Source organism: Pseudomonas sp. HY13-MNA-CIBAN-0226 (genome assembly GCF_040310305.1).
Taxonomy (GTDB): domain Bacteria; phylum Pseudomonadota; class Gammaproteobacteria; order Pseudomonadales; family Pseudomonadaceae; genus Aquipseudomonas; species Aquipseudomonas gregormendelii.
Map to the genome: position 1 here is coordinate 287,543 of NZ_JBEOPS010000003.1, position 45,288 is coordinate 332,830.

At 60.9% G+C, this 45,288-nt stretch carries 53 protein-coding genes (1 of these 53 running past the window's edge); 28 read left to right on the plus strand and 25 right to left on the minus strand.

The features are described from left to right. From AAEZ05_RS05120 to AAEZ05_RS05150, 7 genes are all read left to right on the plus strand, one after another. A protein-coding gene (locus tag AAEZ05_RS05120) for an alpha/beta fold hydrolase (protein WP_045062787.1) crosses the window boundary here: on the plus strand, positions 1 to 26 show its 3' portion. The gene continues 808 nt to the left of window position 1, outside the view; the window shows 26 of its 834 coding nt (coding positions 809-834); the start codon falls outside the window, past its left edge; the stop codon is at positions 24 to 26. After that, positions 23 to 1,504 carry an aldehyde dehydrogenase gene (locus tag AAEZ05_RS05125; protein ID WP_045062788.1) on the plus strand — a complete coding sequence of 494 codons (1,482 nt, stop codon included), beginning with the start codon at positions 23 to 25 and terminating at the stop codon, positions 1,502 to 1,504. Before AAEZ05_RS05120 ends, AAEZ05_RS05125 begins: the two co-directional genes overlap by 4 nt. A gap of 12 nt (positions 1,505 to 1,516) precedes the next feature. Continuing rightward, complete coding sequence (locus tag AAEZ05_RS05130; RefSeq protein WP_350646742.1) at positions 1,517 to 2,002, plus strand: flavin reductase family protein; 486 nt, start codon at positions 1,517 to 1,519, stop codon at positions 2,000 to 2,002. A 109-nt stretch (positions 2,003 to 2,111) separates the two neighbouring features. After that, positions 2,112 to 3,563 (plus strand): NAD-dependent succinate-semialdehyde dehydrogenase, encoded by a 1,452-nt coding sequence (locus AAEZ05_RS05135; RefSeq protein WP_350646743.1) that lies wholly within the window; start codon positions 2,112 to 2,114, stop codon positions 3,561 to 3,563. A gap of 118 nt (positions 3,564 to 3,681) precedes the next feature. Further along, on the plus strand, positions 3,682 to 4,071 hold the full coding sequence (locus tag AAEZ05_RS05140; RefSeq protein WP_045062791.1) for a carboxymuconolactone decarboxylase family protein: 390 nt from the start codon (positions 3,682 to 3,684) through the stop codon (positions 4,069 to 4,071). A gap of 90 nt (positions 4,072 to 4,161) precedes the next feature. After that, complete coding sequence (locus tag AAEZ05_RS05145; RefSeq protein ID WP_045062793.1) at positions 4,162 to 4,914, plus strand: GntR family transcriptional regulator; 753 nt, start codon at positions 4,162 to 4,164, stop codon at positions 4,912 to 4,914. Between the two features lie 2 nt (positions 4,915 to 4,916). Then, positions 4,917 to 5,480: an NUDIX hydrolase gene (locus AAEZ05_RS05150; protein ID WP_350646744.1), complete on the plus strand. Its 564-nt coding sequence runs from the start codon at positions 4,917 to 4,919 to the stop codon at positions 5,478 to 5,480. A gap of 43 nt (positions 5,481 to 5,523) precedes the next feature. Here AAEZ05_RS05150 and AAEZ05_RS05155 read toward each other — a convergent pair whose 3' ends face one another. After that, positions 5,524 to 5,820, minus strand: a complete 297-nt coding sequence (locus AAEZ05_RS05155) for a DUF1330 domain-containing protein (protein ID WP_045062798.1) — start codon at positions 5,818 to 5,820, stop codon at positions 5,524 to 5,526. A 63-nt stretch (positions 5,821 to 5,883) separates the two neighbouring features. Here AAEZ05_RS05155 and ribBA point away from each other — a divergent pair, with 63 nt between their 5' ends. The 5 genes from ribBA to AAEZ05_RS05180 all read left to right on the plus strand — a co-directional run bounded on the left by ribBA (position 5,884) and on the right by AAEZ05_RS05180 (position 11,125). Continuing rightward, the gene (gene ribBA / locus AAEZ05_RS05160) at positions 5,884 to 6,993 is read left to right on the plus strand and encodes a bifunctional 3,4-dihydroxy-2-butanone-4-phosphate synthase/GTP cyclohydrolase II (RefSeq protein ID WP_350646745.1); all 1,110 of its coding nucleotides are present in this window, start codon (positions 5,884 to 5,886) and stop codon (positions 6,991 to 6,993) included. 190 nt (positions 6,994 to 7,183) lie between these two features. Beyond that, positions 7,184 to 8,209 (plus strand): ABC transporter substrate-binding protein, encoded by a 1,026-nt coding sequence (locus AAEZ05_RS05165; protein WP_045062801.1) that lies wholly within the window; start codon positions 7,184 to 7,186, stop codon positions 8,207 to 8,209. Further along, a complete protein-coding gene (locus tag AAEZ05_RS05170) occupies positions 8,206 to 9,138 on the plus strand; it encodes an ABC transporter permease (protein ID WP_350600103.1) in 933 nt (310 codons plus the stop codon). The genes AAEZ05_RS05165 and AAEZ05_RS05170 overlap by 4 nt, the downstream gene beginning before the upstream one ends. A gap of 6 nt (positions 9,139 to 9,144) precedes the next feature. Beyond that, the gene (locus AAEZ05_RS05175; RefSeq protein ID WP_045062806.1) at positions 9,145 to 9,954 is read left to right on the plus strand and encodes an ABC transporter permease; all 810 of its coding nucleotides are present in this window, start codon (positions 9,145 to 9,147) and stop codon (positions 9,952 to 9,954) included. Positions 9,955 to 9,970: 16 nt separating this feature from the next. Continuing rightward, positions 9,971 to 11,125: an ABC transporter ATP-binding protein gene (locus AAEZ05_RS05180; protein ID WP_045062808.1), complete on the plus strand. Its 1,155-nt coding sequence runs from the start codon at positions 9,971 to 9,973 to the stop codon at positions 11,123 to 11,125. A 447-nt stretch (positions 11,126 to 11,572) separates the two neighbouring features. Here AAEZ05_RS05180 and AAEZ05_RS05185 read toward each other — a convergent pair whose 3' ends face one another. Further along, complete coding sequence (locus AAEZ05_RS05185) at positions 11,573 to 12,979, minus strand: purine-cytosine permease family protein (protein ID WP_045062810.1); 1,407 nt, start codon at positions 12,977 to 12,979, stop codon at positions 11,573 to 11,575. A gap of 323 nt (positions 12,980 to 13,302) precedes the next feature. Here AAEZ05_RS05185 and AAEZ05_RS05190 point away from each other — a divergent pair, with 323 nt between their 5' ends. From AAEZ05_RS05190 to AAEZ05_RS05215, 6 genes are all read left to right on the plus strand, one after another. Further along, complete coding sequence (locus AAEZ05_RS05190; protein ID WP_045062812.1) at positions 13,303 to 13,788, plus strand: flavin reductase family protein; 486 nt, start codon at positions 13,303 to 13,305, stop codon at positions 13,786 to 13,788. Between the two features lie 203 nt (positions 13,789 to 13,991). Further along, positions 13,992 to 15,035, plus strand: a complete 1,044-nt coding sequence (locus tag AAEZ05_RS05195; protein ID WP_045062814.1) for an LLM class flavin-dependent oxidoreductase — start codon at positions 13,992 to 13,994, stop codon at positions 15,033 to 15,035. A gap of 63 nt (positions 15,036 to 15,098) precedes the next feature. Beyond that, positions 15,099 to 15,251 (plus strand): hypothetical protein, encoded by a 153-nt coding sequence (locus AAEZ05_RS05200; protein ID WP_163024304.1) that lies wholly within the window; start codon positions 15,099 to 15,101, stop codon positions 15,249 to 15,251. A gap of 90 nt (positions 15,252 to 15,341) precedes the next feature. Then, positions 15,342 to 16,019, plus strand: a complete 678-nt coding sequence (locus AAEZ05_RS05205; RefSeq protein WP_045062816.1) for a cysteine hydrolase family protein — start codon at positions 15,342 to 15,344, stop codon at positions 16,017 to 16,019. 5 nt (positions 16,020 to 16,024) lie between these two features. Beyond that, a complete protein-coding gene (locus AAEZ05_RS05210; RefSeq protein ID WP_045062818.1) occupies positions 16,025 to 17,392 on the plus strand; it encodes a purine-cytosine permease family protein in 1,368 nt (455 codons plus the stop codon). A 78-nt stretch (positions 17,393 to 17,470) separates the two neighbouring features. Continuing rightward, complete coding sequence (locus AAEZ05_RS05215) at positions 17,471 to 17,698, plus strand: DUF6555 family protein (RefSeq protein ID WP_350646746.1); 228 nt, start codon at positions 17,471 to 17,473, stop codon at positions 17,696 to 17,698. Positions 17,699 to 17,904: 206 nt separating this feature from the next. On the opposite strand, the gene AAEZ05_RS05220 is transcribed toward AAEZ05_RS05215, so the two are convergent. From AAEZ05_RS05220 to AAEZ05_RS05235, 4 genes are all read right to left on the minus strand, one after another. Continuing rightward, positions 17,905 to 19,251: a glutamine synthetase family protein gene (locus AAEZ05_RS05220; RefSeq protein WP_350646747.1), complete on the minus strand. Its 1,347-nt coding sequence runs from the start codon at positions 19,249 to 19,251 to the stop codon at positions 17,905 to 17,907. Positions 19,252 to 19,273: 22 nt separating this feature from the next. Further along, the gene (locus AAEZ05_RS05225; protein WP_045062824.1) at positions 19,274 to 19,828 is read right to left on the minus strand and encodes a helix-turn-helix domain-containing protein; all 555 of its coding nucleotides are present in this window, start codon (positions 19,826 to 19,828) and stop codon (positions 19,274 to 19,276) included. 25 nt (positions 19,829 to 19,853) lie between these two features. Further along, positions 19,854 to 21,143: an NAD(P)/FAD-dependent oxidoreductase gene (locus tag AAEZ05_RS05230; protein ID WP_045062827.1), complete on the minus strand. Its 1,290-nt coding sequence runs from the start codon at positions 21,141 to 21,143 to the stop codon at positions 19,854 to 19,856. A 292-nt stretch (positions 21,144 to 21,435) separates the two neighbouring features. Continuing rightward, complete coding sequence (locus tag AAEZ05_RS05235) at positions 21,436 to 22,638, minus strand: NAD(P)/FAD-dependent oxidoreductase (RefSeq protein ID WP_350646748.1); 1,203 nt, start codon at positions 22,636 to 22,638, stop codon at positions 21,436 to 21,438. Positions 22,639 to 22,911: 273 nt separating this feature from the next. Here AAEZ05_RS05235 and AAEZ05_RS05240 point away from each other — a divergent pair, with 273 nt between their 5' ends. Further along, on the plus strand, positions 22,912 to 23,463 hold the full coding sequence (locus AAEZ05_RS05240; protein WP_045062831.1) for an RrF2 family transcriptional regulator: 552 nt from the start codon (positions 22,912 to 22,914) through the stop codon (positions 23,461 to 23,463). Between the two features lie 19 nt (positions 23,464 to 23,482). On the opposite strand, the gene AAEZ05_RS05245 is transcribed toward AAEZ05_RS05240, so the two are convergent. Together AAEZ05_RS05245 and AAEZ05_RS05250 are read right to left on the minus strand one after the other, a co-directional pair. Then, entirely contained in the window at positions 23,483 to 23,818 is a 336-nt protein-coding gene (locus tag AAEZ05_RS05245; RefSeq protein WP_045062833.1) for a hypothetical protein, read from the minus strand. 74 nt (positions 23,819 to 23,892) lie between these two features. Next, positions 23,893 to 24,105, minus strand: a complete 213-nt coding sequence (locus tag AAEZ05_RS05250; RefSeq protein WP_045062835.1) for a hypothetical protein — start codon at positions 24,103 to 24,105, stop codon at positions 23,893 to 23,895. Positions 24,106 to 24,277: 172 nt separating this feature from the next. On the opposite strand from AAEZ05_RS05250, the gene AAEZ05_RS05255 reads away from it, so the two are divergent. After that, on the plus strand, positions 24,278 to 24,517 hold the full coding sequence (locus AAEZ05_RS05255; protein WP_045062836.1) for a hypothetical protein: 240 nt from the start codon (positions 24,278 to 24,280) through the stop codon (positions 24,515 to 24,517). 56 nt (positions 24,518 to 24,573) lie between these two features. On the opposite strand, the gene AAEZ05_RS05260 is transcribed toward AAEZ05_RS05255, so the two are convergent. Further along, positions 24,574 to 24,765, minus strand: a complete 192-nt coding sequence (locus AAEZ05_RS05260; RefSeq protein WP_045062838.1) for an SPOR domain-containing protein — start codon at positions 24,763 to 24,765, stop codon at positions 24,574 to 24,576. Between the two features lie 204 nt (positions 24,766 to 24,969). Here AAEZ05_RS05260 and AAEZ05_RS05265 point away from each other — a divergent pair, with 204 nt between their 5' ends. After that, positions 24,970 to 25,332 (plus strand): NUDIX hydrolase, encoded by a 363-nt coding sequence (locus AAEZ05_RS05265; protein ID WP_350600116.1) that lies wholly within the window; start codon positions 24,970 to 24,972, stop codon positions 25,330 to 25,332. 21 nt (positions 25,333 to 25,353) lie between these two features. On the opposite strand, the gene AAEZ05_RS05270 is transcribed toward AAEZ05_RS05265, so the two are convergent. The 8 genes from AAEZ05_RS05270 to AAEZ05_RS05305 all read right to left on the minus strand — a co-directional run bounded on the left by AAEZ05_RS05270 (position 25,354) and on the right by AAEZ05_RS05305 (position 32,939). After that, complete coding sequence (locus AAEZ05_RS05270) at positions 25,354 to 26,121, minus strand: 1,6-dihydroxycyclohexa-2,4-diene-1-carboxylate dehydrogenase (protein ID WP_350646749.1); 768 nt, start codon at positions 26,119 to 26,121, stop codon at positions 25,354 to 25,356. Positions 26,122 to 26,162: 41 nt separating this feature from the next. Then, the gene (benC, locus tag AAEZ05_RS05275) at positions 26,163 to 27,176 is read right to left on the minus strand and encodes a benzoate 1,2-dioxygenase electron transfer component BenC (RefSeq protein WP_045062844.1); all 1,014 of its coding nucleotides are present in this window, start codon (positions 27,174 to 27,176) and stop codon (positions 26,163 to 26,165) included. Between the two features lie 10 nt (positions 27,177 to 27,186). Beyond that, a complete protein-coding gene (gene benB / locus AAEZ05_RS05280; protein WP_045062847.1) occupies positions 27,187 to 27,675 on the minus strand; it encodes a benzoate 1,2-dioxygenase small subunit in 489 nt (162 codons plus the stop codon). After that, positions 27,675 to 29,036, minus strand: coding sequence for a benzoate 1,2-dioxygenase large subunit (gene benA / locus AAEZ05_RS05285; RefSeq protein ID WP_045062848.1), 1,362 nt, complete (start codon positions 29,034 to 29,036; stop codon positions 27,675 to 27,677). The genes benB and benA overlap by 1 nt, the downstream gene beginning before the upstream one ends. 247 nt (positions 29,037 to 29,283) lie before the next feature. After that, entirely contained in the window at positions 29,284 to 30,243 is a 960-nt protein-coding gene (locus tag AAEZ05_RS05290; protein WP_272873859.1) for an AraC family transcriptional regulator, read from the minus strand. 265 nt (positions 30,244 to 30,508) lie between these two features. After that, positions 30,509 to 31,438 (minus strand): catechol 1,2-dioxygenase, encoded by a 930-nt coding sequence (gene catA / locus AAEZ05_RS05295; protein ID WP_205893336.1) that lies wholly within the window; start codon positions 31,436 to 31,438, stop codon positions 30,509 to 30,511. Between the two features lie 51 nt (positions 31,439 to 31,489). Then, on the minus strand, positions 31,490 to 31,780 hold the full coding sequence (gene catC / locus AAEZ05_RS05300; RefSeq protein WP_045062858.1) for a muconolactone Delta-isomerase: 291 nt from the start codon (positions 31,778 to 31,780) through the stop codon (positions 31,490 to 31,492). A 10-nt stretch (positions 31,781 to 31,790) separates the two neighbouring features. Continuing rightward, on the minus strand, positions 31,791 to 32,939 hold the full coding sequence (locus tag AAEZ05_RS05305) for a muconate cycloisomerase family protein (protein ID WP_177328605.1): 1,149 nt from the start codon (positions 32,937 to 32,939) through the stop codon (positions 31,791 to 31,793). Positions 32,940 to 33,066: 127 nt separating this feature from the next. Here AAEZ05_RS05305 and AAEZ05_RS05310 point away from each other — a divergent pair, with 127 nt between their 5' ends. Further along, positions 33,067 to 33,972 carry a LysR family transcriptional regulator gene (locus tag AAEZ05_RS05310; protein ID WP_350646750.1) on the plus strand — a complete coding sequence of 302 codons (906 nt, stop codon included), beginning with the start codon at positions 33,067 to 33,069 and terminating at the stop codon, positions 33,970 to 33,972. A 26-nt stretch (positions 33,973 to 33,998) separates the two neighbouring features. Here AAEZ05_RS05310 and AAEZ05_RS05315 read toward each other — a convergent pair whose 3' ends face one another. Together AAEZ05_RS05315 and AAEZ05_RS05320 are read right to left on the minus strand one after the other, a co-directional pair. Beyond that, positions 33,999 to 34,238 carry a DUF1652 domain-containing protein gene (locus tag AAEZ05_RS05315; RefSeq protein ID WP_045062862.1) on the minus strand — a complete coding sequence of 80 codons (240 nt, stop codon included), beginning with the start codon at positions 34,236 to 34,238 and terminating at the stop codon, positions 33,999 to 34,001. 108 nt (positions 34,239 to 34,346) lie between these two features. Next, positions 34,347 to 35,246 carry a polysaccharide deacetylase family protein gene (locus AAEZ05_RS05320; protein ID WP_350646751.1) on the minus strand — a complete coding sequence of 300 codons (900 nt, stop codon included), beginning with the start codon at positions 35,244 to 35,246 and terminating at the stop codon, positions 34,347 to 34,349. Positions 35,247 to 35,840: 594 nt separating this feature from the next. Between AAEZ05_RS05320 and AAEZ05_RS05325 the strand changes: the two genes are divergently transcribed. Together AAEZ05_RS05325 and AAEZ05_RS05330 are read left to right on the plus strand one after the other, a co-directional pair. Further along, on the plus strand, positions 35,841 to 36,521 hold the full coding sequence (locus AAEZ05_RS05325; RefSeq protein ID WP_350600123.1) for an SOS response-associated peptidase: 681 nt from the start codon (positions 35,841 to 35,843) through the stop codon (positions 36,519 to 36,521). 208 nt (positions 36,522 to 36,729) lie between these two features. Beyond that, positions 36,730 to 37,002, plus strand: coding sequence for a hypothetical protein (locus AAEZ05_RS05330; protein ID WP_045060425.1), 273 nt, complete (start codon positions 36,730 to 36,732; stop codon positions 37,000 to 37,002). 69 nt (positions 37,003 to 37,071) lie between these two features. On the opposite strand, the gene AAEZ05_RS05335 is transcribed toward AAEZ05_RS05330, so the two are convergent. From AAEZ05_RS05335 to AAEZ05_RS05345, 3 genes are read right to left on the minus strand one after another with little or no spacing between them, the layout of a single operon-like run. Further along, the gene (locus AAEZ05_RS05335) at positions 37,072 to 37,218 is read right to left on the minus strand and encodes a hypothetical protein (protein ID WP_177328566.1); all 147 of its coding nucleotides are present in this window, start codon (positions 37,216 to 37,218) and stop codon (positions 37,072 to 37,074) included. Positions 37,219 to 37,270: 52 nt separating this feature from the next. After that, positions 37,271 to 37,582: an AzlD domain-containing protein gene (locus AAEZ05_RS05340; protein WP_205893361.1), complete on the minus strand. Its 312-nt coding sequence runs from the start codon at positions 37,580 to 37,582 to the stop codon at positions 37,271 to 37,273. Next, complete coding sequence (locus AAEZ05_RS05345; protein ID WP_045060423.1) at positions 37,582 to 38,283, minus strand: AzlC family ABC transporter permease; 702 nt, start codon at positions 38,281 to 38,283, stop codon at positions 37,582 to 37,584. Before AAEZ05_RS05345 ends, AAEZ05_RS05340 begins: the two co-directional genes overlap by 1 nt. A gap of 136 nt (positions 38,284 to 38,419) precedes the next feature. Between AAEZ05_RS05345 and AAEZ05_RS05350 the strand changes: the two genes are divergently transcribed. After that, positions 38,420 to 38,794: a DUF2784 domain-containing protein gene (locus tag AAEZ05_RS05350; RefSeq protein ID WP_350646758.1), complete on the plus strand. Its 375-nt coding sequence runs from the start codon at positions 38,420 to 38,422 to the stop codon at positions 38,792 to 38,794. Between the two features lie 2 nt (positions 38,795 to 38,796). Here AAEZ05_RS05350 and AAEZ05_RS05355 read toward each other — a convergent pair whose 3' ends face one another. Together AAEZ05_RS05355 and AAEZ05_RS05360 are read right to left on the minus strand one after the other, a co-directional pair. Next, a complete protein-coding gene (locus AAEZ05_RS05355; protein WP_045060421.1) occupies positions 38,797 to 40,374 on the minus strand; it encodes a GGDEF domain-containing protein in 1,578 nt (525 codons plus the stop codon). Between the two features lie 16 nt (positions 40,375 to 40,390). After that, positions 40,391 to 40,921 carry a DUF3087 domain-containing protein gene (locus AAEZ05_RS05360; RefSeq protein WP_350600125.1) on the minus strand — a complete coding sequence of 177 codons (531 nt, stop codon included), beginning with the start codon at positions 40,919 to 40,921 and terminating at the stop codon, positions 40,391 to 40,393. Positions 40,922 to 41,150: 229 nt separating this feature from the next. On the opposite strand from AAEZ05_RS05360, the gene ppnN reads away from it, so the two are divergent. Then, on the plus strand, positions 41,151 to 42,524 hold the full coding sequence (gene ppnN, locus AAEZ05_RS05365; RefSeq protein WP_045060419.1) for a nucleotide 5'-monophosphate nucleosidase PpnN: 1,374 nt from the start codon (positions 41,151 to 41,153) through the stop codon (positions 42,522 to 42,524). Between the two features lie 247 nt (positions 42,525 to 42,771). On the opposite strand, the gene AAEZ05_RS05370 is transcribed toward ppnN, so the two are convergent. After that, the gene (locus AAEZ05_RS05370) at positions 42,772 to 43,845 is read right to left on the minus strand and encodes an alpha/beta fold hydrolase (RefSeq protein WP_350646752.1); all 1,074 of its coding nucleotides are present in this window, start codon (positions 43,843 to 43,845) and stop codon (positions 42,772 to 42,774) included. A 178-nt stretch (positions 43,846 to 44,023) separates the two neighbouring features. Here AAEZ05_RS05370 and AAEZ05_RS05375 point away from each other — a divergent pair, with 178 nt between their 5' ends. Together AAEZ05_RS05375 and AAEZ05_RS05380 are read left to right on the plus strand one after the other, a co-directional pair. After that, positions 44,024 to 44,764: a response regulator gene (locus AAEZ05_RS05375; protein ID WP_045060417.1), complete on the plus strand. Its 741-nt coding sequence runs from the start codon at positions 44,024 to 44,026 to the stop codon at positions 44,762 to 44,764. A 114-nt stretch (positions 44,765 to 44,878) separates the two neighbouring features. Then, positions 44,879 to 45,103: a hypothetical protein gene (locus tag AAEZ05_RS05380; protein ID WP_045060416.1), complete on the plus strand. Its 225-nt coding sequence runs from the start codon at positions 44,879 to 44,881 to the stop codon at positions 45,101 to 45,103. Positions 45,104 to 45,288 lie beyond the last annotated feature (185 nt).

Below are 45,288 nucleotides of genomic sequence, written 5' to 3' on the forward strand. Positions count from 1 at the left end.
ATCAAATAAAGGGGATCGTTGCATGACACTCGCACGCTTCCAGATGTGCATCGGCGGTGAATGGGTCGATGCCCTGTCCGGCAAGACCTTCGAAAGCCTCAACCCGGCGCTGGCCCAGGCCTGGGCCGAATTGCCCGATGCCGACGAAGCCGATGTCGAACGCGCCGTCCAAGCTGCACAGACCGCCTTCGACAGCCCGGCCTGGCGTGGCCTGACCGCCACCGCCCGGGGCAAGTTGCTGCGCCGCCTGGGTGACCTGATCGCCGAGAACAAGGAACAACTGGCGCAGCTGGAGAGCCGCGACAACGGCAAGCTGATCCGCGAAACCCGCGGCCAGGTCAGCTACCTGCCGGAGTTCTTCCACTACACCGCAGGCCTGGCCGACAAGCTCGAAGGCGGCACCCTGCCGCTGGACAAGCCCGACCTGTTTGCCTACACCGTGCACGAAGCCATGGGTGTGGTGGCGGCGATCATTCCGTGGAACAGCCCGCTGTACCTGACCGCCATCAAGCTGGCCCCGGCCCTGGCCGCCGGCAACACGATCGTGATCAAACCGTCGGAACACGCCTCGGCGACCATCCTCGAACTGGCGCGCCTGGCCCTCGAAGCCGGCATTCCACCGGGCGTGGTCAACGTCGTCACCGGCTATGGCCCAAGCACCGGCGCAGCGCTGACCCGCCATCCGCTGGTGCGCAAGATCGCCTTCACCGGCGGCGCGGCCACGGCCCGTCACGTGGTGCGCAGCAGTGCCGAGAACTTCGCCAAACTGTCCCTGGAACTGGGTGGCAAGTCGCCGAACATCATTTTCGCCGACGCCGACCTCGACAGCGCGATCAATGGCGCGATTGCCGGGATCTACGCCGCCTCCGGGCAGAGCTGCGTGTCGGGCTCGCGCCTGCTGGTGCAGGACGACATCTACGACGAGTTCGTCGAGCGCCTGATCGAGCGCGCCAAGCGCATTCGCATCGGCAACCCCCAGGAAGACAGCAGCGAGATGGGCCCGATGGCCACCGCGCAGCAACTGGCGGTGGTCGAAGGCCTGGTGGCTGACGCCATTGCCGAAGGTGCCCGCCTGCGCCTGGGCGGCAAGCGCCCGCAGAACCTGGGCGACGGCTGGTTCTACGAGCCGACACTGTTCGAATGCGACGCCAACTCGATGAAGATCATGCAGGAAGAAGTCTTCGGCCCGGTGGCTTCGGTCATTCGCTTCAAGGACGAAGCCGAGGCGTTGGCGATAGCCAACGACTCGCAGTTCGGCCTCGCCGCCGGCATCTGGACCCGCGACCTGGGTCGTGCCCATCGTCTCGCCCGGGATGTGCGTTCAGGGATCATCTGGGTTAACACCTACCGCGCAGTGTCGGCTATGGCGCCGATCGGCGGCTTCAAGAACAGCGGCTATGGACGCGAGAGCGGCATCGATTCGGTGCTGGCCTACACCGAGCTGAAAACGGTGTGGATCAACCTCTCCCAGGCTCCGATGCCTGATCCTTTCGTGATGCGCTAAGAGACCACTGACATGATCGAACCCGGCATTTACAAAGACGTCATGAGCTCATTCCCGTCCGGCGTCACGGTGGTCACCACCCTGGACCCGGATGGCGGCATCGTCGGCATCACCGCCAGCGCCTTCAGTGCGCTGTCGATCGACCCGGCCCTGGTGCTGTTCTGCCCCAACTATGCCTCGGACACCTACCCGATCCTGCGTGACAGCAAGCAGTTCGCGATTCACTTGCTGTCCGCCGACCAGACGGCCGAAGCCTATGCCTTTGCCAGCAAGGGCAAGGAAAAGGCCAAGGGTATCGAGTGGCACTTGAGCGAGCTGGGCAACCCCTTGCTGGGCAATGCGACGGCCATCATCGAGTGCGAGTTGTGGCGCGAGTACGACGGCGGTGATCACGCGATCATCGTCGGCGCGGTGAAGAACCTGATCCTGCCCGAGCAGCCGGTCACGCCGATGATCTACCACAAAGGCAAGCTGGGCCCGCTGCCCACCCTGGCCTGACATTTTTCCCGCACTCAGATCCACCTGTGGGAACGAGCCTGCTCGCTCCCACAGGGCGAAGACTGTTCTCGCTCCTACAGTTGATTTACTCATTTTTTCAGGAGTCGGCATGAGCCCAGCATCCTCCCCCCTGTTCCGCCAACAGGCCTACATCGACGGCCAGTGGCTCGATGCGTCAGATGGCGCCGTTCAGGAGATCTTCAATCCGGCGAACGGCGAATTGATCGGCCAGGTGCCCAACCTCGGCGCCGCCCAGGCTCGCCAGGCGATTGAAGCCGCCCACAAGGCCTGGCCGGCCTGGCGTGCACTGACCGCCAAAGAGCGCAGCAATATTCTCAAGCGCTGGCACGGGCTGATGATCGAAAACGCCGACGCCCTGGCCCACATCCTCACCCTCGAACAGGGCAAACCCCTGGCCGAAGCCAAGGGCGAAATCCTCTACGCCGCCAGTTTCATCGAATGGTTCGCCGAGGAAGCCAAGCGCATCTACGGCGACACTATTCCAAGCCATAAAGGCGACGCACGCATCGTCGTCAGCAAGGAACCGATCGGCGTTGTCGCGGCCATTACCCCGTGGAACTTCCCGGCCGCGATGATCACCCGAAAAGCCGGCCCGGCGCTGGCGGCGGGTTGCCCGTGCATCGTCAAGCCCGCCCCGGAAACCCCATTCTCGGCCCTGGCCATGGCCGCGCTGGCTGAACAGGCGGGCATTCCACCGGGCATCTTCAATGTGATCACTGGCGACGCTGTCGCCATCGGCGCCGAACTCACCGCCAGCCCGCTGGTGCGCAAACTGTCGTTCACCGGCTCCACCGGGATTGGCAAACTGCTGATGGCGCAATGCGCGCCGACCCTGAAAAAAGTCTCGCTGGAACTGGGCGGCAATGCACCGTTCATCGTCTTCGACGATGCCGACCTGGAGCGTGCGGTGGAAGGCGCATTGATCGCCAAGTTCCGCAACGCCGGGCAGACGTGCGTGTGCGTCAACCGCTTCCTGGTGCAGGCCGGCATCCACGAGGCCTTCGTCGCCCGGCTGGCCGAGCGCGTGGCGCAGTTGAAGGTCGGCAGCGGTTTCGACAGCGGCATCACCCAGGGCCCGCTGATCAACGAACGCGCCGTGGCCAAGGTAGAAGACCATGTGCAGGACGCCCTAGCCCACGGTGCACAGTTGCTCTGCGGCGGCGAACGGCATGCCCTCGGCCACGGCTTTTTCCAGCCCACCGTGCTGGCCGGCATCACGGGTACGATGAAAGTTGCCCGGGAAGAAACCTTCGGCCCGCTGGCGGCGGTATTCCGTTTCGATACCGAAGCCGAGGCGATCCACCTCGCCAACGACACCGAGTTCGGCCTGGCCGCCTACTGCTACACCCGCGACCTGGGCCGCGCCTGGCGCATGAGCGAGGCGCTGGAGTACGGCATGGTCGGGATCAATGAAGGACTGATCTCCACCGAGGTTGCACCGTTTGGCGGTATCAAGTCGTCGGGGCTGGGCCGCGAGGGCTCCAAATACGGCATCGAAGATTACCTGGAACTCAAATACACCCTGATGGGCGGCCTTTGAATCAATACCTGTAGTAGCTGTCGAGTGAAACGAGGCTGCGATCTTTTGCCCTTGCTGTTCAAAAGCAAGATCGCAGCCCGCGGCAGCGCCTGCAGGGGTAACGCTGGAGACAAGTGAAATGAGCAACGTAAAGTACGAAAAAGGCCTGAAAATCCGCACCCAGGTGCTGGGCGAGGCCTATGTGCAGCGTTCCATCGAGAACGCCGACGACTTCACCCGTCCGCTGCAGGAGATGGTCACCGAGTATTGCTGGGGCCACGTCTGGGGGCGTGAGGGCTTGTCGCTTAAAGAACGCAGCATGATAAACTTGGCGATGATTTCGGCGCTCAACCGGCCGCACGAACTCAAGCTGCATGTGCGCGGTGCCTTGCGTAACGGGCTGAGTCGTGAACAAATACGCGAAATTCTGCTTCAGGTCGGTATTTATTGCGGCGTTCCCGCTGCCGTAGACAGTTTCCGGCTCGCCCGTGAAGCCTTCGCCGAAGCCGATGCCGAGGCCTCCAGTTAACCCTTGGCTGTTTGATCTGACCGGAGCACCGATGATCGTCATGATCGCAGTGCTCCTTTTGCATGGACAGCCACACTCAGAGCGGACCCCATGAAACGCCTGCCACTCGACGACAGCTTCAAGGTCAATCGCAACCCCGTTACCCTGCGCGAAATCGTGCTGGATAAACTGCGAAGCGCCATCATGAACTTCCAGCTCCTGCCGGGAGACCGTCTGGTTGAGCGCGACCTGTGCGACCGCCTGGGCGTGAGCCGCACCTCCGTTCGCGAAGCCTTGCGTCACCTCGAATCCGAAGGCCTGGTGGAATTCGCCGATGCCAAGGGCCCGCGGGTTGCCATCATCACCCTGTCCGATGCGGGAGACATCTACGAGCTGCGTTGCGTGCTCGAAGGCCTGATCGTCCAGCTGTTTACCCTGCGCGCCAAGGCCAAGAACATCAAGGCACTGGAAAAAGCCCTGGAGGAAAACCGCAAGGCCCTCAAGGATGGCGAACTGCAACAGGTCATCGATTCAGTGCAAGGGTTCTACGACGTCTTGCTCGAAGGTTCGGGCAACCATGTCGCGGCCACCCAACTGCGCCAGTTGCAGGCACGGATCAGCTACTTGCGGGCGACCTCGGTGTCCCAGCAGAACCGCCGCGGCGCGAGCAACCAGGAAATGGAACGCATGGTCGAGGCGATCAAGAGCGGCGATCCACTGGCCGCGCACCAGGCCTGCGTCGACCACGTTCGCGCAGCCGCCGCCGTGGCGCTCGATTACCTCAAGCGCAAGCAGGAAGAAACCGGTGAAGTCCCGGTCATTACCCTGCCGATCGCCCTCAAAGAACCTCGCATAGGTCGCTAATCATGTTCAGCCCGAGCTATTGCCCAAAGTGTGGTGCCAGTGATCTCAAGTCGCAGCTACCGCCGGGTGATACGCACGAGCGCCTGATGTGCTGTGGTTGCGGCTACATCCATTACGTCAATCCGAAGATCATCGCCGGCTGCATTATCGAGCAGGACGGCAAGTACCTGTTGTGCCAGCGCGCCATCCCGCCCCGTCCTGGCACCTGGACACTGCCAGCGGGTTTCATGGAAGGAGGCGAGACCACCGAGCAGGCTGCGTTGCGCGAGGTCTGGGAAGAAAGCGGGGTGCGTGCCGAGATTCTGTCGCCCTACTCGATTTTCAGCGTGCCAAAGATCAGTGAGGTGTACATCATCTTCCGCGCCATTGCCCTGGACATTACCGGGCAGTACGGGCCCGAGACCCTCGACTACAAGTTCTTTGCGCCTGAGGATATTCCTTGGGAGAGCATCTACTATCCGGCGATCCGGCAGATTCTCGAGCGCTATATCGAGGAGCGTCAGGCTGGGGCATACGGAATCTACATCGGTAACGACGATACCGGGAAGATTCACTTCATCCGCTGATAGTTTTTTAACGACCAGACACAAGCCCCCGGCATAACCCGGGTCATGCCGGGGGGATTCCTTCGACGATGATCACATCTGCCTCTGCTACGCCCTCACGATGGGCCCGCGCCTGCTGATATTCCTCTGACCGATAGCACGCCACTGCCTGCTCATACGAATCGAATTCGATGACGACGCTGCGTTGGGGGGTCGGTCGACCTTCCATCGCTTCATTGCGTCCTCCCCGGGCCAATATTCGCCCCCCATACAACGCAAACGCCGCCGGCGCCCGCTGGGTGTATTGGCCGTATTGAGCGGGATCTGTAACGTTTACGTGTGCAATCCAGTACGCCTTCATGGTGACCTCTCAATAGTTATGTATTATGGTATACCACATCCCATTAACCATTGAGAATCCCCCATGGCCTTCAACAGCATCGAAGAAATCATCGAAGACTACCGCCTCGGCAAGATGGTGCTGCTGGTCGACGACGAGGACCGGGAAAACGAAGGTGACCTGTTGCTCGCCGCCGATTGCTGCACCCCCGAAGCTATCAGCTTCATGGCCCGGGAAGCTCGCGGGCTGATCTGCCTGACGCTGACCGACGAGCATTGCCAGCGCCTGGGTCTTGAACAAATGGTGCCCAGTAATGGCAGCGTATTCAGCACCGCGTTCACTGTTTCGATCGAAGCCGCCGTCGGCGTTACCACCGGTATTTCCGCGGCAGACCGGGCCCGTACCGTCGCCGCTGCGGTGGCGAAAAATGCCGTGGCGACGGATGTGGTGCAACCCGGCCACATCTTTCCGCTGCGAGCCAAGGAAGGCGGCGTGCTGACCCGCGCCGGCCATACCGAAGCCGGCTGCGACCTGGCGCGCCTGGCCGGTTTCACGCCCGCATCGGTGATCGTCGAAGTGATGAACGACGACGGCACCATGGCCCGCCGGCCGGACCTTGAAGTGTTCGCCCGCAAGCACGGGATCAAGATCGGCACCATCGCCGACCTGATCCACTACCGCCTGAGCACCGAACACACCGTAGTGCGCATTGGCGAGCGGGAATTGCCCACGGTGCATGGCACCTTCCGCCTGATTACCTTCGAGGACCGTATCGAAGGCGGCGTGCACATGGCCATGGTAATGGGCAAGTTGCAGCGCGATGAGCCCACGCTGGTCCGTGTGCATGTAATCGATCCCCTGCGTGACCTGGTGGGCGCCGAGTACATCGGCCCTTCCAACTGGACGCTGTGGGCGGCGCTGCAGCGAGTGGCCGAAGAAGGTTGCGGCGTGGTGGTGGTGCTGGCCAATCATGAATCTTCCCAGGCCTTGCTCGAACGCATTCCGCAACTGACCCAGGCACCACGCCAGTTCAACCGATCGCAATCGCGGATCTATTCTGAAGTAGGCACCGGCGCGCAGATCCTGCAGGACCTGGGCGTGGGCAAATTGCGCCACCTGGGGCCGCCGCTGAAGTATGCAGGGTTGACCGGCTACGACCTGGAGGTGGTGGAGAGCATTCCTTATATCGAGTGAGCGCGCTCTGCCTGAATGGCGCTGCGCTCCCGGCAGATAGCCGGTAAGGCAAAGTGCTTGCACAAAGTTTGGAATACCATAATATGATATTCCATAGACCGGACGATCTTACAGGCTCGACGGACCTACTGCTCCCGATAGGCGGGCACTGCAAAGCCCCGCTCATAAACACAACAATGAGGGCGTAAAAATGGTGTTGAACAAACGTGCAACCGCAATTCTTTTTGCGGGACTGCTGAGCGCCACCAGCCAGGCGTTGCTGGCGGCTGAAAGCGTCAACTTCGTCAGCTGGGGCGGTAGCACCCAGGATGCGCAGAAGCAGGCCTGGGCCGATCCGTTCAGCAAGGCCAGCGGCATCACCGTGGTCCAGGACGGCCCGACCGACTATGGCAAACTCAAAGCCATGGTCGAAAGCGGCAACGTGCAATGGGACGTGGTCGATGTCGAAGCCGACTTCGCCCTGCGCGCCGCCGCCGAAGGCCTGCTCGAACCCCTCGACTTCAAGGTCATCCAGCGCGACAAGATCGACCCGCGGTTCGTCTCCGACCACGGCGTAGGCTCGTTCTTCTTCTCCTTCGTGCTCGGCTACAACGAAGGCAAACTGGGAGCCAGCAAGCCCCAGGACTGGTCCGCGCTGTTCGACACCAAGACTTACCCTGGCAAGCGCGCCCTCTACAAATGGCCAAGCCCCGGCGTGCTGGAACTGGCATTGCTCGCTGATGGCGTCGCCGCCGACAAGCTGTACCCGCTGGACCTGGACCGCGCCTTCAAAAAACTCGACACCATCAAGAAAGACATCGTCTGGTGGGGCGGCGGAGCCCAGTCGCAGCAATTGCTGGCCTCCGGTGAAGCGAGCATGGGGCAGTTCTGGAACGGCCGCATTCATGCCCTGCAGGAAGATGGTGCACCGGTGGGCGTGAGCTGGAAACAGAACCTGGTCATGGCCGACATTCTGGTCATTCCCAAAGGCTCGAAGAACAAGGACGCGGCCATGAAGTTCCTGGCCAACGCCAGCAGTGCCAAAGGCCAGGCCGACTTCTCCAACCTGACGGCCTATGCGCCGGTCAACGTCGACAGCGTGGCGCGCCTGGATTCGGCGCTGGCACCTAATCTGCCGACTGCCTATGCCAAGGATCAGATCACTCTCGACTTCGCGTACTGGGCCAAGAACGGTCCGGCGATCGCGACACGGTGGAACGAATGGCTGGTCAAATGAAAATGACGGCAAGCGCATCCCGCTCTTCTGCGCCAGTCGGCAGCGCCATGAGCGCTGCCGCCAAGGCCGCCGCGATGACGCAAACCCCGACGCTGGCGCAGCGTTGGCGTGGCGCCAGTAACCTGGTGCCCGCCCTGCTGTTCCTCGGTCTGTTCTTCCTGGCTCCGCTGATCGGCCTGTTGCTGCGCGGCGTGCTGGAACCAACCCCGGGCCTGGGCAACTATGAACAACTGTTCGCCAACTCGGCCTATGCCCGAGTGCTGCTCAACACCTTCTCGGTGGCGGGCCTGGTGACCCTGTTCAGCCTGTTGCTGGGCTTCCCGCTGGCTTGGGCGATCACCCTGGTGCCCCGTGGCTGGGGGCGCTGGATCCTCAACATCGTGCTGCTGTCGATGTGGACCAGCCTCCTCGCCCGCACCTACTCCTGGCTGGTGCTGCTGCAAGCATCCGGGGTGATCAACAAGGCGCTGATGGCGATGGGCATCATCGATCAGCCACTGGAAATGGTGCACAACCTGACCGGCGTGGTGATCGGCATGAGCTACATCATGATCCCGTTCATCGTGCTGCCGCTGCAGGCGACCATGCAGGCCATTGATCCGATGATCCTGCAGGCCGGGTCGATCTGCGGTGCCAGTCCGTGGACCAACTTCTTCCGGGTGTTCCTGCCGCTGTGCCGGCCAGGGCTGTTCTCGGGCGGGCTGATGGTGTTCGTGATGTCCCTCGGTTACTACGTCACCCCGGCATTGCTGGGCGGTGCGCAGAACATGATGTTGCCCGAGTTCATCATCCAGCAGGTGCAATCCTTCCTCAACTGGGGCCTGGCGAGCGCCGGCGCCGCGTTGCTGATCGTCATTACGCTGGTGCTGTTCTACTTCTACCTGAAGCTCCAGCCGGAATCCCCGGTTGGCGCCAGCAACGCGAGGTAAGCCGTCATGCTGCTGACTCCCAATGCGATGAGCCGACGCATGCGTTTCGGCCTGTACTTCACCACGGGTGTGATCGCGCTGTTCCTGCTGCTGCCGATTGTGTTCATCGTGCTGCTGTCGTTCGGCTCCTCCCAGTGGCTGGTGTTCCCGCCACCGGGCTGGACGCTGAAATGGTACGGCCAGTTCTTCTCCAACCCCGATTGGATGAACGCGGCGCTGGCCAGCCTCAAGGTCGCGGTGCTCACCACCTTCTTCGCCGTGGCGCTGGGCCTGCCCACTGCTTTTGCCCTGGTGCGCGGACGCTTCCCGGGACGGGAAATGCTCTATGGCCTGTTCACCCTGCCGATGATCGTGCCGCTGGTGATCATCGCGGTGGCGGTGTACGCGCTGTTTCTCAAGCTGGGCTACACCGGGACGATGTTCGCGTTCGTGGTCAGCCATGTGATCGTGGCGCTGCCGTTCACCATCATCTCGATCATCAACTCGCTGAAGCTGTTCGACCAGTCGATCGAAGACGCGGCGGTGATCTGTGGTGCCTCACGCCTGCAGGCGGTATTCAAAGTGACGTTCCCGGCGATCCGTCCGGGCATGGTCGCCGGCGCCCTGTTTGCGTTCCTGGTGTCCTGGGATGAAGTGGTGCTGAGCGTGATGATGGCCAGCCCGACCCTGCAAACCCTTCCCGTGAAAATGTGGACCACCCTGCGCCAGGACCTGACGCCCGTGATCGCCGTCGCCTCGACGCTGCTGATCGGCCTCTCGGTGCTGGTCATGGTGATCGCCGCCGCCGTTCGCCGGCGTAATGAAATCAGCGCCTGAGCGCGAGGAGTACGACATGAGTGCCGTGATCAAAGACAGCGCCCAGCACACCGACAAGCCCTTGGTGAGCCTGCGTAACCTGAACAAATACTACGGTGATTTTGCCGCCGTGGACGACATTTCGCTGGACATCAAGGACGGCGAATTCCTCACCTTCCTGGGCTCCAGCGGCTCTGGCAAAAGCACCACGCTGTCTATGCTCGCCGGCTTCGAAACGCCGAGCAGCGGGGAAATCCTGGTGGAAGGCCAATCGCTGGTCAATGTGCCGCCGCACAAGCGTGACATCGGCATGGTGTTCCAGCGTTACTCGCTGTTCCCGCATCTGTCGGTGCGCGACAACATTGCCTTCCCCCTGGCCATTCGCAAGCTGGCCAGCGCCGAACGCGAGCGTCGGGTCGATGCCATGCTCAAGCTGGTGCAGCTGGAACAATTCGCCCATCGCCGCCCTTCGCAACTGTCTGGCGGTCAGCAGCAGCGCGTCGCCATCGCCCGGGCGCTGGTCTACGAGCCACGAATTCTGTTGATGGACGAGCCGTTGGGGGCCCTGGACAAGAAGCTGCGTGAAGACTTGCAGGATGAACTGCGTCAGCTGCATCGGCGCTTGGGCATCACAATCGTTTACGTGACGCACGATCAGGAAGAGGCGATGCGGCTGTCCCAGCGCATTGCGATTTTCAGTCATGGCAAGATTGTCGGGCTGGGCAGTGGTTACGATCTTTATCAGAATCCGCCGAATGCGTTTGTGGCGTCGTTTCTGGGTAATTCGAATTTCCTCAAGCTCAAGGCGCAGGGTAACGCGGTCGCCACGTTTGAGGGCCAGGCGCTGTCGATTCGGCTGACGGCCGGGTTGCAGACGGATCAGGATGTGTTGTTGATGGTCCGTCCGGAGAAGGCGCTGGCATTGAGTGTCGATGAGGCTATCCGCGAGCCGTTGGCGGCGGGTTGGAATGAGGTGTCGGCGAAGGTGGTTGAGGTGTTGTTCCTGGGTGAGAGCCAGACTTGCAGTGTGGTGACCGCTGGCGGGACTTCGATGACTGTGAAGGCGCTGTCGGCTGCGGGCATGCCCCTCAAGGCCGGTGATCCGGTGCAGGTGCGCTGGGCTACTGCGGATGCTTGTGTTTATACGGAGTGGGCTGAGAGTGATTTGAACAAGGCCGCTGGGGCACATTGATGGTTTTTTGATGTTGGTTGGGTGTGTGTATTTGGTAATCAAGGTCACCCTCGGGGTCGCCGCAACGTCGGGTTGCGGCGGCCCTTTTTTTGGGTTCTGTTTTCTGGATCTGGACTGTGAAAACGGACGCCCCGTTAACCACGCTGGCCGAACGCAGGCGTTGCGCAGCGGGGAAACCGGCAAGGATGCCGGAGTGAGGGCACACCGAGCCTGGGCGAGGTGCCGAGTGGTGGGGCAAGAGCGCTTTGGTTACTTTTCGCCGGGCCGCGCAGGCTCTTCGAAAGTGACCCGCCGTAAGGGCGGAAGCATAAGAAGCCGTGACCGCAGCAATGGATATGTACACAAAGCGAGGCAGCGCCTACGGGATAATCGATCATGTCCTATCGCGCCGGCCAAAAAAATGCCCGGCAACAACCAGGCATTTCCAGACAAACTTCTAACCAGAAATCAATCGGTAAAGCCCAAACGCCCCGCCTTCACCGCCTGAGGCTGCCCCCGAGTCGCCAGGCAGTAATACAGCGGACAAGTCACCACCAACCCCACCAGCCAAGACAAATCCGCACCCTCCACCAGATTGGCATAAGGCCCGACATACAACGACGTATTGGCAAACGGCAACTGCACGATAATCCCGATGAAATAAGCCACGATCGCATGCACATTAAACTTCCCATACACCCCGCCATCGGCCCGGAATATGGAAGCAATGTCGTAGCACCCCCGCTTGATCAGGTAGAAATCAATCAGGTTGATCGAAGCCCAGGGCACCAACACCAGCAACAGCGCCAGAATCAGCCCGATAAACTGCGAAATGAAATCCGCCGAAGCCCCCAGCGCTACCATGCAGCAACCCGCCAGCACCACGCTCGACAACACCACTCGCACTTTGATACTCGGCGTCCACTGACTGGCGAAGGTCTGGATCGAAGTAATGATCGAAAGCACTGCGCCATACAGGTTCAACGCATTGTGGCTGATGATATTGAGCAGGAAGAGCACCATCAGGATTGGCCCCAACCACCCGGTTGACTGCTTCACCGCCGTCATCGCTTCAGTGCCTTCCGGGGTGGCCAGTACTGCCACGGCGCCAAAGGTGAAGGACAGGATAGTGCCCAGCGTCGCCCCCAGGTAGGTCGCCAGGAAAGGCCGGGCGATGCCGATGTCTGCTGGCAGATAGCGGGAGTAGTCCGACACATAGGGCGAGAAGCTGATCTGCCAGATGATCCCCAACGATACCGTCGCCAACCAGCCGGACAGGTTGAAACTGCCGCGAGTGAAGAAATCCGCCGGCAGGTCATGGGCGAAGATGTAGAGGAAACCGGCGAGCAAGGCGCCGCCCATGACCCAAGTGCCGATGCGGTTGAGGGTGTGAATGAATCGGTAGCCGATAACCCCGATAGCCGTGGCACCCAACGCCCCGATCAGGATGCTGAGCGGTGCCGGAACCGCCGGCGCAATGCCGACGATCGACTTGCCTGCCAGCACGATGTTGGAGATGAAAAAGCCGATATAGATGATCGCCGCAAAGAACACGATCAGCAGCGCGCCGTAGCGGCCGAACTGGCCGCGGCTCTGGACCATCTGCGGGATGCCCATGCGCGGCCCTTGGGCCGAGGCCAGGGCAATCACCAGGCCGCCGATCATGTGCCCCAGGGCAATGGCCAGCAGTCCCCAGAACAGGTCGAGATGGAATACCTGGACCACCATGGCGCCGGTGACAATGGGCAGTGGCGCAATGTTGGTGCTGAACCACAGGGTGAACAGGTCGCGGGCCTTCCCGTGGCGTTCCGCGAGTGGGACATAGTCGACCGTGTGATTCTCGATCAGGGGGTCTTGCCGGGACATCTGGGACATATTCATGAACTCGAGTTTGTCTGATCTTATATTTGTATGAAGCCAAACCGGGGGCACTCGGTGGCAGCCCCTCAGATGCAGGCCATATTATGGTATTCCAACATTTACACAAGACTGATCCGCTGTTTAAAAGCCTGTCTGATGCGGTCCAATGCGCCCCTCGCACTGGTTTAAAATGCCTGGTAACCCAGTATTTGCTGGGTTAAACGGTACAGATGTACGTTTATCGGGTGATGCAAAAAGCGCTTGCAAAGGATGTATTACGGTATACCATCAGACCTATAAACCCATAAAATCCAGCTCCACCGCCAGAGGACCGTCCCATGATCGATGCCGCCATCTACAAACAAGTGATGGGTTCGTTTCCGTCCGGGGTCACTGTGATCACCACCCTGGATGACGACGGGCAAATCGTCGGCCTGACCGCCAGCGCATTCAGCTCGCTGTCCATCGACCCGGCCCTGGTGCTGTTCTGCCCCAACTACAGTTCCGACTCCTACCCGGTACTGATCAAGAACAAACGCTTTGCCATTCACGTCCTGTCCGGCGGTCAGCAAAGCGAAGCCTACGCGTTCGCCCGCAAAGGCAAGGACAAGGCGCAGGGTATCGAGTGGACGTTGAGCGAGTTGGGTAATCCGATCCTGGCGAACGCCACGGCGGTCATCGAATGCGAGTTGTGGCGCGAATATGAAGGGGGCGACCACGCCATCATGGTTGGCGCAGTGAAGAACCTGATCGTGCCTCAGCCAAACGCCGGTCCGCTGGTGTATTGCCACGGCAAGATGGGTGCACTGCCGGTTCTCGCGTAAATCGACAGAAAAAAATGATCAAAAGATTGCCGCCTGCGGCAGCTCCTACGGCGTGGTTTAAAAAAACTGTACCACTACACCGCAGGCTGCGATCTTTGCGTCTGGAACCCTAAATATTTTGCACTCACACCGTATTATGGTATACCAATAATCATCAGGCCCGCAGTCGACAGGCCGACAACAATAGATCCGAGGTAAGCGTCATGAAGTTTTCCCTTTTCGTGCACATGGAACGTTGGGACGAAAGTGTCAGCCACCGCCAATTGTTCGAAGACTTGACCGAACTGACCCTGATGGCCGAGGCCGGGGGCTTCAGCACCGTGTGGATCGGCGAACACCACGCCATGGAATACACCATCTCGCCCAGCCCGATGCCGCTGCTGGCCTACCTGGCCGCCAAAACCACGACCATCCATCTCGGCGCCGGCACTATCATCGCGCCGTTCTGGCACCCGTTGCGGGTGGCTGGCGAATGCGCCTTGCTCGACGTGATCAGTAACGGGCGCATGGAAGTCGGCCTGGCGCGCGGCGCTTACCAGGTCGAGTTCGACCGCATGGCCGGCGGCATGCCGGCCTCCTCCGGTGGCCAGGCCCTGCGGGAAATGGTGCCGGTGGTGCGCGCCCTGTGGCAAGGCGACTACGCCCACGATGGCGACATCTGGAAATTCCCCACGTCCACCAGCGTACCGAAGCCGATCCAGAAGCCGAACCCACCGATGTGGATCGCCGCCCGCGACCCCGATTCGCACAACTTTGCCGTGGCCAACGGCTGCAACGTCATGGTCACCCCGCTGATGAAAGGCGACGAGGAAGTCCTGGACCTGAAAAACAAGTTCCAGGCGGCCCTGGACAACAACCCGGACGTGCCGCGCCCACAACTGATGGTGCTGCGTCATACCCACGTACACGCCGCCGACGACCCGGATGGCTGGAAAGTCGGTGCCAAGGCGATCTCGCGTTTCTACCGAACGTTCGACGCCTGGTTCGGCAACAAGACCGTGCCGGTCAACGGCTTCCTCGAGCCGAGCCCTGAAGAAAAATTCACCGGCCGCCCGGAGTTCGAACTGGAAAGCCTGCACAAGACCGCGATGATCGGCACCGCCGAAGAGATCATTCCGCGCATCAAGTATTACCAGGAACTGGGCGTCGACGAGTTCAGTTTCTGGTGCGATAACAGCCTGCCCCACGCGGAAAAGAAAAAGTCCCTGGAGTTGTTCATCAAACAGGTCGTGCCGGCGTTTCGCTGAGTTCGCCACCCTGCCCCTCGGACGCGAAGCCCAGGGGCATTCCTGATGCGCAGGTCGATTTTGATGATCACTGATCGCCTCCCGTTTGCTTCCCCCACCTCCGGCGCCGAGCAGGCTTACCTGCGCGGCGAATGGACGGCTTCGCATATCCGCATCAAACGCCTGCGCGCCAGCGTCTCGGCCAAGCAGAATGGCTTCTGGCAAATAGTTCACTGAGCTCACCCGAACAGCCCTTCACCACCCACTGCCTTGCTTAAGCCAGGCGCGTGCGGTGCATTGTGATTTGCCCATGATCAGGTTTGCCCAATGAACAATAACAACGCGCTGTTGATCATCGACATGCAGCAAGAGGACGGTTTTGTCCTGGAACACTTCGACTCGACGGTGAATAACATCGCCGCCCTGCTCGACACCGCCCGCCAGCAGCGGGTGCCGGTCATCTACACCCGCCACATTAACCAGGCCGACGGCAGTGACATGCCCCGCGGCGAACCCCGGGCGGCCGATGGCGGGCCGAGCAGTTACCGCGCCGGCACCCGTCAGGTGGAAATCCTTGAACGCCTGGCGCCCCGCGCCGACGAACTGATCGTAGACAAAGGACGCTACAGCGCTTTCCACCGCACCGACCTGGATGCCAGGCTAAAGGCGCTGGGGGTCGAAACCTTGATCGTCAGTGGCGTGCTGACCGATGTCTGCGTGCTCAGCAGCGTGCTGGACGCTTTCGCCCTGGGCTATCACGTCCGGCTGGTCAGCGACGCCTGTACCACGACCACCCTGGCGGGGCATTATTCGTCGCTGCTGATCATGGCCAACTGGGTGTATGCACTGGAAATCCTCACCTGCGCCCAATGCCTGCGCGCCCTGTGCGACCGCGCTTACGTGAGCCTGGTGCCACAGCAGCCGGACCAGTTCGCGCACCAGCCCCATGAGCTGGAAAACACCATCGCCCGCCTCCACAGCCACCTCGTCCGGACCCAGGAGTGATCGCCATGCAAGTCGAAAAAAGAAGCATCGATTTCATCCCGCCGTCCGAGCGCCACGGTCAACCGGGCTCGCTGTTTTTCATTTGGTTCGGCGCCAACATGAACATCACTACCATAGCCTCCGGCGTGTTGCCGGTGGTGCTGGGTTTGAACCTGTTCTGGAGTGCCGTGGCGATCATCGTCGGCTCACTCCTGGGGGCGATATTCATGGCTTCGCATTCCGCCCAGGGCCCGAAGCTGGGCATCCCTCAGATGATCCAGAGCAGGGCGCAATTCGGTGTGCTGGGCGCAGTGCTGCCGCTGCTGTTCGTGATGCTGATCTACCTGGGGTTCTTCGTCAGCAATACCCTGCTCGCGGCCCAGGCCGTGGAGTCGGTCAGCCCACTGCCGGCGACTGGCAATATCTACCTGATCGGCGCGTTGTGCTTCGTCGTCGCGCTGTATGGCTACCGGCTGATCCATCGCCTGCAGAAGCTGTTGTCGCTGCTCTCGCTGCTGATATTTGCCGCCGCCACCCTGTTCGCGCTGCAACTGCCGATCCCCGGCGAGCAATGGCTGCCGACGGGCTTTGTCCTGTCGAAGTTCCTGGTGGCGGTGAGCATTGCGGTGACCTGGCAACTGTCCTATGCGCCTTACGTCGCCGACTACTCACGCTACCTGCCGCAGGAAACCTGCAGCGCGAAAGTATTCTGGTACAGCTATGCGGGCACGGTCACTGGCGGCGCGTGGATGATGATTCTCGGCGCGATCCTGTGCGTCGGTATCGACGACTTTTCCAGCAACGTCGGCGGGCATGTGGCCGGATTGTTCGGCAGCGGTGCGGTGTTGCTGTTCATCTTCATACTTTACGGCCAGGTAGCGATCAACGTCTTCAACCTTTACGGAGCGTTCATGTCGACCATCACCGTGATCGAACCCTTCGCCCGGTTCAAGGTGACGCCGCGGGTACGGGGGCTGTTCTTGCTGGTTATCAGCCTGGTGGCCACGGCGTTATGCACCATCAGCCAGGACGACTTCATCACCTTCTTCCTGAATTTCATCTTCTTCATGAGCTACTTCCTGATCCCGTGGACCGCAATCAATCTGGTGGACTACTACTGCCTGCGCAAAGGTCAGTACCGGATCGATGACATCTTCGACATGAACGGCATTTACGGGCGCATCAACTGGATCGCCTGTGGCAGTTTCCTGCTGGCCATCGCCGTGGAAATTCCGTTCATGAACACCACGTTCTATGTCGGCCCTATCGCCTCGGCGCTGGATGGCGTGGACCTGGCCTGGATCGTCGGGTTGCTGGTTCCGGCGCTGAGTTACTTCAGCCTGATGAAGCTGGGCAACAGGCATCAACCGGCGCTGGAGCAGATTTCGCGCTAGGCCCTCGGGGCGCATCGGAAAAGAAAAGGAACTGGCGATAAGCCATTAGAGTCGTAATGGCTTCGCCTGGAGAATCGGATGCGCCCCCTGCATTTTCAAATCACTTACCGCTTGAACGACGCTCGACAGGTCTTTGTCCAGCCCGATTCACACATGACCGATGCCGATGCCTGGTATTACGCCTGCCTGCACGCGGGTGTCGGCTTGGCCTATGGCGAGGATCCGGCGCAACAGGGTCTGGCTGAAGTGCGGGCGCAGGCGCAAAAATGCGGGCTGACCGACGTCAGGTGGGAGGCGCTGCCGTGACGGTGACAGCGGCGCGGTTAAATCCCGGGCAAAAAAAAATCCCAGGCAGCTGATGGACGCCTGGGACTTAAAAATGCATAAACCGTGGTGGTGAACGCGGGGCGAATATTACTTAATATTTCCCACTGTAACAAGATGTTTTAATTAACCATAAAGTTACTAAGGTTTCTAAGCCCTTATATATCCACATGTTTTTTAAGGATGCGTTACATGAACCAGCGATATTCCCGCGCGCTGATTTCGTTCATGAATGCCAAATGATCCTGCCGTTTGTTCTCGCAATACACATCGACAAACTCCGCCCCCAAGCCTTCGCGAACTGAGGCGTGGCCTTGCATGGCCTGCACGGCTTCGAGCATTTGCGTGGGGAAATCAATGCCGCTGGTGCGATCTTCGTTTAACGCAGGTATCGGTTCGCGGCCGGCTTCCAGACCTTGTTCCAGACCCACCAAAATCGCCGCAAGCACCAGGTAAGGGTTGGCATCGGCACCCGACAAACGGTGTTCAATGCGCAGGTTTTTCAAGTCTGAATCAGGCACCCGCAAACAGGCATCGCGATCTTCAAAGCCCCAACTCGCTCGAGTGGCGGTGTTCACCGTGCCGCTCAAGCGCCGCATGGCATTGTGATTCGGGGCGAAGATCGGCATGCAGTGGGGCAACACTTCAAGGCAGCCCGCCACGGCGTGCCGCAGGGGGCGCTGATCATTGGCTGCCAGCAGATTGTTCCCGTCTTCATCGTAAAGACTCACATGCACGTGCATGCCGCTGCCGGGATGCTGCACGTAGGGTTTGGCCATGAAGCTGGCGCGGTAGTTGTGCTTGAGGGCCACGCCCCGGGTGCTGCGACAGAACAGGGCCGCCCAGTCCGCGGCGCGCAATCCATCATCAAGGTGACCGAAGTTGATCTCGAACTGACCGGGGCCCAACTCGGCCGTGATCACAGTGGTTTCGATACCCTGCTCCCGCGCAGTCTCGACCATGTCATCCAGCACCGTGGCGAAACGCGACAAGCGCTCGATGTGCATGTTCGGCTGGTCATCGGCATCGTCGCTGAGCGGGTCCCGGGCGAACTGCGGCAGGCCGTCGCGCAGTTGACGATCAAACAGATAGAACTCCAGTTCGAAGGCAACCACCGGAAAAATGCCTTTGCCCTTGAGCCGCTGCAGCACCTGCGCCAGGACCTCGCGAGGCTCGAATTCGATCGGCTTGGCGGTGCCATCGGAGGTAATCAGCATCTGCCCCAAAGGTTGCTTTTCCCAGTTCACCAGCTTCAGCGTACCGGGCACGAGGCGGCGGGTGGCATCCGGGTCGCCATCGTTGAAGCAGTAGTCACCGATCTTGAACAGGCCGCCCTGGGTGCCCAGCAGCACGCAGTTCTGCGGCAGTTTGAGAACGCTTCCGGCCGCGACCTTTTCGAGCATCTCGATCGGGTAGCGCTTGCCATAGAAGTGCCCGGGGATATCCAGGGCGATCAGGTCGACATAGCGCACCTCCGGAAAGCGCTGACGAAACGCACGTACTTCAGCAACCAGATCAGAGCAGACAGCATCCATCATTGTGTTCCTTGTTGTTTTATCAGGTGTAGACCCAGAGCACGCGGGTAAGCCGGTCACCAAGATTGCCGTAGCGACAATGGGTGTGACTGGCCAGTTGAAAGCTGTCGCCGGTTCGCAGCGTGACGGGCTGGGCGTCATCGAGCCACAACGTCAGCTCGCCTTCGAGCACGTAGCCGCCCTGCTCCGAGCTGTCGTTCATATGCCGGTCGCCACTGCTTGCCCCTGGTTCCAGGCGGCTTTCGAGCATCGAGAACGAGGCGCGCATTTTTGGCGAGACCAGGATGTCGGTGATGCCATCGGCGTAGTACAGGGTGCGGCGCTCGTCCGGGCGGGTGACCCACGGCAGCGCCATGGGTTTGGGCAGACTGTAGAAGTAGGTGGTGGGCACGCCGAGGGTTTCGCTGATGGCCGTCAGGTCTGCCACTGTCGGCCGGGACAACCCACGCTCGACCTGGGAGAGAAAACCCACCGAGCGGCCGATTTTGTCCGCCAGCTCCTTGAGCGTGTACTTTTTGTGTTTGCGCAGGTCCTGGATCAGGATCGCCAGCGCCGATATTTCTTCTTGCATGTCCATCAGAAGGCTCCGGAAATTGTGCGGTTCACAGACTGTCGCGCAGTCGATACCAGGCCTTGCCCACGGCTTCGAGCGGCGCGGCCAGGTACTTGCCGCCGGGAAAACGCTCGTTGACCAGCCCTTGGTACAGCGCAAGGTCATCCGGCTGGCCGAGTATCGCGTCGGACACCGCGCGGGCCCCGGCCAGTGTCGGCAGCACGCCGTGGCCGGAGTAGCCCTGCAGCCAGTAAAGGTCACCCCGACGACCAATGTCGGGCGTGCGCTTGAGGGTCAGATCGATGTGCCCGCCCCAGGCGTATTCCAGTTCCACGCCTTTGAGTTGGGGAAACACCCGCTCCAGAAACGGCCGGGTCGCGGCGCTGATGTCCTTGGGCATGCCCCCCAGGTAAGTGCAGCCGCCGCCGAACAGCAGGCGGTGATCCGGCGTGCGCCGAAAGTAATCGAGCACGAATTGATTGTCGGTCACGCACACATTGCGCGGCAGCAGTGCAATCGCCTGCTGCTCTGCCAGCGGTGCGGTTGCGACCTGATAGGTGCCGACCGGCAGTACGCAACTCGACAGTTGCGGGTCCAGTTGATCCAGGTACGCATTGCACGCCAGCACCAGTACATCGGCGCGAATGCGCCCACGCTCGGTGGTGACCACATACCCGCCGCGTTCCTGGCGATAATCCAGCGCCTTGCTCTGTTCATGGATACGGCCGCCGGCTCGCTCGATGGCGGCGGCCAGGCCGAGTGCCAGTTTCAGCGGGTTGAGGTGCCCGCCTTCGGGGTCGAACAGCCCGGCCTGGTAACGGTCACTCGCCACCCAGTTCGGCAACTCCGCCCGGGGAATGAACTGCAAGGCGTCGTGGCCCCACTTGTGGCTGGCCTCGTGTTGCCACTGCGTGAGCAGGCTGACCCGTCGCGGCATCACTGAGGTCCAGAGATGGCCGGGGCGGTAATCGCAGTCGAAATAATGCCGCCCGGGCAGGTCCCGCAGTTCCCTCGCCGCCCAGCGCATGCTGTCCCACAGACGCCGCGCGCGCTCGTACCCCAAAGCGGCCTCCAGCGGCGGCATGTCGCAAGACCAGCCAAGAATGGCCTGCCCGCCATTGCGCCCGGACGCCGCCCACGCCACCCGACTGGCTTCCAGCAACGTCACGCGTTTGCCGGCGAGCGCCAGGCGCAAGGCCGTGTGCAACCCGCTGAACCCCCCCCCGATGATCAGCACCTCGGTGTCCTGCTCGCCCACCAGCGGGTCGCGCTCTACCAGCCGATCGGCGCAGGTGTGGGCGTAATAGCTGGGGACATGCTGGGAGGATTGGTGAAACATGCGGGCCTCATGAAATTTTATTATTTAAATTTCATGAAAATTTACACAGATTATTTCACATAGGCAAGTGTTCATCCCTGGGGCCGACGTGCGCCTACGTCGTGCCGTGAGTCGTCATATGCCGTCGTATGCCGTCGTATGCCGTCGTGCGCCGTCATGCGCCGTCGTGTAGGAGCTGCCGAGTGCAACGAGGCTGCGATCTTTTGGCGGCTGCCCTCAAAAGAACAGGATCAAAAGATCGCAGCCTCGTTGCACTCGACAGCTCCTACGGGGCAATCAGGCAATCAGGCAATCAGGCAATCGGGATCAGCGGATCGGCAGCGGCCCACGCGGATTCACGATTGGCTGCAGGCGGATAGATCCATTGGGTGTTGATCTGGGTCTTCAACGCTTTGCCTTCCTGACGGACCAGCTTGACCTGGCGATCCCACCCTTCGGTGTACACCGCACCCCAGGCCCCGAGGTCCAGGCAGGTCACGTACTTGGGCTGGCTGTAGGGCGTCGGGGCGACACCGAGCAATTGGGCGGCGACGTTGTTGCCGGCGTGGCGACCGAGGACGATGGCATGCTGGCAGGTCATCAGAGCATGGTTGCCGATGTCATCGGACGCCGCGTAGGCCACATCGCCGGTGGCAAAGATGTCGTCCTGGCCAATCACTTTCAGGTGGCTGTCCACATGCAGGCGGCCCAAGGCATCGCGCTCGCCGGGGATCTGTTCGGTGAGCGAGCTGGCACGTACGCCGGTGGTCCAGATCACGGTACTGGCTTCAATGCGCTGCCCATCGGCCAAGGTCACTCCGTCGGCATCGACGCCGGCCACCGACGATTTCAAGCGCCACTCCACGCCCACTTCGGCGCTGGCTTGAGCGATGGAAACGCTGATGTCGGCGCCCATCGATGCGCCAATTTTCTCGCCGCGATCAACGATGATCACCTTGATATCCGCCGCTTCGCCAAGAATGGCGCGCAGCCGGGCCGGCATCTCAGTCGCTGTTTCAATCCCGGTGAAGCCACCGCCCGCCACCACCACGGTGTTACGCGCGGCGCTGTCCGGCTGGTCGGCGAGGGATTTGAGGTGTTGCTCCAGGCGCACGGCCTGTTCGATCTGGTCAACGTCAAAAGCGTGTTCGTTCACCCCCGCAGTGCCCGACCGTGCCAGGCGGCTGCCGGTGGCCAGAACGAGTTTGTCGTAGCTGCACAGCTGTTGGGCGCCCGCCGCATCCAGGTAACCCACCTGCTTGTTGTGGACGTCGATGGTTTCAGCCCGGCCCTTGATGAACCGTACGCCGACCGCATCGAACAGCTCGCCGATGGGCGCAGCCAGTTGGTGGGCATTGGGCTCGTAGAAGCGCGGTCGCACTCGCAGCTCGGCCTGCGGAGCCAGGACGGTGACCTCGACCGAATCGTGACCATGAAGATCGAACAGGCGTGTGGCGCTCAATGCTGTCCACATGCCACCGAAACCTGCGCCGATTACCAGAATGTGCTGTTTCATCTTTGACTCCAGGGGAAGACCCGATATTGGAATTGTTTGAGGTCACGCTGAATGATCACCGTGCCGCTCCGAATAACGGCGACTGTATTAGTCCTAGTTAGCCGAAGCAATCGATTTTTTTTGATGGTTGCCATCGACGTCATTGATGGCCGAACGGGAAAGGGTTTTGCAGATAAGCAGGCCTTAGCGCAGAGATGCGGGGCTTTGGGCCCGACGTTGCCCTGCCCGCAGCCGGCTGTTAATATTGGCGACAAATTTAGTCGGAGATAAAACATGTCTCTTTACAGCGCGGGCGTCGAGTACGGCATTCATTGCCTGCTTTTTCTGGTGGGCAACCGTGGCGAGACCCGGGAGGCGAGCGTGCGCGACCTTGCCGAGCTGCAAGGAGTACCGCTGGATTACCTGGCCAAGATCTTTACCCGGCTGGCCAAGGCCAAGCTGGTGAGTGCCACCGAGGGCGTGCGCGGCGGGTTCAAGCTGGCCCGCCCTGCTGACGAAATCAGCCTGCTCGACATCGTCAATGCGATCGATGGCCAGAAGCTGATTTTCGACTGCAAGGAAATACGCGGGCGGTGTGCGTTATTCGAGGGAAATACGCCCGAGTGGGCGCTGGATGGCCACTGTTCAGTACACGGCGCCATGATGGTGGCGCAAAAGCGCATGGAAGAAGCACTGGCCCAGCAGACCATTCTTGATCTGGCGAGGAAGGTCGGGCGCAAGGCCCCGGCAGAATTCTCCGAGCAGGTGGACACCTGGATCACTGATCGGCGCGACAGGAAAAGCGCCAGCGCCCAAGGCATCCCGCTGACCGACATCAGCGACTGAACACCAGCGCGGCTGAAGCCTACAGGCAGTCGCGCACGGCCTGACGCAGCGCGCCGGATTTGGCCCAGGGCGGCCCCTGGTACAGGGACACGCGGCTGCCATTCTTGTTCTTCACGATATCGAGGATCTCGTCTGCGGTGATCATGCCGGGGGCATTGATCCGGTAGCCGTTGGAGATCGAGGTCTGGCGCGTGGCCGAGACTTGCTTCTGCCATAACGGCAAGACGCACGCGGCGTACTCCTTGGGTGGCTTCTCGCTGTACTTGCTGACGTTCGGTTCACCGGGCACGACGGAAGCGGGCAATGAACAACCCGCCAGTGTCGCCAGCATGATTCCTGCGATGAGCATCCGCATGAAGGTTTCCTTCGCTTAAAAAGGAAAATGTAGCGCGTGCCGGCGCAGACATCCATCTGATACACAAAAGCTCATCATTGCCCGTTGTTATCGGGCGTCTCGTAAGTTCGCGCATTCAGGTAATTCATCCAGCGCTCATAGGCCTCGTGTTGCCATTGAGTGACCCGCTCCCACTCCGGGCCGCTGAGCTGATGGGCGGAGATCAGCTTCATCATTTCCGTGGTGGCCGTATCCAGATCAACGATCAGCTCATGGGCGTGAAACCTGAAATCATCGGTGGTCGTCATTTGAAAGTGACCTCTGACACAGCGCGAAATCGCTACTCCAATACGACAGCGCCGCTGCGGGCTCGCTTAATCTTCCCGACCAAAGGCAAACGCCTGCGCGCAGCGACACAACTTCCGTCACGGTGAAAAGGGTCTAGTATTCCGAGACGGAGAATCATTGCAGGAGGTCAGCATGTGGCTTAACGAATCGGAACAGCAACTTCGGCGGGACTTGCAGGGCGTTGCCTCGGACCTGCGCTGGTCGGCGGTAGAGCTTTTGCGCATTGCCGAGCAATTCCAGCAGGCGGGCAACGAGGTGGACGCCAAAGCCGCCAAGCGCCTGTGTGAAGTGCTTCAAGGGGATGAAGAGCGCCTGGCGCAGTATGCCGGGGAAGTGAAGGCCAGGGCGATCACGCGCACCCAGGCGCACTGAGCGAACGGGTGGCGAGGGAGCATGCTCCCCCGCCACCGCACATTTAACGCAAGCCGCTACTGTTTAGTGGCAGGTCTGGGCGATCTGTCGCGGTAGCCGGGCAAGGACGCCGCAAAGGCCAGCGCCTCCTCGCGGCTGGCAAACGCGCCCAGACGGTCGCCTTTGGTGCAGACACGCCAAGGGCCATTGTTCACGCTGAGCACGTCGTAACCGTTCATATGCATCTTGTTTAGCATCGGTACACTCATGACAACCTCCGTTGCGCGATCATCTCCAGGATTGACCTCCCTACCTTACACCTGCTCCTGGCGAACGTACTGACCAGACGTCGTGACGACAGCGATTGCACTTTCACCCTCCTCCCGGGCTCCAATCATCTGAAACCCTACGCTGCACGGTCTGAATATTGCAGTTTCATGACATTATTGTGACAGCCAATATCTGGATAGAGCATGAAAGTACGCGCCACCGTTATCTGCGAGCAGGATCGCCACATACTTCTGGTACGCAAGCATAGATGCCGCTGGACCCTGCCCGGAGGCAAGGTCGAGCGCGGCGAAACCGTTGCGGACGCGGCCAGACGCGAGCTTCAGGAGGAAACCAGCCTGGGGGTCGACGAGCTTTTGTACCTGATGGCACTGGAATCCGGCGACACCTGTCACCACGTGTACGAAGCGTCGGTGGTGGATTACGAGGTCGCGCGGCCGACCAATGAAATCGTCGACTGCATCTGGCACCCGCTCGATTCGGTGCACAATCTGAGCACCAGCGATGCCACGCTGCGCATCGTCAGGGCGTTCCAGCGTCGGCTCTAGGGTTGCTCATGCCTGGGCCAGTCAGCCCTGGTCGCCGCCACCCACGGGCATGACCATGCCGGTGATGTAGGAGGCGTCGTCGCTGGCCAGGAACAGAATCGCACCTGCCTGCTCATCAAGCGTGCCATAGCGTTTCATCAGGCTGCTATCGAGCGTCTGGTCGACGATCTGCTGGTACCACACCTTCTCTTCGGCACTCTGTTCGGCGTTATTGCGCGGGATGACCCGTGGCGGCGCATCGGTGCCGCCGGGGGCCGTGGCATTGACGCGAACGCCACGCCCGGCCGTTTCGAACGCCAGGCACGCGGTCAGTGCGTTGACCCCGCCTTTCGCCGCACCGTAGGGCACACGGTTGATGCTGCGAGTGGCAATGGAGGAGACGTTGACGATCGCCCCGCTGCCCTGCTCCAGCATGAACGGCAGTGCGGCATGGCAGCACCACAGAGTCGGGAACAGCGAGCGACGCACTTCGGCTTCAATCTGCGACGCTTCGTAGTGCTCGAAAGGCTTGGCCCAGATCGTCCCGCCGACGTTGTTGATCAGGATGTCCAGGCGACCAAAACGTTCAACGGCGGCCTGCATCACGCGCTCGCATTCGCTGTATTGCTCGAGATCGGCGGTCAGCGCGAAACTGCCCTGGCCCAGTTGCTCTTGCAGCTCGAACACCAGCTCGGAGCGGTCGACCAGGATCAGTCGCGCACCTTCGGCCGCCATGCGTTCGGCGACCCGCCGGCCGATGCCTTGCGCGGCGCCGGTGATCAGGGCGACTTTTTCGTGGAATCTGTTCATGTGTACCTCGATGGCTCAGGTGCAGCAGTTCTTTTACGGGCTCACGCCGCGCTGGCGGCGAATTTCTCGTAGTAGAAATTGGCCGGGGCGATGCCCTGTTCGCGAATGTACTGGCTGACCGCCTCGACCATCGGCGGCGGGCCGCACAGGTAGACGTCTACGTCACCATCGTTCAGATGCCGTGGCTCGATGTGCTGGGTCACATAGCCCTTGAGCGGGTGCTGGCTGTCAGGGCTGGCCACGCAGGCGCTGAAGCTGAAGTTGGGGATGCGGGCGGCGAAGGCTTCGAGGCGATCGAGTTCCACCAGGTCGAAATCATGGGTCACGCCATAAATCAGGTGCAACGGATGCTCACTGCCCTGCTCGGCGATCTTCTCCAGCATCGCTGTAAATGGCGCCAGCCCGGTGCCACCGGCCAGCAGCAACAACGGACGACGGATGTCGCGCAGGTAGAAGCTGCCCAATGGCCCGGCCAGGCTCATGCTGTCGCCGGCCTTGGCCATGCCGGTGAGAAAACTGCTCATCAGCCCCCCAGGCACGTTGCGAATCAGGAAGCTCACTTCGCCGTCATGCTGCAGCGAGCTGAAGGAGTAGGCGCGGGTCTGGGTACTGCCCGGGACCCCAAGGTTCACATATTGCCCCGGCAGGAACGCCAGTTTGTTCAGGGCTTCGCCCTTGATCGACAGCGCAATGGTGCTGTCGGACAGCTGGCGCACGGCGCTGATGGTTGCTTCAAAGCTGGCCTGCCGGGTGCGGCAGACATCCGAGGAAGCCGGCACCCGCACCACGCAGTCGCTCTGGGCGCGCATCTGGCAGGTGAGGACAAAACCCTGTTCGGCTTCGTCGGCAGTCAGGGCGTCATCAATGTATTCCTCGCCCAAGTCATAACGACCGGCTTCGGCAAAACACTTGCAGGTACCGCAGGCCCCGTCGCGGCAGTCCAGCGGGATGTTGATGCCCTGGCGATACGCGGCATCGGCCACGGTTTCACCTGGATTGGCGTCGATGAACCGGGTGACGCCGTCTTCGAAATTGAATGCGATGGAATGAGTCATGGCGACGGCCTCACAAATGGTAGACATCAATGACCTGACGAACATAGTCGTTCTTCAGGATCACTTTCTTGGCCTTGATCAGCGGGTTGTCACCGCGCATGTCCAGGGTGTAGAAACTGCTGCCGAAGTAGCTGTCGACGGTCTTGTAGCGAAAGCTCAGGGTGTGCCAGTTGAAGCGCACCTTGCAGATGCCGTCGGCCTGTTCCAGCAGTTCGATGTTGCTCAGGTTATGCGAGGTGCGGGTGTCCGGCACGCTGGCGCTGGAGCGTTCGGTCTTGATGCGGAACACGCGGTCTTCAAGGCCGGTGCGATTGCCGTACCAGATCAGCGAGATTTCCCGCTGCGGGTCCTCGGTCAGCTCGTCGTTGTCGTCCCAGGACGGCATCCAGAAGGTCGCGTCCGGCGCGTACAGTTCCAGCCATTCATCCCACTGGCGATCGTCGAGGTAGCGCGCTTCGCGGTAGAGGAAATCGCGCACGGATTCGTAGGTAATGGTCATCACACTGTCTCCACGTCGATCAGCTTCGCCTGCTCGGCGGCCAGCGCCTTGAGCATGGTCTGCTGCCAGTACTTGTGCTGCAGCACGAACAGACCTTCGTCTTCGGTGCGCACGCCGCTGAGCAACGGCTGCAGGTCGATTTCCCTGGCTGCCTCATCGGCGCCTTCGACCCAGTGCTCGGCACCACGGGACATGTCGTTCCAGGCGGTGACGCTGCCCTGGTAACCGGTCTGGCAGGAACGAAACTCTTCGAGATCGTCCGGCGTCGCCATACCGCTGACGTTGAAGAAGTCCTCGTACTGGCGAATGCGGCTGGAGCGCGCGTGATCGCTTTCGCCTTTAGGCGCGATGCAGTAGATGGTGATTTCCGTGCGGTTGACCGAGATCGGCCGGGCAATGCGGATCTGCGAGCTGAACTGGTCCATCAGGTACACGTTGGGGTACAGGCACAGGTTGCGCGAGTTCTCGATCATCCAGTCGGCGCGAGCCTTGCCGAAGTCCTGGGCGAGCTCGTCGCGGCGCTCGTACAGTGGGCGGTCTTCCGGGTTGGCCCAGCGGGTCCAGAGCAGCATGTGCCCCTTGTCGAAGGAATAGAAACCACCGCCCTGCTTGGCCCAGCTGCCGGCGCTCATGGTCGGGTTGGTATCGCCGGCCTCGCGCTGCTTGCGCTGGTTCTGGGTGGCCGCATAGTTCCAGTGCACGGAGCTGACGTGGTAACCGTCGGCACCGTTTTCCGCGGTGAGTTTCCAGTTGCCTTCGTAGATGTAGCTGGAGGAACCGCGCAGCACTTCCAGGCCATCGGCGGATTGATCGACGATCATGTCGATGATCTTGGCCGATTCGCCAAGGTGTTCCACCAGCGGGACTACGTCGGCCTTGAGACTGCCAAACAGGAAGCCGCGATAGGATTCGAAACGGGCGACACGGGTCAGGTCGTGGGAGCCTTCGCAGTTGAAGCTCGCCGGGTAACCGGCCGCCGCCGGGTCTTTGACCTTGAGCAGCTTGCCGGAATTGTTGAAGGTCCAGCCGTGGAACGGGCAGGTATAGGAGCTCTTGTTGCCGGATTTGTGCCGGCACAGCATCGCGCCGCGGTGACTGCAGGCGTTGATGAAGGCGTTGAGTTCACCGTCCTTGTTGCGCGCGATGAAGATCGACTGGCGCCCCATGGTGGTGGTGTAGAAATCGTTTTTGTTGGGGATCTGGCTTTCGTGGGCGAGGTACAGCCAGTTGCCTTCGAAGATGTGTTCCATCTCGAGGTCGAACAGCCGCGGGTCGGTGAACATCTCGCGTTTGCAGCGATAGATGCCCTGCTCTGGATCGTCTTCAAGCAGGGATTGCAGGTATTCGGGTCGCAGGGTCATGGCCGCCGCCTCCATTGTTTTTATTTCAGGCAGGGCCATGCTAGGACAGGGGGACGGGACGGACTATCCGCAGGGTGCAGACCTGTATCCGTTTAGTGCAGCTCTGTGGGGCCGCTGCGTAGGAGCTGCGTAGGAGCTGTCGAGTGCAACGAGGCTGCGATCTTTTGATCTTGAAAAGCAAAGTCAAAAGATCGCAGCCTCGTTGCACTCGACAGCTCCTACAGAGGTATTGGTGGTGTTTGCGGGTTCAATGCCGGCGCTTGAGGGTGTCCGAGGGCAGTTCGCCGAATTGTTTGCGGTAGCTGTCGGAGAACCGTCCCAGGTGCAGGAAGCCGTAATCCATCGCCACTTCGGTGACGTTGCGCACGATGCAGGTCGGGTCACTGAGGCAAGCGTTGACTCGTTCCAGGCGCTTCTGGCGGATGTAGTTTTTCGGCGTGGTGCAGGCGTTGCGTTCAAACAGGCCATATAACGAACGCAGGCTCATGCTGGCCTGGCGCGCGAGTTCCTCGCTGTCGATGTCGTGCTTGAGGTTGCGGGCGATGAAATCGGCAATCGCTTCGAACGTCGCAGCCTGCGAACCGAGTTCCAGGCGGCTGACGTTGGTCTTCATCAGGCTGAGCATCTTGCTGACGATGATCTGCGTGTAGTGCTCCTGCACCCGGGGAATCTGCTCGGTGGCCTCGGCCTCCTGGCAAATCATCGCCAGCAGATTGACGAAACCTTCCAGTTCATTGAGCTGGTAGCGGTTTTCCAGAAACCGTACGCCCTGCCCCGGATAACGCCAGCGCTGCTCGTCGCAGACCGACTCCAGCAACGAGGCAGGGACTTTGAGGATGAATTTTTCGCAATCGTCGGAATAGGTCAGATCCACCGGATCGTCGGGGTTGATCAGCAGCAATTCGCCGGGGGCGAAGTAATGCTCCTGGGCGTGACCACGCCACAGGCAATTGCCGCGCAATAACACTTGCAGGTGATAGATGGTTTCCAGCGCGCCCGAGGTGACGCGAACGCTGCCGCCGTAGCTGATACGGCACAGGTCGAGGCTGGCGAATTTGCGATGATTGAGACTGGCCAGGGGTTGCCCGGCACGGGGCATCAGGATGCAATGGTTGCCAACATGCTGATTGACGTAGCCCGACACGGCGTAGGGGTCGGCCTGGTCGAATACCGTGCTGCGCTGACTCAACAGTTGCGCGTGCATCATCGGGTCACTCTCGTTGTTGTTATAGATGTTCTGGTCATTCTAGAGCAGTACCGGCACCGATGTACGAGTTGACCGACACGTGGGAGCGGGCAAATCTTGCAGGAGCCTTATGCATCGCCATCGCCGGCAAGCCTGGCTCCTGCAGATTTGTGGCGAGCCAAAATCCCGCGCACACCCGGGCCCCTGTGGGAGCCTGGCTTGCCAGCGATGGCGGCATCACATTCACCATCGCCATCGGGGGCAAGCCGGGCTCCTGCAGGTTGGATCAGTCTTCGAGTGCGCGAACCCGCTCCATGCGTTGCTGCTCTTGCGGCTGGGCCGAGGACTGCAGGGTGAAGTCGAAGACGATTTCAGCAAAGCGGCCGCTGACACCGTAGGCCGCAGCGCGGGCCTGGTCTTCGCTGAAGGTGATTTTGGCGATCAGCTCGTCACGGGTGGCGTAGGCGAAGTCATCGTGCAGGTACTCATCGCCGTCCAGGTTGATCTGGGTGGTGAGGTGGCGATGGTCTGCGGCCGAGATGAAGAAATGGATATGCGCCGGGCGCTGGCCGTGACGGCCCAGTTGGTCGAGCAGTTGCTGGGTCGGGCCATCCGGTGGGCAGCCGTAGCCGGACGGCACGATGCTGCGGAAGCGATAACGACCCTCGGCGTCGGTCACAATGCGCCGGCGCAGGTTGAATTCCGATTGGCTGCTGTCGAAGTAGGAGTAAGTCCCACCGGTATTGGCCTGCCAGACGTCTACCACCGCACCTGCCAGAGGTTCGCCAGCGGTATTGAGCACCTGGCCCTGCATGAACAGCGGCACGCCCGGATCAATGCCATCGTCGAGTCGAGCCTCGAAGTTGGACAAAGGGGCACCGGCCACGTACAGCGGGCCTTCGATGGTGCGCGGGGTGCCGCCAGCCTTGCCGGCCTGCTCGTCTTCGGCATCCATCAACAGATCCAGATAGTGTTCCAGCCCCAGGCCCGCGACCACCAGCCCGGCCTCCTGGCGCGAACCCAGCACGTTGAGGTAGTTGACGGCTTTCCAGAACTCTTCCGGCGTTACCGCCAGGTCTTCGATGATGTTCACCGAGTCACGCAGGATGCGGTAGATCAGCGCCTTGACCCGCGGGCTGCCAGCATCGTTGTGCAGGCCGCTGGCTTCTTCGAGAAATTGCTGGGCAGCAGCAGTGTGGGAAATCTTGACGTTCATGGTGGTTCCTCATCTTGTAATTATTAGCGTAGCGAACTGAACAGGCTGGGTTCAGCGGTCATCCTCGCGAATCGACGAAGGATGCCGGCACATCGCGGTGACTTCGATCGCCATGTACGGGTAGAGCGGCAATTGCATCAGCAGGTCGTGCAGTTCCTGGACACTGTCGACGTCGAACACGCTGTAGTTGGCATACAGCCCGGCAATGCGCCAAATGTGGCGCCACTTGCCCTGGTCTTGCAGGCGCTGGGAGAAGGCCTTTTCGTCAGCCTTGAGCCTGGTGGCCAACTCGGTATTCATGTCGACCGGCAGGTTCACGGTCATCTTTACGTGGAACAGCATGATGCACTCCTCAGACTTGATGAAGAACAGTGGAAGACTTGTCGCGGCGGAAAAACGCCAGGCGCTCTTCGTCCAGTTTCAGGCCCAGGCCCGGGGTGGTCGGTACATGCAACTCGAAATCGCGATACTCCAGCGGTTCGCTGAGGATGTCTTCAGTCAGCAGCAACGGGCCGAACAATTCGGTGTCCCAGGCCAGTTTGTTCAGGGTGATGAACGCCTGGGCCGAGGCCATGGTGCCGATGCCGCCTTCGAGCATGGTGCCGCCGTACAGCGCAATACCTGCCGCTTCGGCGATGGCCGCGGTCTTGAGCACTGCGCGCGGGCCGCCATTCTTGGCGATCTTCAGGGCGAAGATCGACGCGGCGCCCTCACGGGCCAGGTTGAAGGCGTCTTCCACACATTCGATGGATTCATCGGCCATGATCGGCGCCGGGCTCATGGCGTTCAGGCGCGCCATGCCGGCGCGGTTGTTGCGCGAGATCGGCTGTTCGATCAGGTCGATGCCGTTGGTGCCGAGAATTCGGCAGGCACGGATGGCCACCGCTTCGTCCCAGGCCTGGTTGACGTCCACCCTGACGCTGGCGCGATCACCCAGGGCTTTCTTGATGGCGATCACATGCGCCAGGTCGCGATTGACTTCACCGGCGCCGATTTTCAACTTGAAGATGCGATGGCGGCGCAGGTCGAGCATTTGCTCCGCTTCGGCGATGTCCTTGGCGGTATCGCCACTGGCCAGGGTCCAGGCCACCGGCAGCGCATTGCGCACCCGGCCACCGAGCAATTCGCTGACCGCCAGGCCCAGGCGCTTGCCCTGGGCGTCGAGCAAGGCGGTTTCGATACCTGACTTGGCGAAAGTGTTGCCACGGATGCTGCGCTCCAGGCGCAACATTGCAGCATTCACATTGGCGCTGTCCTGGCCCAGCAGCAGCGGTGCGAAGTGGCGGTCGATGTTGGTCTTGATGCTGTCCGGGCTCTCGTTGCCATACGCCAGGCCACCGATGGTGGTGGCTTCGCCGATGCCTTCGATGCCGTCGGCGCAACGCACGCGAATGATCACCAGCGTCTGGTTCTGCATGGTGTGCATGGCCAGCTTGTGCGGGCGAATGGTCGGCAGATCGACGATGATCGTCTCGATCGATTCAATGGCTGTTGCAAGCATTTCGATACCCGTCAGGTTCTTGGAGTTCTGGACCCGATTCTGGTACGGCTTTTTTCTGGAAGCCAATATAGAATTGGTCTGACTTGATACCTTAAAGGTATGCAGCCGATCAGCTTTTGGAGGTTCCATGGAACTGCGTCACCTGCGCTATTTTCAGGTGCTGGCGAAAACCCTCAACTTCACCCGCGCCGCCGAGCTGCTGCACATCGCGCAACCGCCCCTCAGCCGGCAGATTCAACAGCTGGAGGATGAGCTGGGCGTGATGTTGCTGGAGCGCGGCCGGCCGTTGAAGTTGACCGATGCCGGCCGGTTCTTCCATGAACATTCCAGTGCGCTTCTGGAACAGCTGGGCAAGGTGTGCGACAACACCCGGCGCATAGGCCAGGGGGAAAAGACCTGGCTGGGCATCGGTTTTGCGCCATCGACGCTTTATGGGGTGCTGCCGGAATTGATCCGGCGCTTGCGCAGCGGCGAGCCACTGGAGCTGGAACTTGGGCTGTCGGAATTGACCACGCTCCAGCAGGTCCATGCCCTCAAGGCTGGCAGGATCGATATCGGCTTTGGACGAATCCGCATCGACGACCCGGCCATTATCCAGACCGTGCTCACCGAAGACCGGCTGGTCGCCGCCCTCCCCGCCGGCCACCCACTGCTGGGCGCGCCGATCAGCCTGCGGGAGCTGGCCAGGGAACCGTTCGTACTGTACCCGGGCAATCCGCGGCCAAGTTATGCCGACCATGTGATCGCCCTGTTCGAGTCTTATGGTGTGAGCATCCAGGTGGCACAATGGACCAATGAGCTGCAGACCGCGATTGGCCTGGTCGGGGCTGGCATCGGCGTCACCCTGGTGCCGGCGTCTGTGCAGTTGTTGCACCGTGACGACATCGGGTTTACGGCACTGCTGGAGGACAACGCGACTTCACCGATCATCCTCAGCCGGCGGACCGGCGATGTGTCGCCGGGGTTGAAGCACTGCCTGCAGATGATCGATGAGTTGTTGCCGCGCGCGCTGGAATCCACTCAGGACACCTGACCTGCAGCCTGGGGCAGGAAGCGCGCTCAACCGGCGAACGCGCGGCGCCCGGCGTTCATTTCCGTGCGCAGTTCGGCAATGAGGTTGTTGATGTCGCGGATGGTGGCCAGGTCCGCTGTGGAGACATTGCGGACCAGCAGCACAACCTCGTGGGTATCGGGATCGAATACGGTGATTTCCAGCAATCCCAGGCTCTCCGTGCATTCACAGGACAGCGGCTCGAAACCGGATTCCACAATACTGGAAAGGACTGCAATGGGGACCATGGCTGACGACTCTGGCGGCAGTTAATGGAAAAGATCCCATTGACGATAGATGCACTTGGCCCATTGCGCGCACGCCAAATGTTATCCAGCTCTCACTTTGAGCGTTTTTCAGCGTGAATCCCCAGACCAGATCCAGTTCCACAGGCCCGGCAGTTGCACCGGCTGCGAACTGTCGCGCACGGCGCGCGCCAGAGCGGCCCGTTGCAGAGCAGCGGTGTCATCATAAAAAGGTTTTTGCGCAACCGTCACCCCTGTCTCCCGGGCGCTGTCGAGGAGAATCTGCAGATACTCGCGCGCATGCCTTGCGGTGTAGCGGTTGAGATCATGAAAGGTCACCACCACGGGAATCACCCCGTCCACCACCGGCAATTGACCTTGCGCGATACGCTCGCGAACTTCGGACATCGAACGCAGCATATGCGATCGCCGCCGCGGGCTGGCGTTAAACCCCCAGATCTTGCCGTCGTTGGCACTGAGGTCCGTCAGCAGCATGTGCAGGCCGTGCCGCTGATAGGCGGCGAAGGTGCGCTTGTCGTAACTCCAGAACGGCGGCCGCAGCAGGACAGGCGCCGCGCCGGTGATCGCGGCGATATCGGCGCTGCCATTGGCGAGCGATTGCTCCAGCGCCTGATCGTCCAGGGATCGATGGTTGCTGTGTCCGGGGGTGGCGGTGTGAAAGCCGATGACATGACCTTCAGCCTGTTCCCGACGCATGACCTCGCGCCCAATCTCACTGCCCCCGGCCCTGGAAGCCCGGGTCTGCACGAAAAACACCGCCTTGATGTGCGGTTGCAGCGGATTTTGCGCGAGGCTGTCGAGAACAGTCAGCGTCGGGTTCCAGAAACTTGAAGCACTGGGGCCGTCGTCGAAGGTCAGTAAAAAGCGGATGGGGGATTGCGCCGTTAAACGTTGTTCGGTTTGCGGGGTCATTGCTATAGGCGCAGCAATGCAGCCGACCAGCCCGGTGGCTAGAACCAGTGGAGCGAGGAGTTTGTACAGCTGTTTCATGGTTTGCCTTGGCCAGGCGATGCGGTGGATCAGTCTACATTGATGGTGAATGATAAGCCGCCATCGCGAGCAAGCTTTGCTCCCACAGGTATCACTATTCACAAGTGCACATTTCAAATGAGGTGCACGAACAAACAAGCGCAGCGCGCCTGCTTGACGCCTTGGTCGGCCCGAAGGCCGCCTCGGCTCGGTTTTTGATCGCGGACGCCCCGTTAACCACGCTGGCCGAACGCAGGCATTGCGCAGCGGGGAAACCGGCAAGGATGCCGGTTTAGCCGCGCTGGGCCAGGGATGGCCCATCGCGGCGACCCGCGGAGTAATGCCGGAGTGAGGGCACACCGAGCCTGAGCGAGGTGCCGAGTGGTGGGGCAGAAAGCGTTTGGTTACTTTGCGCTGTTCAAAGTGACCCGCCGTAAGGGCGGAACCCTAAGCAGCCGTTACCGCATCAATGGATATGTACACAAGCAAGATCAAAAGATCGCAGCCTCGTTTCTCTCGACAGCTTTTACAGAAGAACGGTGTAGCGCGCCGTAAGGGCGGAACCAGCTATTACTGCAGCAGCGGATATGTACCCGACCACCGGAGGACCAACCCATGTGCGGACGCCTGACCCAATACCGCGGCATCCACGATTTTGTCGCAGCACTGAGCATCCCCGACGCACTGATCAACCATATCGGCGATGAACCCCTGGCCCGCTACAACGCCGCCCCGACCACCCGTCTTGCCCTGCTCCACCTGGAAAACGACGGACTGCACGCCGACCTGGTGCGCTGGGGTTGGCGACCGCACTGGGCCAAAGACCGCGCACCACCCATCAACGCCCGAGTGGAAAAGGTCGCCCACGGCCCCTACTTCCGACCCATCTGGCCGCACCGGGCCATCGTACCGGTAGACAACTGGTTCGAATGGGTCGACAGCGGCGACGGTAGCAAACAACCCTGGTTGATCCGCCGCAAGGACCGGGCGCCGGTCTACTGCGCCGCCATTGGCCAGTTTCCCGCAGCCGCCGCCGAACCCACCCCCGAGGACGGCTTTGTCATCCTGACCGCCGACAGCGCCGGCGGCATGCTCGACATCCACGACCGCCGCCCCATCGTGTTATCGCCGGAACTGGCCGAGGAATGGCTCGACCCCTCCACACCCAGGGAACGCGCCGAACAGATGGCATTATTTGAAGGTGAAGCCAGCGAAGTGTTCGAGTGGTTCCGGGTCAGCAAGGCAGTCGGCAATGTGCGCAACCAGGGCCCCGAATTGATCGAACCGCTAGCCTGACAGGAACCGTTAAATCTGCAGGCCCTCGCAACGTTACACATAGTGTTTCACCCATGTAACAGTCCAATGAAATATGGCCATTTGCCGCGCCAACCGCCTGTCTGACAATTTAATTGTCATACATACATTCAGGGGCAGTGCCGCTAGCATGCGCGCCGCATTTCCACGGACGGAAAACCCAGAAACTCCAGCCTTGCAGAGAACCCAGTTGCGCGACGATTCCTACATCCAGCAAGTCAGCAGTGTCGAGTGTGTCCACCTCTCGACTACGGAACGTTATCAACTCGATTGTTTCATCGGGCAATACATCAAGACCCGAGACCTGGCCTCAGTGCCCAATATCGATACCACGCTGCGCGCAACCTTGCAGCTCTACCCGGGCAAGCCGCCGGTGATGGTCAATGAACTGAATGCCTGGATCGACAGGAAGTTGGGCTATCGGGCAACGCACCCCGATTTCTGCGAGCAGGAAGATGTCTGAGCGTCCCTCTGAATCGCGGCAGCGCCTGCACACAAGCTTGCAGGCGCCGCCGCGAGCGAAAGATACGCTTCAAGGTTTCAGCGGACGCTCCTGATCACGGTCCGAGAGTTCTCGACTGTCGTCATGTTTCCAGTCTTGGGTCGAACGCTTTTTCTGCTCTTCTATTTCCTCTTGCGTAGGCTCATCCGGGTCCGGCTGCTTGGGTTCATTCGCCATGTTCGCCTCTCTTCCTGAAGGGATCGTTAATCGGTTTAAGCGTAGAACAGGTTCACAGCCACCAACGCAGCACGAAGAACACCGCCATGCTCAACAGCATGCTGAGCAAGGTGCTGCGGGTGTACAGCACAAGCCCCACCGCCACCAATGAACTGAGCAAGTACGGGTTGTCCCATTGCAGGTTCAGTTGTTTGTCCGGCATGAACACGATTGGCCCGCAGATGGCGGTGAGCATGCCCGGCACGGCAAAGCCGAGAAACTGCCTGGCGTTACTGCTCAGGCGCACGGGCAGGCGCGGCTCCAGAAACACGTAGCGGTTGAGGAACACCAGCGCACCCATCCCGAATATCACCGCCCAGACCATCATGCTGTTTGCCTCAGATAAAGTTTGTTGCACATAAATCCCGCCGTCATACCTGCCAGCCCCGCCAGCACCAGCGCCGAGCCCCACTGCCAGTAACTGAACAGCACGGAACAAAACAGCGCCACCGCGACGCACACCACCGTGGGCACGTTACGCACCACCGGGGTGATCAGGGCAATGAAGGTTGCGGCAATCGAGAAGTCCAGGCCCAGGTGCTCCAGCCCCGGGATGCTGCTGCCGAGCACGATGCCGGCCAGGGTGAAAAGATTCCAGGCCACGTAGAACGTCAACCCGACGCCAAGGGCGTACCAGCGATTGAACTGCTGCTTGTCATGCTGGCTGGTCAGGGCGAACAGTTCGTCGGTCAGCAAAAAGCCCAGACCCACGCGCCAGCGTCCCGGCAGCGGTGAGATCACCGAGCGCAGGCTCATGCCGTAGAGCAGATGCTGGGAGGTCAGCAGCAGCGTGGTCAGCAGTATCGAGAAAATCCCGGCACCGCCCTTGAGCATGCCGATGGCCACCAGCTGTGCCGCGCCGGCAAACACGATGCTCGACAGGCCCTGGCCTTGCAGGGGCGTGAGGTTGGCTTCGATGGCCATGGAACCGGCCAGCAGGCCCCAGGGCGCAGTCGCCAGGGACAAGGGAAGAATCGCCACGGCGCCGCGCAGGAATGCGCTGCGGGGCATATGAGCGTTGGACATGACGTTCTGCGACCGGAAAAAAGACCTGCAACTTTGCCAGTACTTACCCGCGAAGGCATGCACAATTTCGAGTTATTTGCCGGCCATCGACCGGGTAACATGGTGCGGTCCATCCGGCACACCCAGGGAAGCCCACATGCTGTACCGAATCGCCGCCGACGGGCTGGTGCTGTTTCATCTGCTGTTCATTGTGTTCGTGCTGTTCGGCGGGCTGCTGGTGCTCAAATGGCGCCACCTGGCGGTGCTGCACCTGCCTGCGGTCGCGTGGGGTATCTCGGTGGAAGTCTTTCACCTGATGTGCCCGCTGACCGACTGGGAGAACCGCATGCGCGATGCCGCCGGCCAGAGCGGCTACGGCGGTGGTTTCGTCGAGCATTATATCTGGCCGGCGATCTATCCCGCCGGCCTCACCCCGGGCATCCAGGTGGGCCTGGGCGCCGTGGTGCTGGCGCTGAACCTGTGGGTCTACCTTCGGCTGGTCAGGCGTCTGCGACGAGATGGGCGCCGCTGAAGCTACTTGTCGATCACGCTCATGTTGCGCCCACTGGCCTTGGCCACGTACAGCGCCCTGTCAGCGGCACGCACCAGGTCGTCGGGCTGCTCATGCGCGGCCGGGTCCCAGGCGCAGACCCCGACGCTGACGGTGACCACCCCTTCGACGCCCTCGCTGTGTTCGATCGCCGCCAGCTGCACCGCCCGACGAATTTTTTCCGCCACCAGGAAGGCGCCCACATAGTCGGTGCCCGGCAGCACCACGGTGAACTCTTCGCCACCGTATCGGGCCGCCAGATCACCTGGGCGCTTGATGTGCGAGTTGATGATCGAGCTTATCTTGCGCAAGGATGCGTCGCCCGCCACGTGGCCGTACAGATCGTTGAAACGCTTGAAATGATCGACATCAATCAACAGCAGCGCGAGGTGAGTCTGGGTGCGCCGGGCGCGGCGCATCTCGGTCAGGATGAACAGATCGAACTGGCGTCGGTTGGACAGGCCGGTCAGGGCATCTTCCAGCGCGAGCAGCTCCAGGCCGCGATTGACCTCGAGCAGTTTTTCCTGGGCGTCGAGCCGCACACTCTGAATGCGATTCTGCTGCTGCATCAGCCGGATCAGCCGGTAACCGAGGGCACCCAGAAGCCCCAGGAACAGGGCCACGATGCCGGCACTCAGCAGCGATGCCTCGCGCCAGCTGGCTAACACTTCGTCCTGATTCAGCGCGGCGAATACAATCAGCGGGTACCCTTCGACCCGGCGAAAGCCCACCACCCGTTCCACGCCATCGACCACCGACCGGACCCTGGCCGTCCCGGCGTTCCCCAACGGCAGCAACTGGGTAAACAGCGGGCCATTGGCCACACTACTGCCGACTTCCGATTCCTTGAACGGACGGCGCACGACAATCGTGGCGTCATCGGCGATCAGGTTGATCACGCCGTTCTGGCCCATGTCGATGCTGTCATAGAGCGCGAGGAAATGGCTCAGGTGGATGGTCGCCAGCGCCACGCCGGCAAAACTGCCGTCCGGATGATTGACCCGGCGCGACACCGTCATGATCCATTCGCCACTGGAGCGGCTCTTGATCGACGGGCCGATGTGCGGTCCACGATCAGGATGATCGCGGTGGAAGATGAAGTATTCCCGGTCCGAGTTATTGGCGTTGGGCAGGCCGGCGCCGTTGGAGTTGGCGATCCACTGCCCGCTCTGGTCGTAGACAAACAGGCCGTGCAACTGGCTCAGCTCCCGGCGCTGCACCCCAAGCAGGCGTTGCATCCTGGGCAGGCGCGCCGATTCGATGCCTTCGTTTTCCAGACGCTCGACCAGCGTCAGCAGCAGCGTGTCAGCCTGCTTGATTGACGCCTGCGCCTGCCAGGCCAGGGCCTGCGCAAGGTTGGACATCGCCACTTCCTTGTCGCGCAGGTGGTACTGGCGCGAGTTCCAGACTTCCCAGCCGGCGACGGTGGCCATCGACACGCACACGGCGATCAGGAAAAACACCAGTGAGCGGATTTTCAGCCTGGACACCGCCTGGCTGCCGTTCAACAACATGGCCGGTTGGGTGTTATCGAGTCGATCGTTAATGGACAGCTGTCCCATGTCATTCCCTGACCTCTTATGGTGTCGGCGTCTGCTTGAGGGCGTCGATCCAGGCGGGATCCAGTCGTGTCTGCCCGGTTTCGATACCCAGCGCTTCCATTCGCGCCTTGTGCTGGTCAATCTCGCGGTTCAATTGCCCGTGGTCGCTGGAGTTGCCGTCCAGCTCATGCATCTGGGTCAGCCCCAGATGATAGAAGCGTAGCAACTTCATCGCGTGGGGATCATCGCGATCCACCGCCGCCGTCACCTGATGCATGACATTGGTAATGCTCATCAGGCTGCGCTTTAGCTGCCAGCCATACACGGCGGCCGCCATCCACGGCTGGCTCCAGAACAGCCCACGCATCAACGCGATCATCAGCAACACCGCCACGAACACCCCGCCGACGTTAAAGCGCATGTTGTCGCCGCCCGGCTCGCCGAATACGGCCACCGCCACGCTCGACAACAGCATCGCCAGCACCAGGAACACCAAGGCGATAATCACCGTGCTGCGCCGCGTCTGTTGTCGATAGGTCTGGGCGTTCATTGGCTGGATTTCAAACATTACGACAGGGTTCCTTGCATCAGGTCATAGATTGAGGGGCAAAAGACTGCGGGGCATTATCGCCTCATCGACAGATTTAGCTATGCTGGAGCTCCTTTTCATCTTTTCATCGTCAAAGGGCAACGTGGCGATACCGCGCAGTTCGTGCCATCTTCTTTCATGGATACACACTATTCGGATGCCATTTACCGGCCCTTCGTGTGAATGACATCGTTTTAAGGATCATTGAATGACCCAACGACATGTAATCAACGCCTCTGTCAGCCCTAAAGGCAGCCTGGAAACCCTTTCCCAACGTGAAGTCCAGCAACTGAGCGAAGCCGGTTCCGGCAGCACTTACACCCTTTTCCGCCAATGCGCCCTGGCCATCCTCAATACCGGCGCGCACGTTGATAACGCCAAGACCATTCTCGAAGCGTACAAGGATTTCGAAATCCGCATTCACCAGCAGGACCGTGGCGTGCGCCTCGAATTGCTGAACGCCCCCGCCAACGCGTTCGTCGACGGCGAAATGATCGCCAGCACCCGGGAAATGCTGTTCAGCGCCTTGCGCGACATCGTCTATACCGAAAACGAGCTGGACAGCCAACGCATCGACCTGAGCAATTCCCAGGGCATCAGCGACTACGTCTTCCACCTGCTGCGCAACGCCCGCACCCTGCGTCCCGGCATCGAACCGAAGATCGTGGTGTGCTGGGGTGGCCATTCGATCAACACCGAGGAATACAAGTACACCAAGGAAGTCGGCCATGAACTGGGGCTGCGCAGCCTGGACATCTGCACCGGCTGCGGCCCCGGCGTGATGAAAGGCCCGATGAAGGGTGCGACCATCGCCCACGCCAAGCAGCGCATCCACGGTGGCCGCTACCTGGGCCTGACCGAGCCGGGGATCATCGCCGCCGAAGCGCCAAACCCGATCGTCAACGAGCTGGTGATCCTGCCGGACATCGAAAAACGCCTGGAAGCCTTCGTGCGAGTGGGCCACGGCATCATCATTTTCCCGGGCGGCGCCGGCACGGCCGAAGAGTTCCTCTACCTGCTGGGCATCCTGATGCACCCGGACAACGAAGGCCTGCCCTTCCCGGTCATCCTCACCGGGCCCAAGCATGCAGCGCCTTACCTGGAGCAGCTGGACGCGTTCGTCGGCGCAACACTGGGCGATGCGGCGAAACAGCACTATGAGATCATCATCGACGACCCGGCCGAAGTCGCCAGGCAGATGACCCAGGGCCTCAAGGCGGTCAAGCAATTCCGCCGCGAGCGTAACGATGCGTTCCACTTCAACTGGCTGTTGAAGATCGACGAAAGCCTGCAACGCCCGTTCGATCCGACCCACGAAAACATGGCCAACCTGAACCTGAGCCGCGACCTGCCCGCCCACGAACTGGCCGCCAACCTGCGCCGGGCGTTTTCCGGCATCGTCGCCGGCAACGTCAAGGACAAGGGCATCCGCCTGATCGAGGAACACGGGCCGTACCAGATCCGTGGCGATGCCGCAGTCATGCAGCCGCTGGATCAACTGCTCAAGGCCTTCGTCGCCCAGCACCGGATGAAACTGCCGGGTGGCGCGGCGTATGTGCCGTGTTATCGAGTGGTGGCCTAGCACCAGCATCTGTGTACGCCGGACATCTCTGTGGGAGCCGGGCTTGCCCGCGATGGCGTCTGCGGATTCGACATTGATGTGACCGGGAGATTGCTATCGCGAGCAGGCTCGCTCCCACAGGGGATTGACGGTGTGCGCAGCATTTGTGTCCGGCGGACATCTCTGTGGGAGCGAGCCTGCTCGCGATGGCGGTGTACCTGATGCAGCGATGCTGGCCGCTGCCACAGGTTAGCGCTCGTTCAGCCGGTCATAATTTATCGGCATCAATCACTGCTTTGGCAAAGGCCTTCGGGTCTTCCTGGGGTAGGTTGTGGCCGATACCGCCCTTGATCAAGCGGAACTCATACTTGCCGGTGAAGCGTTTCGCATAGTCCTCGGGAGCTGGATGCGGCGCGCCGTTGGCGTCGCCTTCCAAGGCGATGGTCGGCACGCTGATGGTGGGCGCCTTGGCCAGCTGCTGTTCCAGGGCCTCGTAACGGCTTTCCCCTTGTACCAACCCCAGGCGCCAGCGGTAGTTGAAGACGGTGATCGCTACATGGTCGGGGTTGTCCAGGGCTGCAGCGCTGCGCTCGAACGTGGCATCGTCGAAGGCCCACTTCGGTGAGGCGAGTTCCCAGATCAACCTGGCGAAGTCATGACGATTTTTCTCATACCCGACCTGGCCGCGATCGGTCGCGAAATAGAACTGGTACCACCACTGCAACTCGGCCTTGGGCGGTAATGGGTTCTTGCCTGCCGCCTGGTTGCCGATCAGATAACCGCTGACCGCCACCAACGCTTCGACTCGCTCCGGCCAGAGCGCCGCAACGATGTCTGCCGAACGTGCGCCCCAATCATAGCCACCCAATACGGCCCGCTTGATCTGCAGCGCGTCCATGAAGTCGATGACATCACTGGCCAGTGCGGCAGGCTGGCCGTTGCGCAGCGTCTTGTCGGAGAGAAAGTGTGTATCGCCATACCCCCGCGCATAAGGCATGAGCACGCGATAACCCTGCGCGGCCAACAAAGGTGCCACCTCGGAGTAACTGTGAATATCATAAGGCCAGCCGTGCAGCAGAATGACCACGGGGCCCTCGGCCGGACCCACCTCGGCGTAAGCTACATTCAGCAGACCCGCCTGGACGTGCTTCAACGGGCCGAACACGGCAGATGGATCGACTTTGGTGCTGACCGTAGCCGCCGCGGTTGCGGTTGCGGTGGTGCTGGCCTGCACGTTGGCCGAAACCAGGAGGCCCAACTGCAGCAACACCGCAGCAAGGATCGAAGGCCCCACCAGGCGCCGGTGCTTAGCGGTTGTAATGGTCGACAAGGCGTTGTTCACGTCGGGTGACTCCTGCAGGTGGCGGATGAGCAGTCTGCTCTCGATGAAGCCTATTTGGCCGGCCCGAGGTATCCACGTTGTGTCGTAAAACCTGTGCTATCGCGACATAACGTGTCCCACCGTGCGACGGATACAGTCCGATACAAAACCCAGAGTTCAATAACAAGAGAATCGAGCGATGGAACACGTCAACCACATCCTGATTGTCGACGACGATCGGGAGATCCGCGAGCTGGTCGGTAATTACCTGAAGAAGAACGGCTTGCGCACCACAGTCGTGTCCGATGGACGGCAGATGCGCAGCTTTCTGGAGGCCAACCAGGTGGACCTGATCGTGCTGGACATCATGCTGCCCGGCGACGACGGCCTGCAGCTGTGTCGCGAACTGCGCTCGGGCAAGCACAAGGCGACGCCGATCCTGATGCTCACGGCGCGCAACGATGAAACCGACCGAATTCTCGGGCTGGAAATGGGCGCCGATGACTACCTGACCAAACCCTTCTCCGCCCGCGAACTGCTTGCCCGCATCAACGCCGTGCTACGGCGCACGCGGATGCTGCCGCCTAACCTGCTGGTCAGCGAAAGCGGCCGCTTGCTGGGCTTCGGTCGCTGGCGCCTGGACACCACCGCCCGTCATCTGCTGGACGAAGATGACACCATGGTCGCCCTGAGTGGTGCCGAATATCGGCTGTTGCGGGTGTTCCTCGACCATCCCCAGCGCGTGCTCAGCCGCGATCAATTGCTGAACCTGACCCAGGGTCGCGACGCCGACCTGTTCGACCGCTCCATCGACCTGCTGGTCAGCCGGTTGCGCCAACGCTTGATGGATGACTCGCGCGAGCCGACCTACATCAAGACCGTGCGCAGTGAAGGGTATGTATTTTCCTACCCGGTGCAGATGCTCGGCGCACAGGACTGAATCAGCACAGGCCGATCAACATCCTTGATAAAGACTATGCCCATGGGTGTTTTTTCATCGACGGGCTGCAGCTCTACAGTGGCCACATCTTCTTCCCACGCTCTGGAGCTGCTCATGAAAATCATCATTGGTCTTGGATTTGCCCTGTCGGTCCTGGGTGCCACTTCGGCCATCGCTGCCCCCCACGCAACCGCACAAGTGGTTAGCGCTGCACAGGTCAGCCAACCGGCTACCTTGAACGTCAATACGGTGGGCGTCGATCACAAGGACGATCAGGCAAGCAAACTGTATGTTGCGGAGAACCGGCCGGAGTTTGGTTCGAAATATCAGCGTTATTGATCCGCCCATTGCCCTTGTGGGAGCGAGCTTGCTCGCGATCACGGATCCTCATTCAGCGTTGCCGTGTGCTGACTGACGCTATCGTGAGCAAGCTTTGCTCCCACACTTTGAGCTGACCCCCAAAAGTTGGACACATATCCTGACTTTTGGGGTTTTTCCATGGGCAAGTATTCCGTGCAGTTCAA

Bases quoted from the DNA above. Each gene is read 5' to 3' on its own strand.
- AAEZ05_RS05125 (WP_045062788.1), top strand. From the start codon at position 23: ATGACACTCGCACGCTTCCAGATGTGCATCGGCGGTGAATGGGTCGAT.
- AAEZ05_RS05130 (WP_350646742.1), top strand. From the start codon at position 1,517: ATGATCGAACCCGGCATTTACAAAGACGTCATGAGCTCATTCCCGTCC.
- AAEZ05_RS05135 (WP_350646743.1), top strand. From the start codon at position 2,112: ATGAGCCCAGCATCCTCCCCCCTGTTCCGCCAACAGGCCTACATCGAC.
- AAEZ05_RS05140 (WP_045062791.1), top strand. From the start codon at position 3,682: ATGAGCAACGTAAAGTACGAAAAAGGCCTGAAAATCCGCACCCAGGTG.
- AAEZ05_RS05145 (WP_045062793.1), top strand. From the start codon at position 4,162: ATGAAACGCCTGCCACTCGACGACAGCTTCAAGGTCAATCGCAACCCC.
- AAEZ05_RS05150 (WP_350646744.1), top strand. From the start codon at position 4,917: ATGTTCAGCCCGAGCTATTGCCCAAAGTGTGGTGCCAGTGATCTCAAG.
- AAEZ05_RS05155 (WP_045062798.1), bottom strand. From the start codon at position 5,820: ATGAAGGCGTACTGGATTGCACACGTAAACGTTACAGATCCCGCTCAA.
- ribBA (WP_350646745.1), top strand. From the start codon at position 5,884: ATGGCCTTCAACAGCATCGAAGAAATCATCGAAGACTACCGCCTCGGC.
- AAEZ05_RS05165 (WP_045062801.1), top strand. From the start codon at position 7,184: ATGGTGTTGAACAAACGTGCAACCGCAATTCTTTTTGCGGGACTGCTG.
- AAEZ05_RS05170 (WP_350600103.1), top strand. From the start codon at position 8,206: ATGAAAATGACGGCAAGCGCATCCCGCTCTTCTGCGCCAGTCGGCAGC.
- AAEZ05_RS05175 (WP_045062806.1), top strand. From the start codon at position 9,145: ATGCTGCTGACTCCCAATGCGATGAGCCGACGCATGCGTTTCGGCCTG.
- AAEZ05_RS05180 (WP_045062808.1), top strand. From the start codon at position 9,971: ATGAGTGCCGTGATCAAAGACAGCGCCCAGCACACCGACAAGCCCTTG.
- AAEZ05_RS05185 (WP_045062810.1), bottom strand. From the start codon at position 12,979: ATGTCCCAGATGTCCCGGCAAGACCCCCTGATCGAGAATCACACGGTC.
- AAEZ05_RS05190 (WP_045062812.1), top strand. From the start codon at position 13,303: ATGATCGATGCCGCCATCTACAAACAAGTGATGGGTTCGTTTCCGTCC.
- AAEZ05_RS05195 (WP_045062814.1), top strand. From the start codon at position 13,992: ATGAAGTTTTCCCTTTTCGTGCACATGGAACGTTGGGACGAAAGTGTC.
- AAEZ05_RS05200 (WP_163024304.1), top strand. From the start codon at position 15,099: ATGATCACTGATCGCCTCCCGTTTGCTTCCCCCACCTCCGGCGCCGAG.
- AAEZ05_RS05205 (WP_045062816.1), top strand. From the start codon at position 15,342: ATGAACAATAACAACGCGCTGTTGATCATCGACATGCAGCAAGAGGAC.
- AAEZ05_RS05210 (WP_045062818.1), top strand. From the start codon at position 16,025: ATGCAAGTCGAAAAAAGAAGCATCGATTTCATCCCGCCGTCCGAGCGC.
- AAEZ05_RS05215 (WP_350646746.1), top strand. From the start codon at position 17,471: ATGCGCCCCCTGCATTTTCAAATCACTTACCGCTTGAACGACGCTCGA.
- AAEZ05_RS05220 (WP_350646747.1), bottom strand. From the start codon at position 19,251: ATGGATGCTGTCTGCTCTGATCTGGTTGCTGAAGTACGTGCGTTTCGT.
- AAEZ05_RS05225 (WP_045062824.1), bottom strand. From the start codon at position 19,828: ATGGACATGCAAGAAGAAATATCGGCGCTGGCGATCCTGATCCAGGAC.
- AAEZ05_RS05230 (WP_045062827.1), bottom strand. From the start codon at position 21,143: ATGTTTCACCAATCCTCCCAGCATGTCCCCAGCTATTACGCCCACACC.
- AAEZ05_RS05235 (WP_350646748.1), bottom strand. From the start codon at position 22,638: ATGAAACAGCACATTCTGGTAATCGGCGCAGGTTTCGGTGGCATGTGG.
- AAEZ05_RS05240 (WP_045062831.1), top strand. From the start codon at position 22,912: ATGTCTCTTTACAGCGCGGGCGTCGAGTACGGCATTCATTGCCTGCTT.
- AAEZ05_RS05245 (WP_045062833.1), bottom strand. From the start codon at position 23,818: ATGCGGATGCTCATCGCAGGAATCATGCTGGCGACACTGGCGGGTTGT.
- AAEZ05_RS05250 (WP_045062835.1), bottom strand. From the start codon at position 24,105: ATGACGACCACCGATGATTTCAGGTTTCACGCCCATGAGCTGATCGTT.
- AAEZ05_RS05255 (WP_045062836.1), top strand. From the start codon at position 24,278: ATGTGGCTTAACGAATCGGAACAGCAACTTCGGCGGGACTTGCAGGGC.
- AAEZ05_RS05260 (WP_045062838.1), bottom strand. From the start codon at position 24,765: ATGAGTGTACCGATGCTAAACAAGATGCATATGAACGGTTACGACGTG.
- AAEZ05_RS05265 (WP_350600116.1), top strand. From the start codon at position 24,970: ATGAAAGTACGCGCCACCGTTATCTGCGAGCAGGATCGCCACATACTT.
- AAEZ05_RS05270 (WP_350646749.1), bottom strand. From the start codon at position 26,121: ATGAACAGATTCCACGAAAAAGTCGCCCTGATCACCGGCGCCGCGCAA.
- benC (WP_045062844.1), bottom strand. From the start codon at position 27,176: ATGACTCATTCCATCGCATTCAATTTCGAAGACGGCGTCACCCGGTTC.
- benB (WP_045062847.1), bottom strand. From the start codon at position 27,675: ATGACCATTACCTACGAATCCGTGCGCGATTTCCTCTACCGCGAAGCG.
- benA (WP_045062848.1), bottom strand. From the start codon at position 29,036: ATGACCCTGCGACCCGAATACCTGCAATCCCTGCTTGAAGACGATCCA.
- AAEZ05_RS05290 (WP_272873859.1), bottom strand. From the start codon at position 30,243: ATGATGCACGCGCAACTGTTGAGTCAGCGCAGCACGGTATTCGACCAG.
- catA (WP_205893336.1), bottom strand. From the start codon at position 31,438: ATGAACGTCAAGATTTCCCACACTGCTGCTGCCCAGCAATTTCTCGAA.
- catC (WP_045062858.1), bottom strand. From the start codon at position 31,780: ATGCTGTTCCACGTAAAGATGACCGTGAACCTGCCGGTCGACATGAAT.
- AAEZ05_RS05305 (WP_177328605.1), bottom strand. From the start codon at position 32,939: ATGCTTGCAACAGCCATTGAATCGATCGAGACGATCATCGTCGATCTG.
- AAEZ05_RS05310 (WP_350646750.1), top strand. From the start codon at position 33,067: ATGGAACTGCGTCACCTGCGCTATTTTCAGGTGCTGGCGAAAACCCTC.
- AAEZ05_RS05315 (WP_045062862.1), bottom strand. From the start codon at position 34,238: ATGGTCCCCATTGCAGTCCTTTCCAGTATTGTGGAATCCGGTTTCGAG.
- AAEZ05_RS05320 (WP_350646751.1), bottom strand. From the start codon at position 35,246: ATGAAACAGCTGTACAAACTCCTCGCTCCACTGGTTCTAGCCACCGGG.
- AAEZ05_RS05325 (WP_350600123.1), top strand. From the start codon at position 35,841: ATGTGCGGACGCCTGACCCAATACCGCGGCATCCACGATTTTGTCGCA.
- AAEZ05_RS05335 (WP_177328566.1), bottom strand. From the start codon at position 37,218: ATGGCGAATGAACCCAAGCAGCCGGACCCGGATGAGCCTACGCAAGAG.
- AAEZ05_RS05340 (WP_205893361.1), bottom strand. From the start codon at position 37,582: ATGGTCTGGGCGGTGATATTCGGGATGGGTGCGCTGGTGTTCCTCAAC.
- AAEZ05_RS05345 (WP_045060423.1), bottom strand. From the start codon at position 38,283: ATGTCCAACGCTCATATGCCCCGCAGCGCATTCCTGCGCGGCGCCGTG.
- AAEZ05_RS05350 (WP_350646758.1), top strand. From the start codon at position 38,420: ATGCTGTACCGAATCGCCGCCGACGGGCTGGTGCTGTTTCATCTGCTG.
- AAEZ05_RS05355 (WP_045060421.1), bottom strand. From the start codon at position 40,374: ATGGGACAGCTGTCCATTAACGATCGACTCGATAACACCCAACCGGCC.
- AAEZ05_RS05360 (WP_350600125.1), bottom strand. From the start codon at position 40,921: ATGTTTGAAATCCAGCCAATGAACGCCCAGACCTATCGACAACAGACG.
- ppnN (WP_045060419.1), top strand. From the start codon at position 41,151: ATGACCCAACGACATGTAATCAACGCCTCTGTCAGCCCTAAAGGCAGC.
- AAEZ05_RS05375 (WP_045060417.1), top strand. From the start codon at position 44,024: ATGGAACACGTCAACCACATCCTGATTGTCGACGACGATCGGGAGATC.
- AAEZ05_RS05380 (WP_045060416.1), top strand. From the start codon at position 44,879: ATGAAAATCATCATTGGTCTTGGATTTGCCCTGTCGGTCCTGGGTGCC.